The sequence below is a fragment of the Amycolatopsis sp. NPDC026612 genome, assembly GCF_040638285.1.
Classification (GTDB): domain Bacteria; phylum Actinomycetota; class Actinomycetes; order Mycobacteriales; family Pseudonocardiaceae; genus Amycolatopsis.
Genome location: NZ_JBEZYB010000017.1, coordinates 1 through 53,446 on the forward strand (window position 1 = coordinate 1; position 53,446 = coordinate 53,446).

Sequence of the window (53,446 nt, forward strand, 5' to 3'; positions counted from 1 at the left end):
CGCTTCGTGTGTTTAGAACTCACACCACCACCCCCCACCCCCCCCCCCCCCCACGGCCGCGGCAGGGCACTCAGCTGTGGAGGTCGGCCGACAGGCGGAGGGCGTCGTCGGCGATCCGCTCGATCAGGTCCTTGTCCTTGTGCTTGGCGTAGAAGTCGGCCAGCACGATCGTCGTGTTCGTGCCGTCCACCTTCGCCGCGTACGCGGCGTCATTGCCGCTCACGCTCGGGGTGCCGGTGCCGGCGAACGTCTTGTCGCGGACCAGGTCGGTGACGTTGCCGGTGTTGTCCTGCTCGGTCAGCGTCTTGAGCGCCTTCGCCTTCGACGAGTCCGGCATGCCGACCACCACCACGGACACCAGCGCCTTCGCGCCGCCCGACTCCGTCGTGTACAGCGCGCGGACCAGCGACCGGCACGGGGTGTCCTGGAAGAAGTCCTTGGTCTTGCCGTAGGACTTCGCGGCGCAGTCCTCGGACCGCTCCGGCCCGGCGACCTTGGTGAACTTGAACTGCCCGGTGTTCTGCGCCGGGGGCTGCGCGACCGGCTCGTCGGGCGCCGAGTCGTGCCGGATCAGGAACCACAGCAGCCCGGAGACGACGGCGATCGCGACCAGCCCGGCGCCCCTGAGCAGCAGGGACCGGGTGTCGCGCGCCGGTGGGCCCGGCACGGGCGGGCGGGGCTGCGGGGGAACCGCGCCCAGCGGGGCCGTGTCGGACGGGCCTGGGGTGAAACGCGCACCAACCACGGGACCATACGGTAGTTCACCCGGCTCCGGCCCTTCACTCGAATGCGTGTAAGACGCGTTCGACGTCGTCAGCGGTGTTGTAGAGGTGGAAGCCGACCCGCACCCGGCCGCCGCGGACGCTCGAGACGATCCCCGCCCCGGCCACCAGCGCCGGGTCGGCGTCCAGCGCCACGATCGCGGTGCCGCGGGGCGGCAGCCCGAGCTTCGCCAGCAGCGTGTCGGCCAGGCCGGTGTTGTGCGCCTGGACCTGGGCGAGGTCGAGGCCGCCGAAGTACTCCAGTGCCACGGCCGAGCCGACCTGGGCCAGCCAGACCGGCGAGAGGTCGAACGCGCGGGCGTCGCCGGCCAGGCGCAGCGGGAGGCCGTAGACCGTGGCCCACGGGTCCTCCCCCGCGTACCAGTTCGCCGCGACCGCGCGGGTGCGCTCCTGCGCGTCCGGCCGCACCGCGAGCCACGCGGTGCCGCGCGGCGAGCCGAGCCACTTGTACCCCGCCCCGGCCACCCAGTCCGCCCAGGCGACGTCCAGCGGCAGCCAGCCCACCGCCTGGGTCGCGTCGAGCAGCACGGCCGCGCCGGCCGCCTCGGCCGCGGCCCGCACCGCCGGCAGGTCGGCGATCCGGCCGTCGGCGGACTGCACGACGCTCAGCGCGACGACGTCGTGGCCCTCGACCCGCGACGGCAGGGCGTCCAGGGGCACCTCGGTCACCGTGACCCCGGGGTTCGCCGCGAAGGGGAACGTCACGCTGGTGAAGTCGCCTTCGGCGGCGAGCACGCGGGTGCCGGCGGGCAGCGCCGCGGCGACGTTGGCGACGAGCTGCGAGACCGACGCGCCGCTCGCGACGCGCCCGGGTTCGACGCCGAGCAGCCGGGCGAACCCGGCCCGCGCCCGCGTGACGTACTGGTCGAACTCCCCCGGCCGGGTCGCCCCGGTCCGCCAGCGTTCCACCGATTCGGCCACGGCCGCGGCCACCGGCGCGGGCGGGATGCCCACGCTGGGCGTGTTCAGGTAGCCGGGCGGGACGGCGAAGTCGGTTCCGAAGGCACGCATGCTCCCGACCCAAGCAGATCCGGCCGGGCCGGTTCACCCGGTTTACGGCAGCAGCGCGACGACGTCGGCGTAGCTCGGCGGGCTCAGCGGCAGGTCACGGCCGTCGCGCACCGCCCGCGCGGTTTCGGCGGCGGCCGCGAGCGCCATCCGGTACGGCAGCGAACCGAGGCTCACCCGGGCGACCCCCAGCTCCGCCAGGCCGGCCACGGTGACCTTCCCGGTCAGGAACAGCAGGTTGAGCGGCACGCCGACGGCCACGATGCGCTCGACGTCACCCGGCTCGGCGAGGCCGGGCACGAAGACGCCGTCCGCGCCCGCCGCCACGTACGCCCGCACTCGCCGCTCGGCTTCGGCGATGGAGTGGCCACCCGCCCAGTGCGTGTCCGTCCGGGCGTTGACGAACAGGCCGGGCACCCGCTCCTTCACCGCCTTGACCAGCGCACACTGGACGTCGACGGCAGCGAGCGAGCCGTCGGCCCGGCCGTCTTCGAGGTTGACGCCGACCGCGCCGGCGTCGGCCAGCTCGGCCGCGAGCTCGGCGACCGCGGCGGGGTCCACGCTGAAGCCGTCGGCGATGTCGACGCTGACGAGCGCGTCCAGCCGGGCCAGGCGGGTGGCGAGGGCGACGGTCGCGTCGCGCGTCGACGGCGCGCCGTCGGGCTCCCCGGCCGCCGCGGACACGCCGAGGCTGGTCGTGCCCAGTGCGCGGAAGCCCTGCGTGGCCAGGAAGGCGCCGACGCCGAACTCCCACGCGTTCGGCAGCAGCAGCGGGGAGCCGGGCACGTGCAGGGCACGGAATTCGTCCATGCCGTCGAAGCTAGGTCCCCGACACTTCGGCGGCCGCCGAACTCCCGAGGCCGTCGTCACCCGGCGGCGGAGGGAGCCCCCTCGTCCCCCTCCGCCGCCGGAGCCGCCCGCAACGGACGACACGCGTACCCGGCGAGGCTCGGTCCCGCGCGTCGTCCGGCTGCGTCCGCGGCGGTCAGCCGCCGCCGCCGGAGGTGGTGGCGATGGCGGCGGTGCGGGCGGCCCGGAGTTCGCGGATCACCTGGCGCAGGGCCGGGACGGCGGCACCCGCCTGCTCCGCCAGCTGCGCGAGCCGCTCGCGGTGGCGGCGGCGTTCGCCGCGCGGGAGCACCGAGCCCAGCTCGACCGCCGCGGCCAGCGACGCCAGGGCCGCGACGTCGGCGGCCACCGGCACATCCGTGCGCACTGCCGCCGCCACCTGGTCGTGGAGCGCGGCCGCCGTCGCCGGGTCGCGGACCTCCGGGCGACGGCGCGGGAACACCCCCAGCACGCGGGACGTCCGCAGCGAAATCACCCCCGCCGCGTCGAGCTGCGCCTCCAGGGACTGCAGCGTCCCGCGGGCGCCGCGACGCACGCAGGCACGCCAGTTCCGGTGCGGGTCCCCGGTGAGCTCGGCGAGGAGGTCGTCGAGCACCAGGTGGCCCGTGCCACCGGAGCCGGCGACCGCCGGGCGCCCGCCGTCGTCGGTGACGTGGCCGCGCAGCACCAGGTCCGTCAACGCCGCCGCCCGGACCAGCAGCGCCACCCGCTCCCGGCCCGGCAGCCGGTGGCGCCCGGTGTCGCACGACAGCAGATACGCCCGGGCCGGCAAGGACAGCTCGCTCATCTCGGTTCCGTCCCTCGTTCGTGGTCGGCCCAGTCCACCGGTTCCGGCGTTCGCGGCGAAACCGGACGAGGAGGGTGCTCGCGGCGACGAACGTTGCGCACCCCCGCGGCGGGGCGCAACTTTGGTTGCGCAGCCGGGGCGGCGGCCCGGCGCGGCCGTTACCGTGACCGCGTGACCACCGCCCGGAGGCCGCTGTGGCCGAGCCGCACCGACACCTTCTGGTTGTTCCTGCCGGCGGTCGTCTTCGCCGGGCTCAACGTCCTGTACCAAGTCCTCGGCGACCGCACCACGGGGGCGCTCGGTCCGGCGGCCGGCCTGGTGCTGCAGGTGGTCTGCGACCTCTCCCTGGTGCTGCTGTTCCGCTTCCCGGCGCTGGTGGCCGGGTTCGTCACGGCGGCGGCGTTCGCGATGCTGGCCTCCGACCTGTTCGCGCCCGGGCTGCTCGTGCCCGTGCACCCCGTCGCGCTGACGACCGTGCCGGCCATCACCCCGGTGCTGCTGGCCCAGGCGGTGCGGGTGCTGGACCGGCGGACCGTGCTGTGGCTGGCCGGGATCCTCGCGATCATCGCCATGCGGCCGTGGGCGCCGAGCTGGACGACCACGCCGTTCGGGCTGCTCAGCACCGTCCTGCCGGTGGTGCTCACGCTCTACATCGAAGCCCGCAAGCAACTGCTGCAGTCGCTGCGCGATCGGGCGGAACGCGCCGAGCGCGAGCAGCACCTGCTCGCCGAGCAGGCCCGGGCGGCGGAACGGCGACGGCTCGCGGGTGAGATGCACGACGTCGTCACGCACCGGCTCAGCCTGATGGTGCTGCACGCCGGCGCGCTCGGGGTGACATCGGCCGACCCGGCCGCGCGGACGGCGGCCGAGGACATCCGCCGCGAAGGCGCGCTGGCGCTGGACGAATTGCGCGACCTGGTCGGCGTCCTGCGCAACGGCGCGGAGACCGGGCCGCGGACGCTCAGCCCGGACCAGCCCGGTGACCCCGCGCGGCTGGTCGAGGAGTCCCGGTCGGTCGGGGTGGCGACGGACCTCGTGGTGGACGGCGATCCGGCGCAGGTGTCGCCGACCGTCGCGCGCACCGCGTACCGGCTGGTGCAGGAGGCGTTGACGAACGTGCGCAAGCACGCGCCGGGGGCGTCGGCGACGGTTTCCCTGCGCTACCACCCGGGTGGCCTGGACGTCTCGGTCGGCAACACGGCGGCGGTGCGCGCGCCCGATCCGGCGCTGGCGGGCCGCGGTTCCGGGGCCGGGCTGGCGGGTCTGCGGCAGCGCGTCGAACTGGTCGGCGGGCGCTTCGACGCGGGGCCCGCACCCGGCGGCGGGTTCCGGGTCGGTGCGATACTGCCCGCCTACGTCCCGACTGCGGAAGGTACGCACGGTGATCCCGGTGCTCGTGGTCGATGACGAGCCGATGGTGTGCGCGCACCTGCGCACGATCCTGGGTTCGGCGGCCGACATCGAGGTCGTCGCCCAGGCCGCCGACGGCGCCGAAGCCGTCGAGGCGGTGATCCGGCACCGGCCGCGCGTGGTGCTGATGGACCTGCGGATGCCGGGCGTGGACGGGCTGACGGCGATCGCGCGGATCACCGCGTTGCCGGACCCGCCGGCGGTGGTGGCCCTGACGACGTTCGACGCGGACACGTACGTGATCCGGGCGTTGCGCGCGGGCGCGGCGGGCTTCCTGGTGAAGTCGACGCCCCCGGCGGACCTGATCGGCCTGGTCCGCGTGGCGGCGGACGGCCACACGGTGCTCTCGCCGTCCGCGGCGCGGCGGCTGGTGGCGTTGTCTTCGGACAGCCGCGAACGCAGCGAAGACGCGCGTCGCCGCATCGCCGGGCTCACCGGGCGTGAGCGGGATGTGCTGGCCTGCCTGGGTTCCGGACTGTCCAATGCGGACATCGCCGCGAAGCTGCACCTGGCCGAGGCGACGGTGAAGAGCTACGTCTCGCGGATGCTCGTGAAGCTCGGCTGCGCGAACCGGACCCAGGCCGGGCTGCTGGCCCACGAAGCGGGGTTGGTGGCCCGGTGAGGAAACACGACGGCTACGCGGACGCGGGCGTGTGCTCCGCGTCGTAGGCGTCCCGGGCCTCCAGGACCGAGGTCATGTGCTGCCGGGCCCAGCGGTCCAGCACGTCCAGGGGCTCGGACAGGTTGCGCCCCAACGCCGTCAGCTCGTACTCCACCTTCGGCGGGATCGTCGGGTACGCCGTGCGGGTGAGGATGCCGTCGCGGACCAGGCTGCGCAGCGTCTGCGTCAGCACCTTCTGGGAGATGCCGTCCACCCGGCGGCCGATCTCGGTGAACCGCAGCGGGCCGCCGGAGAGCGCGCCGACGATCAGCACCGTCCACTGGTCGCCGATGCGGTCGAGCAGCTGGCGGGTCGGGCAGTTGCGGTCGTACGGATCGGGCTCCACGGCGTCTCCCCACTTTCCGGGGGAGAGTAACACGCCGTTCAGGCAGTGGCAGCCAATCCCGCGGCCACCCGTTTGACGAAGGCGCCGAGGAACCACCGGTAGCACCACCCGGTGCCGGGGATCTTCGGCGTGAACGTGGAATGCCAGTGGATGTCGGTGCCGCCGTCGCGGGGCGAGAGATCGACGTAGGCGACGTAGTCCCGCAGCGGCAAGCCGCGCTCCAGCGCGTAACCGAACCGGCGACCGGGTTCCAGCGCGACGATCTTCTCGTACGAGCGGACGCCGTTGGTCTTGAACAGCCGGATCGCGCCGAGACCTTCGGGCTCGCCTTCCCCCGCGCGGACCAGCTCGAACGACCCCAGCGGCGACCACATCGGCCAACTGGCGCCGTCTCGCAGCAGGGAGTAGACGGCGTCGGGCGGAGCAGCCGACCGGACGCGAACCGAAATGCGTTGTACCATTTGGTACGTGTACCATTTGGTACATGATCGACGCAAGCCCGCGGGCCAAGCTGCTCGACGCGGCGATCGACCGGATCGCCCACCACGGCGGGGCCGACCGGAGCCTGCGGGCGCTGGCCGCGGACCTGGGCACCAGCCACCGCATGCTGATCTACCACTTCGGCTCGAAGGAAGGCCTGCTCACGGCGGTGGCGCGGGAGGTCGAGGCCCGGCAGCGGGCCGCGCTCGCCGGCCTCGACCCGGCGGAGTTCTGGCGCCGGCTCACCGACGAGGACCTGCGCGCCAACGAAAAGCTGTTCTTCCAGCTCTACGGCCGGGCACTCGGCGGCACCCCGGGCACGGCGGAGTTCCTCGACGGCGTGATCGATAACTGGCTCGGCCCCATCGAAGCCCGGCTCGCCCGGCTCGGCGTCCCGGAGGCCGACCGGTCCGCCCACGCCCGCCTCGGGCTCGCCGTGGCCCGCGGGCTGCTGCTCGACCTCGTCACGACCGGCGACCGCGAAGCCGTCGACGCCGCCATGGAGAAGTTCCTGGCGATGTACGAAAACCCGTGATCCCCTGTCTCGATGCGACTGCTAGTGGGGTTCTTGGCCGCACTGCTCACGACGGCGGGGCTCGCGGCTTCCGCCGCACCACCGGAAAGCCGGCCGGTCTACGGCTACGCGGACGGGATTCGCGAGACGGCGTGGGTGGAGACCGCACCGACCACGACCGCGACGGCAGCAGCACCGACGGGCCGCTGTTCGACCCGGCCCTGCCACGCCTCGGCGACACGGTGACGTTCGACCTCGCGCGCACGTCGGTCACCGTCGGCCTTACAAAGCCCGAACACCAGGCGGACGCCCTTCGTACACCGCCCCGCCAGAGTTCTCCTCGTACCCCGGAGTACCGGGAACGGACACGAGGGAGAGACGATGCGAGGAACCACCTGGACGCGGCTGGCGCTGGCGGGCGGCGCGAGCGCGGCCTGCCTGCTGGTGGCGGCGCCGCTGGCCTCGGCCCAGACGACGTCACCGGCGCCGGTCGCGCCCATCACGCTCAGCCCGCAGGAGTCGCAGCAGGTCTGCTCGGACTGGGTGCCGAAACTGCAGAAGCGGGCCGACAACCTGAAGAAGCGGATCAACGGCGGCGCCGAGGTCAAGGGCTCGGTGGCCAACCTCAAGGCGCGGGCCGCCGACCAGCGGGCGGCGGGGCACACCGCCCGCGCCGACCAGCTGGACCAGCGCGCCACCAAGCGGCAGGGCCGGATCGGCGAACTGGACACGGCCAAGCAGAAGCTGGACGCCTTCGCGTCCGCGCACTGCAAGCCGGCCAAGTGAGGGGCGCGAGGATCGCGGCGGCGGTCGGGGCCGCCGCGGTCATCGCGCTCGGCTGCTCGGCCTGCCGCGACAACCTGATGGGCTCACCGTCCGGGAATGCGCCCGCGCCGTCGTCGGTGTCGTCGTCTTCGTCGGCGGAGCTGAGCGGGATCGAGTCGACACTGAACGGTATCGAGTCGGACATGAACAGCGATGGCTCGCCCTGACCGGCTAGCGTCTCCCCTCTGAACACGGCGGAGACGGGAGCAGGCATGGGGTCACCGGGACGCGGCCTCGTCCTCGTGGTCGAGGACGAGGCCGCGATCGCCGAGCTGGCGGCGCTCTACCTCAAGCGCGACGGCTTCGGCGTGCACGTCGAGGCCGACGGCGGCCGGGCACTGGACGCGGTCCGGCGCCTCAAGCCGGTGGCGATCGTGCTCGACATCGGACTGTCCGGAATGGACGGTATCGAGATCTGCAAGGCACTGCGGGCGGCCGGGGACTGGACGCCGGTGCTGTTCGTCACCGCCCGCGACGACGAGCTCGACCGCGTGCTGGGCCTGGAGATCGGCGCGGACGACTACCTCACCAAGCCGTTCAGCCCGCGCGAGCTGGCGGCCCGGGTCCGGGCGGTCTTGCGCCGCGCCTCGGGGGCGGCGCCGGCCGCGGAGACGTTCGCGGTGGGCGGGGCCCGCGTCGACGTCACCAGCAGGCGCGCGTGGGCGGGAGACGCCGAGATCTCGCTGACGTCGACGGAGTTCGACCTTCTCACGCACCTGCTCCGGCACCCGGGGCAGGTGCTTTCGCGCGACCAGCTGCTCAGCGCCGTCTGGGGGTACGCCGCGGCGGCGGGCACGCGCACGGTCGACGTCCACGTCGCGCAGCTGCGGGCGAAACTCGGCCCGTCGAGTCCGATCAGGACGGTGCGGGGCATCGGCTACGCGGCGGACCCGGCGTGAGAGGCACTCTTGCCGGGCGGATCACGCTGGTCTGCCTGGCCGTCGCGGGCGTCGCGGTGATCGTGGCCGGGCTGGTCGGGTCGCGGCTGATCCGGACCACGGCGGACAACGCGCTGCAGTCGTCGCTGTCCGCGCAGGCCGACGTCGTCGCATCACAACTGGACGAAACGGGCATCGGCAACCGGCTGGGCGTGGGCAAGGTGGCCGACGTCGTGCGCGGGCAGGGCATCTCGGTCGTCGTCCGGCGCGCGGGCGGGCAGGCGCTCGGGGAAGCCGTCGCCGTCCAGGCCGCGGTCAAGGCCGGGCTCGGCGCCGACGAGTCCCAGCGCGTCACGGTGGCGGGTTCGCAGTACCTGGTCGAGACGCGGGTGGTCGGCGCGCGGGGGGCGGCGTTCGCACTGGTCCTGCCCACGCGGAACGCGCAAGCGACGCAACGGGCTCTAGTGCGCAACATCCTGCTGGCGCTGGGGATCGGGCTGGCGGTGGCGGCGCTCGCGGGGTTCGTCTCGGGCCGGCTGCTGGGCCGTCCGCTGCGCCGTGCCGCTCTTGCCGCGGGCTCGCTGCGGGCCGGACGGCGGGACGTGCGGGTGCCGGTGCAGGGGCCGCGCGAGGTGGCGGAGGTGGCCGGGTCGCTGAACTCGCTGGCCGACGCGCTCGCGGTGAGCGAGGCGCGGCAGCGGGAGTTCCTGCTGTCGGTGTCGCACGAGCTCCGGACGCCGCTGACGGCGGTGACGGGCTTCGCCGAGGCGATCGCGGACGGCGTCGCCTCGGGTCCCGACGCGGTCCGGGCCGGGCAGACCATCCAGCGGGAGGCGCTGCGGCTGGAACGGCTGGTCACGGACCTGCTGGAGCTGGCCCGCCTGGGCGCCGACGAGTTCCGGCTGGACGTCGCCTCGATCGATCTGGCCGCACTGGTCCGCGACTGCGCGGAGGTCTGGCGGCTGCGGTGCGAACGGGAGGACGTCCGCCTGTCCGTCGCGGCGCCGGCTTCTCCGGTCCTGGTGCCGGCCGACGCGCGACGGCTGCGTCAGGTGATCGACGGCCTGGCGGAGAACGCCCTGCGCGTCACCCCCGCGGGGGCGCCGATGGTGTTCTCGCTCTCGGTGTCCGGTTCCACGGCTTCGCTGGGGGTCCGCGACGGCGGTCCCGGCCTGGCCCCGGAGGACTACCCGGTGGCGTTCGAGCGCGGGGTGCTGAACGCGCGCTACCGCGACCGCCGTCCGGTCGGGTCGGGCATCGGCCTGGCTCTGGTCCACGGCCTGGTCACCCGGATGGGTGGGACTCTGACGGCCGGCCCCGCCCCGGAAGGCGGCGCCGCCTTCACCCTCACCTTCCCGCTTACCGCCGCCACCCCCACCACCCCGCTCCCCCTGCCGTGAAGCCCCGCCGGGCACGCGTGGCCGTAGGGTCGGGGGATGGAGATGCTGCACCTGCGCTACTTCGTGGCGGTCGCCGAGGAACTGAACTTCTCCGCGGCCGCCCGGAAGCTGCACATGGCCGCGTCGCCGCTGTCCCAGCGGATCAAGGACCTCGAGCACGAGCTGGGGCAGCAGCTGTTCGACCGCAGCACGCACCACGTCACGCTCACCGCCGCCGGGACCGCGCTGCTGCCGCTGGCGCGGGACGTCCTCGAGCAGGTCGGCGCCATCCCGTGGAAGCTCGAAGAAGCGACCAAGCCGCAGCGCAGCACCGTCTTCCTCGGCATGCCCGCCGGGGTGCACCCCGGCCTGCGGGAACGCGTCCACGCCCTCGCCGAGCGCGTGAAGGCCCGCTATGAGCTGAAACGCTGGCCCGGCACCACCGCCGACCTCGTGCAGGGCGTGCACGAGGGCAAGCTCGCGCTCACCCTCGCCCGGCTGCCGATCACCGATCCGGCGCTGGAGCAGCTGCCGGTGATGTCGGAACGGCTCGGCGCGGTCGTCCCCGCCGACCGGTTCGCCGGCCGCGACTCCGTCAGCCTGGCCGAGCTGACGGAATTCCCGTACGTGGCCTCACCGGGGGAAATCACCCCCGCGTATTTCGACCAGCTGGACCACCAGCTGAGCGAACTGGGCGTCAAGAAACGCATCCGGCTGACCAACACCGGATACAGCGGAACGTCCGAAATCATTTCCAGCGGCGAAGCCTTTTCCATTTCGATGCTCGACGCGAAGTCGCCCATGCACGGCTACCGGATCGACAACGTCATCGTGTTGCCGTTCACCGATTTCCGGCCCCAGCTGGACACCGGCCTGCTCTGGCGGCGTGATCGCACCGACGGCGACCTGCACGACCTCGTCGAAGCCGCGAAAGAGGTCTTCAAGGAGCCGCTCAGCAGCTAGCCAAATGGTATGATCGCCGTGGTCATACCATTGTTCGTATCATGATCATTCCCTTTCGCCGGGATCGCTACTAACTTCGGTTGTAGAGCAACACAGCAAGGTGCGAAAGGACGAATGATGACGGACATCACCGACACCACGACCGGCCCGCTGGACGGCGTGCGCGTGATCGACCTCTCGACCGTGGTCATGGGCCCGTACGCGGCCCAGATCCTCGGCGACCTGGGCGCCGACGTGATCAAGATCGAATCCCCCGCGGACACCGTGCGGGTCGGCGAGTACCGCACGACGCCGGGCATGACCGCGCTGAACCTGAACGTCAACCGCAACAAGCGCAGCGTGGCCCTCAACCTGAAGGACGAGACCGAGCGCGAGCAGGCGCTGAAGCTGATCGACACGGCCGACGTGCTGATCACCAACATGCGCCCCGGCGCGCTGGCGCGGCTCGGCCTGAACTACGCCGACGTCGCCGAGCGCAACCCGGGCCTGGTCTACGCCCACGCGCAGGGCTTCCGCAGCGACTCCGACCGCGCCGGGAACGCCGCCTACGACGAGACCGTCCAGGCCTCCTCCGGCCTGGTCGACGTCACCAACCGTGCGCTGGGCGAGCCCGTCTACCTGCCGACGATCATCGGCGACAAGGTGTCGTCGCTCACCATCGCCTACAGCGTGCTCGCCGCGCTGGTCCACCGCGACAGGACCGGGCGTGGCCAGCAGATCGAGATCCCGATGACCGACACGCTGCTCGCGTTCAACCTGGTCGAGCACCTCGCGGGCCACACCTACGAGCCGGCCGAGGGCCCCACCGGGTTCGCGCTGTCGATGACGAAGGGCCACGCCGCGGTCCGCACCAAGGACGGCCTCGCCTGCGTGATCCCCTACAACCCGCAGAACTTCCGCGACTTCTTCGCCGCGGCCGGGCGCCCGGACCTCGCCGCCGACCCGCGCGTGAACGGCGACGCCATCAACCGCGCCGACAACGAATGGCTCAGCGAGCAGATCGCGGTGTGCGCCCCGGCGCTGACCACCGAGGAGTGGGCCGAGGTGTGCGCGAAGCACAGCATCCCGATGGCTCCGGTGCTCGAACTGGACCGGGCGCACGAGGACTCGTACGTCCGCGAAGGCCACCTGCTGGACACCGTCGAGCACCCGAGCGAAGGCACCATCCGCACGGTCGGCATCCCGGTGAAGTTCTCCGCGACGCCCGGCTCGATCCGCCGCCTGGCCCCGCTGGCCGGGCAGGACACCGCCGAGGTCCTCGCCGAACTGGTCTGAACCACCGTCACTTTCACGTGAAAGTGACGTGGAGGTCGTAACTCCGGATCGCTTTCACGTGAAAGTGACGCTCAAGGAAGTGAAGTCATGAGCACCACCGCAGTACGCACCGAACGGATCGGCAGCACCCTGCTGATCACCATCGACCGGCCGCAGGCCCGCAACGCGGTCGACGCCGCCGTCGCGGCCGGCCTGGCCGCCGCCCTGGACGAGCTGGAAAACGATCCCACGCTCCGGGCGGGCGTCCTGACCGGCGCCGAGAACACCTTCAGCGCGGGCATGGACCTCAAGGCCGCCCTCAAGGGCGAGTCGCCGGAGATCCCGGGCCGCGGGTTCGGCGGCCTGACCGAAGCCGAGTTGTCCAAGCCGCTGATCGCCGCCGTCGAGGGGTTCGCCATGGGCGGCGGGTTCGAGCTGGCGCTGGGCTGCGACCTGATCGTCGCCGCCGAAGGGGCGAAGTTCGGCCTCCCCGAGGTCAAGCGCGGCCTGATCGCCGCGGGCGGTGGCGTGATCCGGCTGCCGAAGCGGATCCCGCACCACCTGGCGATGGAGTTCCTGCTCACCGGCGAGCCCGTCACCGGCCGCCGTGCCGGCGAGCTCGGCCTGGTCAACCGCGTGACGCCGGACGGTGACGCCGCCGCCGTGGCGGTCGGCCTGGCCGAGAAGCTGGCGGAGAACGCGCCCCTGGCGCTCGCCGCCGTCAAGAAGGTCGTGCGCGCCGCCGACGGTGTCTCCGACGCCGAAGCCTTTGCCGCGCAACGCGAAGTGACCAAGACCCTGATGCAGTCCGCCGACGTCCGCGAGGGCATGACCGCCTTCGCCGAGCGCCGCGCTCCGAAGTGGACAGGCGAATAACCATGAAGATCGACGAAGTCCGCCGGCACGTGACCACCCCGCTGACCGCCCCCGCGTTCGCGCCGGTCGTCCCGAGGTTCACGAACCGCGAGTACCTGAACATCGTCTACCGCACCGACGCCGACGCCCTGCGCGCGGTCGTCCCGGAGCCGCTGCAGGTCGAAGAACCGTTGGTGCGCTTCGAAGTCATGAAGATGGGCGACGTCTCCGGCTACGGCCCGTACACCGAGTCGGGCCAGGCGATCGAGGTCAGCTTCGACGGCGAGCGCGGCGAGTACCTGCACGCGATGTACCTCGACAACTTCCCGGCGACGGCGTCCGGGCGCGAAGTCAGCGCCTACCCGAAGACCGTCGGCAGCCCGAATCTCTATGTCGACAACGGCGTCCTCGTGGGCACGTTGGACTACGGGACGCTGCGGGTGGCCACGGCGACCATGGGCTACAAGCACCACGAGCTGGACGCCCGCGAGGCCGAGCGCCAGATCACGGTCCCGACGTTCATGCTGAAGACGATCCCCGGCTACGACGGCGCCCCGCGCGTCCAGGAGCTGGTCCGCACCGAGATCACCGACGTCGTGGTCAAGGAGGCCTACACCGCCCCCGCCCGGCTGCAGCTGTTCCAGCACGTCCTGGCCCCGCTGGCCGACCTGCCGGTGCTCGAGGTCGTCTCCGCCAGCCACATCCTCACCGACCTGACGCTCGCTCCGGTCAAGCCGGTCTTCGACTACTTGCAGGGAGTGCAGTCATGACCCAGCAGTTCCGCACCGCCGCGGTGATCGGCGCCGGCACCATCGGCCTGTCCTGGACGGCGCTGTTCGCCGGCCACGGCCTCACCGTCCGGGTGAGCGACCCGCGACCGGACCTCGCCGACGCCGTCCTGAAGGCCCTCGAGGAGTTCACCCCGCACCTGGCCGCCCGCGGCCTCGACGTCACCGGCCTCGCCGACCGGGTCATCCTCGCCGGCGACGTCGCCGAAGCGGTCCGCGACGCGGATGTCGTGCAGGAGAACGGTCCCGAGAACGTCGAGTTCAAAAAGGACCTCTTCCAGACACTGATCGAGGAAGCACCGAAGCACGCGCTGCTGCTCAGCTCGTCGTCGGCCATCCCCTCGACGGCGTTCACCGGCGATCTGGCAGACGCGTCCCGAGTCCTCATCGGACACCCGTTCAACCCGCCGCACCTGATCCCGCTGGTCGAGGTCGTGCCCGGCGAGCGCACGAGCGAAGAGTCCGTGCGCAAGGCCGTCGACTTCTACACCTTCCTCGACCGGACCCCGGTCGTGGAGCGCAAGGAAATCCCCGGCTTCGTCGGCAACCGGCTGCAGAACGCCCTGAGCCGCGAAGCGATCTACCTCGTCGAGCAGGGAGTCGTCACCCCCGAGGACCTCGACAAGGTGATCACGAATTCGCTCGGCATCCGCTGGGCCACGGTCGGGCCGTTCCTCGGCTCGCACCTCGGTGGCGGCCCCGGCGGCTACCGGCACATGGCCGAGCACATCGGCAAGTCCATGAAGAAGATGTGGGCCGGGCTGGGCAACCCCAGCCAGAGCCCCGAAGAGCAGGAACGGCTCATCGAAGCCGTCGAAACGGCTTACGGCTCCTCCACGTACTCGGAACTCGCCGAGACGCGCGACCGCAAGCAGCTCGCAGTGTTGAACGCAGTGGAGGAGAACTAACCATGGAACCGCTCAAGGACAAGCTCACCGCCGACTTCTACGACTTCGAGGCGCTGCTGCCGGACGACGAGCGCAAGCTGCTCGTCAAGGCGCGTGAGTTCATGACCACCGACGTCAAGCCGCTGGTGAACGAGAACTGGGAGAAGGGCACCTTCCCGAAGGAACTCATCGGGATGTTCCGCGAAAGCGGCCTGGCCGGCCTGCCCTACGAGGGCTACGGCGAGCACAAGCCCGCGGTCAGCCACCTGCTCACCGGCATGATGGCGATGGAGATGAGCCGCACGGACGCTTCCGTCGCGACGTTCTTCGGTGTCCACAACGGACTCGCGATGTACTCCATCTACAGCGGCGGCAGCCAGGAGCAGCGTGACCGCTGGCTCCCCGAAATGGCCGCGATGGACAAGATCGGCGCCTTCGCGATGACCGAGCCGCTCGGCGGTTCCGACGTCGCGGGCGGCATGCGCACCACGGCCAAGCGAGACGGCGACACCTGGATCCTCAACGGCGCCAAGAAGTGGATCGGCAACGCGACCTTCGCCGACTACATCGTGGTCTGGGCGCGGGACGTCGACGACAACCACGTCAAGGGCTTCGTCGTCGAGAAGGGCATGCCGGGCTTCGTGCCGGAGAAGATCGAGGGCAAGATCGCGTTCCGGATCGTCGAGAACGCCGAGATCACCCTCACCGACGTCCGCGTGCCGGAGGCGAACCGCCTGCAGGGCATCGACTCCTTCCGCGACGTCGCCGAGATCCTGCGCGCCACCCGCGGCGGCGTCGCGTGGCAAGCGCTGGGCGTGATGATCGGCGCTTACGAAGCCGCGCTCGCCTACGCCCAGGAGCGCAAGCAGTTCGGCCGGCCGATCGCCCGCTTCCAGCTGGTGCAGGACCTGCTCGTGAAGAGCCTCGGCAACATCACGGCGTCGTGGGGCATGCTCGTGCAGCTCGCCCGCCTGCAGGACGCGGGGATCTTCAAGGACGAGCACTCGTCGCTGGCCAAGGCGTTCGTCACCTCGCGGATGCGTGAGGTCGTCGCGTGGAGCCGGGAGATCTTCGGCGGCAACGGGATCGTGCTCGGCTACGACGTCGGGCGGTTCTTCGCCGACGCCGAGGCGATCTACTCGTTCGAAGGCACGCGCGAGATGAACACCCTGATCGTCGGCAAGGCGATCACCGGGCAGTCCGCGTTCGTGTGATCGTCAGTTGACGCAGCCGGCGGCCGTACTGGTCGCCGGCTGTTTCGCGTCGGAAGTACCCGGCGTCGGCGCCTTCGTGCCGGTGGCCGCCACGGGCTTCACGCCGCCGGTCGTGTCGTCACCCGAAGCCCGGACCGCCGGCGTGCTGATCGCCGTGCGGACGAACTGCTGCACCTGCGCCGGGTCGACCTTCACCGCGTCGCCGTCGGACGGCGTCTGCAGCGACAGGCTCTGTACCGGAATGGTGGCGAACGCGATCGCGCCCGAGGTCATCCCCCGCAGCTGCCGCGCGAAGCTCAGGACGTCCCAGCCCTTGTCCAGCACCACCGAGCCCTGCACCGCACTGACCAGCGAACTCAGCTTCGAGGGGTCGGTGAACGTACCCGCGCTCAGCACCTTCTTCGCCATCCCGGAGAGGAAAGCCTGCTGCCGCGCGATGCGGTCGAGGTCGCCGTTGGTCAACCCGTGGCGCTGCCGGACGAACGCGAGCGCCTGGGCCCCGGAGAGCGTTTGCGGGCCGGCCGCGAAGTCCGCGCCGGAGTAGCTGTCGTGCACCGGCGCCTTGAGGCAGACGTCGACGCCGCCGACGGCCTGCGACAGCGCGTCGAACCCGGCTAGGTTGATCGCCGCGTAGTGGTTGATGGTCAGCCCGGTCAGCTTCTCGACCGTCTGGATCGCCGTCTTCGCGCCCGCCTCGTTCGCCGCCACCTCCAGCTGAGCGCCGCTCAGCCCCCCGGCGCGCAATCCGGACATCGAGGCGTTCTTGCCGCGGCTGTAGGCGGAATTGATCTTGTGCTTGCCGTACCCGCCCGCGATGTCCACATAGGAGTCGCGGGGGATCGAGATCGCGGTGGCCGCGGCGCCGCCTGCCGGGATGTGGACCACGATCATCGTGTCGGTGGTGTCGCCGCCGTCGTCCCCGCCTCCGGCGTGCAACGCGTCGAGCACGTTCTGTGGCAACGGGTTGCCGTACGCGTCGGTCCGGGCGTCGATCCCGACGAGCAGGAGGTTCTGGGCCACCTTCAGCGGCTCGCCCGGCGGGGTGTCATCGTTGTCGACCTGCGCCGCCGGCGGGATGACGTCGGCGGTGACGATGCCGTCGTCCAGGGTGCTCAGCTGCGTCCACAGGTAGCCGGTGGCGCCGAGCACCACCGTCGAGACGACGCCGAGCGCGACCCGGCCGCCGATGCGGCGCCCCCTCGACGACAACAGCACGGCTTTCCCCTTGCTTCCCTCGGATGTTCCCCCTTTCGAGGATCACCGCGTTAGCTGGGAATAAGCTGAGAAAGTTGTCGGAAAGCTGTGACGCTGCCCGATCGGCCGAGCCGGATCGGGCCTATCGGCCCGTTTCCTCACGCACCGTGCGGAAGCGCGTACGGGAAAGTGCTGTGGCACCGGCCACACCGACCCACCCTAGCGCGTCAGCGCGGCAACCTGCGCCAGATCGCGCGCGGCAGGAGGCGCATCGCGAAGAAGACCGGACGGAGCACTCCCGGCACCCAGACGACCCCGCGGCCGCGGCGCAGCGCCGCGACCGTCGCTTCGGCCACCTGGTCCGGAGTGCTGGAGAAGGGCGCCGGCGACATGCCCGCGGTCATCCGGCCGATCACGAAGCCGGGACGGACGAGCAGCACGTGGACGCCGGAGCCATGCAAAGCGTCGGCGAGGCCGCTCGCGAAGCCGTCGAGGCCGGCTTTGGCCGAGCCGTAGACGTAGTTCGCGCGGCGCACGCGCACCCCGGCCACCGACGAGAACACGACCAGCCGGCCGTGGCCCTGCGCGCGCAGCAGGTTCGCGGCGTGGGTCAGCACGCCGACCTGGGCGACGTAGTCGGTGTGCACGATCGCGGCGGCGTGCGCGCTGTCCTGTTCGGCACGGTCCTGATCGCCGAGGATGCCGAAGGCGAGCACCACGGTTTCGAGCGGCCCGTGCGCGGCCGCCACCTTTTCCAGGAACGTGCCGTGCGCGGCGAGGTCGTCGGCGTCGAACTCGGCCGTCTCGACCGTCTCGGCACCGGCCTCGCGCAGCGCGGCGACCTCCGCGGTCAGGTCCGCCCCCGGCCGTGCGGCCAGCACGAACCGCCGGGCATCCCCGTTGACCAGGCGTTTCGCCACGGCCAGCCCGATCTCACTGCGTCCGCCGAGCACCAGCACCGTTCCGCTCACCGCAACAGTGTCTCTTACGGGGCTCAGGGTGGCGGAGCCCCGGCCCGGGGCGCAGGATTCCGGCAAGGTCGTTGGCCGGTTCGCAGGAAGGGCATTCGACGCGTACCAGGGTGCTGTCGGCGAATCCGCGCAACTCACCGACCGGACTGGCCAACTCGACGCCCGGAACGGCCAACTCACCGGGAACGCAGGCGAGTTGGCCGCTGCGGCGATTGAGTTGGCCGCACGGGACGGCTTGCATTCGCCCACAACACCCGTGCCAGGCCTCCCCCATGTCCCATGCGCAGCGCTCTAACCGCAACCCCGGCTTCACCACAGGCTTGCAGCCCGGGGTGCGCTAGCGTGCCGGGGTGGGTCACGCTCCGGACTTCGAAACGCTCGTCGAGCGGCACCGCCGGGAAATCCAGGTGCACTGCTACCGGATGCTCGGTTCGTTCACCGACGCCGAAGACCTCGTGCAGGAGACCTTCCTGCGCGCGTGGAAGGGCCGGGACGGGTTCGAGGGTCGCGCGAGCGTGCGCACCTGGCTCTACCGGATCGCGACGAACGCGTGCCTCGACGTCCTCGCGCGGCGGCCGCGGCGGGTGCTGCCCGATCAGCTCGGGCCGGCCGGGGAGCCGGCGGGGCCGATCACGGCCGTCGACCTGCCGTGGCTCGAGCCGTACCCGGACCGGCTGCTCGACGGCGTGGCCCCGGACGACACCGGCGCCGCCGTGGTCGAGCGGGAAACCATCGAGCTGGCCTACCTCGCCGCCGTCCAGTACCTGCCGCCGCGCCAGCGGGCGACGCTGATCCTGCGGGACGTGCTCGGCTGGTCGGCGAAGGAGACGGCGGCGCTGCTGGAGACGAGCGTGGCGTCGGCGAACAGCGCGCTCCAGCGGGCTCGCGCGACGTTGCGTGAGCGGTTGCCCGCGCGGCGTGCCGAGTGGACGGTGGGCGACCCGACAGCCGGGGAAACGGCGCTGCTCAAGCGGTTCATCGCCGCGTACGAAGACGGTGACCCGGCCGCCGTCGCCCGGCTGCTGCACGAGGACGCCCAGGCGGTCATGCCGCCGTACCCGCTGTGGTTCGGCAACCGCGCCTCGATCGTCCGGGCGCTTTCGCTCTCGATGGACCCGGCGTCGCCGCACTGCATCGGGCGGTTCCGGATGCGGCCGGTGGGCGCCAGCCGGCAGCCCGCGGTGGCCGGCTACCTGCTGCGTCCGGGCGAACACGAATACCGGTGGTTCGGGGTAACCCTGCTCACGATCAAGGACGGGCTGGTCACGGGAATGGCCGCCTTCGAGTCGGCCACGGCGGCGGCGTGGGGCCTGCCGGAGACGTGGCCGGCCGGGCACGCCGACCTCGGATCCTCGTGAGGGATGCAAAGAAGCGCATATATACCGTCCCGTCGGCGCCCGTGAAAAAAGCCCGGGTGGGTGATTCACGAGGAATCACCCACCCGGGCGCACACGCTGCCGGAATCGGATTTCCTTCCGGATTCGGTGCTTGGGCTCGAGGCCGCCGGGAAGAGGTCACCGGGCGGCGCTTCAGGCTGCTCGGCGCCCCTGCGGAGCGGTACGCACCAGCCGGCGGCGTTCCTCCGCGGTGATGCCGCCGAAGACGCCGTGGTCAAGGCCGTTGTCGAGCGCGTAGCCGAGACATTCGGCGCGCACGGGGCAGCGCGCGCACACGGCCTTCGCCTGCGCCGTCTGCCGGGCGCCGGGGCCGACCTCGGAGATCGGGAAGAACAGTTCCGGGTCCTCGTCCTTACAGGCCGCGAGTTCCGCCCAGCCCGTCATCGTGGCTTCCATTTCCTTCGTTCACCTCCTTAATCTCTTACTGCTTTCCATTGTTGGGGCGCGTCAACCGACTTGATCCTGCCGGACGCGCGCGAGCGTATCCGCCTGGGTCAAGGGGGTTTTGGCTTCGGTCCCCGGCTCACCCTCCGGGCAACCAAGACTGCAACACATGAGAGTACGCCTTTCTTCCGGGGATCTCGATGTCGATCACGTCACCCGATCGGCGAACTCCGCACTCCGGCGCCGCTCCCGGCCGGACGGCACCACGACCGCCCCGCTGCCTCAGCGGGTCGGTCTTTGCCGCACTCCACAAGGCTTTCCGGTCCCAGCTCGGCTGAAACACCGCGGTCGCGACCAGACGTCCGCGCCGACGCCACCGGCCGCCGTCCGCCGGGCGGCACCCCGGCCGGAATCCGCCGTTCGCGGACCGCCGGGTCGCCGATCGCCGACCCGTCCGGCGGGAGCCGGTCGCGCGACCTCCCGGAGCGGGCGTTCGATCATCGCTCGGTGGGTCATGGGATTCGGGTACCCCGGCATCCTCGCGGCCATTCGTCACGAGCCGTCACCGACGCGATGCGGTCCATTACTCCTCTCGAGCAGTCTTGATCGGATCGTTACACGTAGCGGTCACCTCAGTGCACCTGTCTTGGTGAGGGCGAGGGGTGGTGAGGGGTTCGTGTGCGGTCACGACGAGTTCGACGCGTTCTTCCGCGCCGACTTCCCGTCCCTCGTGGCGTTCCTCTGCAAGGCCGGGTTCGAGGTCGAGCCGGCGCGTGACGTCGCCGCCGAGGTGATGCTGCACGCGCTGGAGGCGTGGCCGACCCTCGAAGACCCGCGGGCCTGGGTGCGCCGGGCCGCCGGGCGGCTGCTCGACGTCCCGGGCGAGGCGCGGGCGGACTGGACCCTGGCGGGCGACCCGCGGGAAGACGAGCAGCTCGCCGGGCTGGTCGAGCAGCACGCGGGGCTCATCGACCTGCTCGCCTCCCTTCCCGGCAAACAGCGGACGGTCCTGGCGTGGTCGCTCGACGGCTTCACACCGGCCCAGATCGCGGAGGCGCTCCGCATCGCCCCCGCGACCGTCCGGTCCACCCTCCGCCACGTGCGCGAACGCCTCAGGCGATCCCGGGTCGCACGGCCCGGTGACCAGCGGGACAGGGAAAGGTGAGCGAAATGCCGGCAACCGAGTACGGGGATCGGGCGATCACCGAGCAGCTGCGGGAGTCCAGCGCCGCCCTGCACGACTCGCTGCGTGCCGGCCTCGACGTGGAAGGCGCCCTGCTGCGGGTCCGCAGCCGGGCGCTCGTCCGGGAGATCGCCGCGAGGCAGCCCCCCGAGGCGTTCCCGCCGCACTGGCGGCGCCACGACGAGCCGGTCGCCGCCGCGATCACCGGGGACGACGCCGCGATCGCGCGCCTGCTCGCCGCCGTCCGGCCGCTGGTGGTGCGCTACTGCCGGGCCCGCGTCGGACGGCAGGAGCGGTCGTTCGCTTCGGCGGACGACGTCGCCCAGGAGGTCTGCCTCGCCGTGCTCACCGCGCTGCCGTCCTACCACGACCAGGGCCGCCCGTTCCTCGCGTTCGTCTACGGCATCGCCCAGCACAAGGTCGCCGACGCCCACCGCGCCGCGGCCCGCAACCGTAGCGACCCCGTGCCCGAGGTCCCGGACGGCGTCAGCGAAACCACCGGCCCGGAGCAGCGGGCCCTGCGGTTCGAGCTGAACGAACGGCTGGCCCGGCTGCTGGACGTGCTGCCGCCGAAGCAGCGTGAGATCGTCGTGCTCCGGGTCGTGGTGGGCCTGTCGGCGGAGGAGACGGCCGCTGCGGTGAGCTCGACGCCGGGCGCCGTCCGCGTCGCCCAGCACCGCGCGCTGGGCCGGCTGCGGCGGATGCTGACCGGGGACGACGACTAGCGCCGGACGCGCTCCAGGATGAACTCCGCCAGCGCCGCCGCCGGCCCCGCCATCGACTCGCGGGCCAGCAGCATGAACTCGATGTCGCCGGGCTCGGGCAGACCGTGGAGCTCGGTCAGGTCGGCCGGGACCAGGCTGCGGGCGTGCAGGGTGACGCCCAGGCCGGCCGCCGCCGCGGCGCGCAGGCCGGTGAGGCTGGACGTCTGGCACGCCGCGCGCCACTCGAGGCCGGCGCGTTCGAGGCACTCCACGGCCAGCTGCCGCGTGATCGACGGCATCGGGTACTGCACCAGCGGCACCGGCTGACCGGCCTCCAGCACCGTGGCGGCCGACCCGATCCAGACCAGCGGCTCCCGCCAGAGCAGCCGGCCGTGGTGCGCACCCGGGCGGCGCTTGCCCAGCACCAGGTCGAGCTGCCCGGCGCGCAGCCGCTGCGCCAGGACGTCCGACAGCTCGACCGTCAGCTCGACGTCCACCAGCGGGTGACTGCGGCGCAGCCGGTGCAGGATCTCCGGCAGCTCGCCGAGCGCGAAGTCCTCGGACACGCCGAAGCGCACGCGGCCGCGCAGTTCGGCGCCGCGGAAGTGCCGCTCCGCGCGTTCTTCGGTGTCGACGACGGTCTGCGCGAACCCGAGCATCGCCTGCCCGCGCGGGGTCAGCTCGACGGTGTGGGTGTCGCGGGCGAACAGCAGCCCGCCCGAGTCCCGCTCGAGCCGCCGGACGTGCTGGCTGACGGTCGGCTGGCCGACCCCGAGCCGCCGCGCGGCCGCGGTGAAGCTGCGCGTCTCGGCGACGGCGAGGAACGAACGGCACAGGCGGGGGTCCAGCACCCGGCCACTTTATCGCGATTCGCGATGACAGTCAGTCTGGTCATCGGGGTTCCCAATGACCGTGGGGTCGCCGAGAATGTTCGTGGAAGGAGATCCATGTCCCGCATCCGGCTCGACCCGTTCGTCCTCGCCATCCTCGCCACCGTCGGCGTCGCCACCCTGCTGCCCGCTTCGGGCGCGGTGGCCGGTGGCTTCGGCGCCGCCACCACGATCGCCGTCGGGCTGCTGTTCTTCCTCTACGGTGCCCGGCTGTCCACCCAGGAAGCCCTCGAAGGGCTGCGGCACTGGCGGCTGCACGCGGTCGTGCTCGCCGCGACGTTCGTCCTGTTCCCGCTGCTCGGCCTGGCGCTGTTCCTGCTGCCGCCGTCGGTGCTGCCCCCGCAGCTGGCCGCCGGGGTGCTGTTCCTGGCCGTGCTGCCCTCGACCGTGCAGTCGTCGATCGCGTTCACCTCGATCGCCCGCGGCAACGTCGCGGCGGCGATCTGCAGCGCGTCGCTGTCCAACCTGGCCGGCATCGTGCTCACCCCGCTGCTGGTGGCGCTCCTGCTCGCCGGGGACGGCGCGGGCGTCGACGGCTCGGCCGTGCTCGGGATCGTGCTGCAGCTGCTCGCACCGTTCGTGGCGGGCCAGGTCGCGCGCCGCTGGATCGGCGGCTGGATCAGACGCCGTTCCGCGCCGCTGAAGCTGGTCGACCGCGGCTCGATCCTCCTGGTGGTCTACACGGCGTTCAGCGCGGGGATGACCGAAGGCATCTGGCACCGGCTCGACGCCGGTCACCTGCTGGTGCTCGTCGTGGTGTGCTGCGTGCTGCTCGCGGCGGTGCTGGGCGCCACCGGCCGGAGCGCTCGCCTGCTGGGCTTCGCCCGCGCCGACCGGATCACGATCGTGTTCTGCGGGTCGAAGAAGAGCCTGGCCAGCGGCCTGCCGATGGCGACCGTGCTGTTCGGGCACGCGCAGGTGGGCCTGATCGTGCTGCCGCTGATGCTGTTCCACCAGATCCAGCTGATCGTCTGCGCCACGCTGGCGCGCCGCTACGCCGCTTCGGACGCAGGCGAACTCGTGGCCGCCTGACTCCCTTCCACTGTGGACGGTCAGGAACAGCGACCGGCGAGCACTGCCGGGTGCTCAGCTCACCAGGACGTTCTTGTAGAAGAGGTTGGCGTAGCGGTTGACGTTGTCGACGCTGCTGCGTGAGCCGAAGCCGAGGAAGAGGCGGGTTTCGCCGTCGGCCGTGCGGTAGACCGCCAGGCCCTCGGGTTCGCGCCAGACGAGGGACTCGCCGGCCCGGGTGATCGCGCGTTCCTTCACCTGGCCGGTGTTCATGTCGATGCGCGTGACGTAGGAGTCGATGTCCGCCGAGTCGGCGTGGCCCGCTCCGTCCAACGTGTACAGGGAGCTGCCGAGGATCGTGTAGCCCTGGAAGACCACGCCCGATGCGCTCAGCGACGGCTGCGGGAAGTGGGCCAGTGGCTCGGAAAAGTCGCCGGCGACGGCCTTCGCGAGCGGGTACACGCTGAACCACATCCGGCCGCCTTCGTCGCGGCGCACGACCATCCGCTGGTACACCGGGTCGGTGGCGCAGGTGATGTTCTTGCTGCCGGTGAGGAACTTCTTCACCGCCGGGGTGCCGCCGTCGACGAACTTGAAGCGGGCGAGGGCGGTACCGCGGGATTCGGTGGTGGTCCCGTCGGCGTCGCACTCCATCCAGATGTAGGAGGCGGTGCCGACGGGTTCCACGCCCAACGACACGCCGTGTCCGGCGTGGTTCACGTGCATCGAGCCGAGCAGCTCGCCGGAGAAGCTGAGCTGGCTGATGCAGAGGTCGTCGCCGGAGGTGCCGTTCTGCGCCTGCACGATGAAGAGCCGCCGGTTCACGTTGTCGAAGGCGAAACCCTGCATGACGTGGTGCGACTCGTGCAGCATCTTGCTGCGGAACAGGTCCGAGGACGGCTTGGTGATGTCGAAGAACGGCGATGCCGGGATGCCGTCGGCGGCGGCGGCGGTTCCGGCGGTTCCGGTGAGCAGGGCACCGGCGCCGAGCGCGGCGGCGGTCGCGGCTCCCGCGCGGAACAGCGAACGCCGGGAAAGCGCTCTCGCGGTCACGATCTCGATGGGGTTCTGCGGCATGGCTCGCCTCCTGGTCCGAATTTCGACGAGAGCCTCCTTCGGCCGCGTACAGAGAACGTACAAAGCCCGGGGGTAACAGCGGCGGCCGACGGAACGATTCCGGGTGCGTCATCACCTCAGGGGAGGATTCATGGGAACCCAGGCACGAACCGCGCTCGCCGCACTGGCCGCCGCCGCGGTCGTCACGGCGGGCGCAGTGGCCTTCGCGGGCGCTTCGGGCGCCGTCGGCCCGGCACCGGCACCGATCGTCCAGGCCGCGCAGGCCAGCTGCCTGACCGACGGCGGCGGCTTCTGCACGGTCTCGCACAGCCTCGGCAAGGGACGTTCGGGCAGATCTGGTTCAGCTACGCGGCCTACGCCGCACCGACGGCGCCGACCACCCTGACCAGCACTGCGCCACCGGCCACCTCCGCCACGCCGACGCCGACACTGCCGCCGCCCACCACGACGGCCGGCGGGGGAAGCTGAGCGGAATCCGCTGTCTTCGCCCTGGCCGTCACGGTTTCCTTCACCGCCGCCGGGGCGAAGGCTTCTTTCCCAGCTCTTCGGCGAAAATGGCGTCGACGCGCGAGCCCGCTCGCCGCAGGGCTCGCGCGACGGCGCGGATCAGGCACCCGAAACCGAACAGGAGCAGCAGTGCCAGCCCGATGACCGCGGGATTGGCCACGACGACCTCCCGGTACTCGCGTGCGAGGTAACCCAGGCCCGCCCCCGCGGTGAACGCGTTCAGCAACGCCAGCCGGGTTGCCCGGTGCCGGGACAAGGTGGCCCGTGGTGCGGAGACCATCGCTTCCTCCCGCCGTTCCGGTCAGCGGTGACGCCCTTGCAACGTAGACGAGCGTGCGCCGGTCGGCGGCCACTTCAACCTGTTTGGCCTACCGGATCTGCCCGGATGGCCGCTGTGATAACTTGAAGCGAACCGACTGTTCTGTGCACATGCAAACCTCGGGCCGCTTGCGCCGAGGCCCGGGGGCGGTAGCTCAGTTGGTTAGAGCAGGGGACTCATAATCCCTTGGCCGCGGGTTCGAGCCCCGCCCGCCCCACAATTCGGCAGCGCACGAACTCAGTGCACGTCGGCTCGTTACCTGACGGACGACCTGGTATCCGGCTGGCCGCAGAGGCATTGTGTGCACGCCTCGACGACGATACGCACGGTGTGGCGGTCGTCTTTTGCGCGCCAGACAACGGCGAGTTCACTTGGGGAGAGCCCCAAGACGGGGCGGCACACGATGTCGTCTCGCTGATAGATATCCGCGTTGCCTGCTGACAGCAGTACCACGCCGAGTCCGGAGCCGACGGCCTCGACGGCTTCCTCGGCGGTTTCGGCCTCCGCGGCGATCCGCGCCGGCGACGGCCGCTGATCATTTCCCAGCCAGAACTCACGTAGCGGTCCTGCCGTGCGTGGGAGCGCGATGAATGGCTCGTCGGCCAGCTCACCCACTGGGACGACCGCTCGCGAGGCGAGCCGGTGGCGGGAGGGCAAGGCAACCCATCGGTCCTCGGTGGCGACGACCTTCCACGAAAACTCGCCGTTGTCCGGGACCGGTAGCCAGGCGATGGCCACATCGACCTCGCCGCTCGCGAGTCCCACCGTGGGGTCACTCCACGAGATCTGCCGGAACAGGAGTCTCCACCCTGGCAGTGACGTCGCCATCCTCTTCGTGACGTTGGGGATGAGACCACGGCCGATCCTGGTGTGGAAACCGACCATCAGGGTCGTTTGCTGCGCCGTGACCGCGTCCGAGATCGCATGCTGCGCCACCTCCCACTGCCCGATGATCTGCCGGGCCTGCGGCAGCAGGGCCGCACCGGCCGCGGTCAACGCGACAGTGCGGTGATTCCTATCGAACAGCGTGACCCGCAACGAGGTTTCCAGCTGGCGGATCTGCTTGCTCAACGACGGCTGGGCGATGAACAACCGGCCGGCTGCCCTGGTGAAGCTCAGCTCTTCGGCTACCGCGACGAAGTAACGCAGGTCTCGGACATGGACATCCATAGCCACAGGCTATAGCCGGATGTCTTGGACGGACGTCGCCGAACTGCCGGACGATGAGAAGTGATCATCGGCGGTAGGAGGACAGCGAGCATGGAACTCGGAGTGTCGGGGCTGAACGCCAAGGCCACGCTGGGCTCGGCCGAGACGGTGAGGCTGGCGCGGCTGGCCGAGGATCTCGGCTATTCGTCGTGGTGGGCGGGCGAGCACGTGGTGCTGCCGAGCCCCCGGGTTGCGGAATCACCGATGGAGCCGACAGACCCGATTCTCGACCCGCTGGTGCACCTGTCCTACGTCGCGGCCGTTACCCAGCGGCTGGAACTCGGAACCGGGATTGTGATCCTGCCGCAACGCAACCCGCTCGTCCTCGCCAAGCAGGCGGCGAGCCTGGACGTGCTCAGCGGAGGTCGCCTGCTGCTCGGTGTCGGCGCCGGGTACCTCGAACCCGAGATGCGCGCGGTCGGTGTGGCGATGTCCGACCGGGGCAGGCGCACCGATGAGTACCTCGATGCGATGACCACGTTGTGGACCGAACCGGCTCCCGCATACCAGGGCCGGTTCGTCGCGTTCCGCGACGTGGACGCGCATCCGCGGCCGACACGGCCACGAATCGTGATCGGCGGTCACAGCCCGGCCGCGTTCCGCCGCGCGGTCACCCGCGGCCATGGCTGGTTCGGCAACGGCACGCTTGACGACCTGCCCCGGCACCTTGCCGGCCTGCGGCAGGCTGCGAGCGAGGTCGAACGCCCGGAGCGGCTAGGACGATTGGAGATCAACTACATGCCACTCGATCCGGTAGCGGTGGAACCTCGCACCGCGCAGGGCTACGCCGACCTCGGAGTCGACCGCCTGGTGATTTATCCGCTGCCGCTCGATGATCCGTCGGACGTCGCCCGGTTCATGGAACGCCATGCCACCCTGCCGCACTGACCCCACTCGTGTTGTCGCGCCAGGAGAGGAAAGAATGCGCGCCCTGGTCCACGATCCCGCCGCACCGGCCGGTCTCCGGATCGCCGATACCGAGCCACCTGTCGCGACGGATTCACAGGTATTGGTCGAAATCCAAGCTGTTTCGCTCAACTTCGGCGAACTCGCGTACCTCACCCGGCAACGCCGACCGGGCGAGGTCCCCGGATGCGACGCAGCGGGGATCGTCGTCCGGCCGGCGGCGGACGGCTCCGGTGCCTCCGGCGGGGTCGGCCGATTCGCCGTGCAACTCGCCGCCCACGCGGGCGCAGAGGTCATCGCTTCGGTCGGCAGCACGGCCCGGGGTGATGGGCTGGCCGAACTCGGCGCCGCGGAGGTCGTCGTCGGACTGGGCGGCATCATCGAACCCGTTTTCGGGCTACTCGACAATGTCGGCGGAAACCAGCTGACCGAGGGGTTCGGACTGCTCGGCGATGGTGGCATCGCGCTGAGCATCGGGCAGGCATCCCGCGAGGCGACCACGATCGACTTCGAGCGGGAACGCGTGCGAGGCGGACTGAAGCGGCTGGAATCGTTCGTCGTCCACAAGCCGTTCGGCCCGGATCTCGCATACCTCGTGAGCCTGCTGGCGAAGGGCAGGCTCGACCCACAGATCGGCTGGCGGGGCCCCTGGGACCACGCACCGGAAGCAGCCACGGCACTACTGGGCCGCCATATCCCGGGTAAGGCCGTCCTCGACATCGGACCGACCACAGTGAACCCGCAGCTCTAGCACGACCACCCTCGTGAACGTGACTGCCTGATCACCTCACGATCGCGCACACTGCTCGTGGGCCGGCTCCGACCGGCAGCCGGCGCGAATCACCCCTTCGGGCCGTCACGGCCGGCAATGGCCTGGCGCGGCGACCAGCCGGAGTCCACTGTGGACCGGATCGATGCCCCGGCGGTCAGCGCACGCGGTCGTAGACCACCGCCGTCTCCCCCAGCTCGCCGGTTTCGTGGTGGGTGAGCCGCCACTTCGACGCCGGCAGGCCGTCGTCGAACAGCCGGGGGCCGCCGCCGGCGATTTCCGGGCAGACCATGAGGTACAGCCGGTCGAGCAGGTCCGCCGCGAGCAGCGGCTTGATGACGCTCGCGCTGCTGTTGACGAGGATGTCACCCCCCACCACGGCCTTCAGCTCGGTGACGACTTCCGCGGCCGGCGCGTTCACCAGCCGCGTGCGCTCCCACGGAGCGTCGGTCAACGCGGTGGAGAAGACCACCTTTTCCGCGTCCACCAGCCATTGCGCGTAGCCGCGGTCGCGCGGGTCGGCGCTCTCGTCGGCGGCGACCGCGGGCCAGAACCCCAGGAAACCCTCCGCGTTGCGGCGGCCGAGCACCGCCGTCGTCGCCCCTTCCCAGACGCGGGCCAGGTGGCGCCGCGCGACTTCGGTGGTCGCGTACGGGAGGATCGCGCCCATGTCGGCGGGCCCCGCGGGGCCGTGGTAGCGCCCGTCGAGGGTGAGGCTCAGGTTCGCGGTCACCCGGCGGCCGGTCGGCTCGGTCATCGTTCAGCTCTTTCCCTTGGTCAGCACGTCGGTGAGGTGGTCGAGCACCTGGTTCCAGCCGGGCTCGATCCCGGCGACGAAGGGGACGGCGCCGACGGTCGTCGCGGTGATGCGCAAGCCCAGCCGCAGCCGGGTGCCCTCCGGGTCCGCGCGGAATTCGACGTCGTAGTGGCCGGTGACGGAGGCGGGGCCCGACACCGCGAGGTCGAACACGAGGTACCCGGGTTCGTCGGCGACGCGCACCCGGCCAGCGGAGTGGTGTTCGCCGTCGGCGTCGCGGTAGCCGAGCACGACCCGGCCGCCCGGCCGGGGCTCGAGCGTGCAGGCCGTGACCGTCAGGGACGGCGGAACCCACCAGGACGCCAGCAGGTCCGGGTCGGCCCAATGCCGCCAAACGACGTCGGGCGGCGCGGGCAGCAGGCGGTCGAACGCGAACGAGCGCCCGTCCGCCCACCGGTCCCGGTCCGCGACCGCCGAATCCGCCTCGATGCTCGCGCTGTACCGCGCGACGACGTCCCGCTCAGCCGCGTGCGCCCCGGTGGCGTCGGCCAGCTCTCGCAGCCGGCCCGCGAGCGCCGCCAGCGGTGCCGCCTCGAGGGCGTGGACGCGCCGCTGCCCGAGCGGGAAGACGGTGACCAGGCCCGCCCGGGCGAGGGTCTGGAGGTGCTTGGTGGCCTGCGGCTGCCGCAGCCCGGTCAGTTCGGCCAGTTCCCCGACCGAACGGGGACGCTCGGCGAGGAGTTCGACGATCCGCCACCGCGCGGCGTCCCCCAGTGCCGCGGCGATCCGGTCCATGACTCGAGTATTCACTCAGAAGAATATTCACGTCAAGGAATATCTTCGTCCGTCAGCCAGCGCAGCCCGTAGGCGTAGCCCAGCTGCGGCGCGGCGAACTCCTGCGCCACTTCGCACGCGCCGTCGAGCGGCAGTGGCTCGCCCGGCTGGGGCGGGTCGGCCAGCACCGAGGGCGGGACGCGGTCCAGCCGCCACACCACCCGCGGTGGCCGCCGCGGGTCGAAGCGGACCCGCACCGTGAACGACTCGCACGTCACCAGCGGCACGAACACGTACGACGGCCGGGTGGGCAGGCCGTCCCGGATGCGGTACACCAGCGAGTACGTGTGGCTGTCGCCGCGGTACAGGGGGCGCGGCAGGTCGAGCAGCCAGCGGAAGTGCCGTTGCCCTTCCCGGTGACCGGCACTGATCCGGACGCCGTGCCGCGCGTCCGCGGCGACGTGCCGCTCGCCGTCGCGGCCGTCCTCGGTGCGGGGCACCGTGAACTGCGCGGAAATCCGGCCGAGGCCGTCGCGGGTCGCCACGATCAGCCGCTCCTCGGTCACCTCCGGCTCGGCGGTGTCCAGCCGGACGAGCACCGTCAGCCGCTTGACGAACCAGCCCTTGTCCGGGTCGGGCTCCCCGCCGCCCGGCCGCGTGCCTGCCTCGATTTCCGCGGCGAGCCGGGCGAACGACCGGTCGATCCGCCGCCGGGCCGTGCGCTCCGAGACGCGCAACCGGTCCGCGAGGACGCCGATCCGCTCGCTGAGCAGGGCGTGCTGGGCGCCCGGGGCGATGCCCAGCGCGACGTTGACGGCCAGCCTGTCGTCGGCCGGGAATTCCGCGATCGCGGCCGAAATCGCTTCACGCAGAACACGGCGCGCTTCGCGGTCGCTCGTCGTCCGGTGGATTTCGCACCAGCCGGAGACGAGCGGCCCCAGCCGGCTCCGCAGCCGGTCGGCCTCCAAACCCCAGCCGCGCCGCAAAGTGGTGAGTTCCCGGGCCAGCCCGTCCTTGTGTGCCATGGGATTTCCATTGTGGCACGCGCACTTCGGGGCGATCGGCGGCCGCGGCTGCGCCGATCAGGTGATTCCGCGGTGGCCCGCCATTGGCCAGTTTCCCGGCAATTCGGCCCGGCCGTGGCCTTTTCCCATTCTCCGGCTGCCCGACCATTTTTCGGTCGACTCGGCCCGTCGACATCGGGGAGGAAGGGTGTTCGACACCATGCGACCGGCCGACGTCGCCGGGGTACGGCGGCTGGCCCGCGACGGCCTGCTCGCCGGCTCGGCCGCGGCCGCTCGACCCCGCGCCCTCGCCCGGTTGCGCGGCGGGGTCTACACCGTCGCGTGGCCGCTGGTGTTCACGCGGATCACCAAGCCGCTGGAGCACCGGCGACGGCACGCGGACTGCGCCCGCGGGCTCGAATGGCTGCGGCCCGACTGTCTCGACCGCTTCCACGACGACGTCGAGGCGGTGGTCGAGCACGCACTGCGGCGCGCGACCGGCCCGATCGAGAACCTCGAGGGCTGGCTGGCGACCCGCCTCAACCCGGCGACGGTCGACGCGCACCGGCGGCGACGCGGCGAAATCGGGGCGCTGCAACGCCCTCGTCTCCCGTCGTGGCTGGGCGGCGCTCTCGGTGGGGATCCCTGGCTGTGCGACCTCGCGGTGCAGATCCTGATCTGGGCGGGGGTGCCGGCGACGGCGGGCGCCGAAGTGTGGCCCCTGGACGGCTGGGCGGCGCGCCGCGCCGAGGTGACCGGCGAGCCGGTGGCCAACCGCGACACGCTCGACCGCGAAGTCGGACGGGTGCTGGCCGCCATGCGCACCCGGCCGAAGTGGCACGCCGAGCACGTCGAGCGCCCGCTGGGGCACAAGCAGGCCCCGGTCGCGCCGATGCCGGCGGAGCTCCCGCCACTGGAACTGGTCGGCGCGCACGAACTCGAGGACGCCCGGCTCGCGGGACTGGCCGAGCAGGCCCTGCACGCGATCGAGAGCCGGCTGGACCGGGGCGAATCCCCCGCGGCGGCGGTCACCGCCGTGGTCCGGACGGTGTTCGGCGGCCTCGACCACTCACCGCTGGGTGGTTCCCCCCGCGACGACTGGCTGGCGACGGCGCTGGCGGACCCGGCGCGCCTGGAGGGGATCGTGGCCACGGTCCTGACGGTTCTCGACCGCTGAAGCCGGGCCCGGCCGACTGCCGCGAACGACGCATTCGGGACGCAGGACGTCTCGAACAAGTCATTCGCGGCAGCGGGGTGGACGGCCCGGGTCGACCGACCGGCGCCGGGCCTCGAACACCGAGGTGAGCAGCTCCGGCGGGCAGCCCGCGGCCCGCGCGCGCCTGCCCGCCGCCGTCAGCTCGGCCAGCAGCAGCGCGCGCACCGCCGTGCGGGTCGCCTCCGGGAGTCTCGAGAGCGGGGCCGCCCCTTCGGTCACCCTCGGCCTCCTCTCTCTCGGCACCAGCCTTCACCTGACGGACACGGCTCAGCGCCACCACGGCGGCGGGGGCACCGGGAGCCGCAGCGGGCAGCCGGTGTGGCCGCCGGTCCAGCAGTCCGCCAGCCAGCGGGTCAGCGCGACCGGGCCGAGGAGGCTGTCCTCCCACACCGCGGTCAGCTCGCCCGCCCGGCGCAGCACGGCTTCGGCCGTGCCGCAGAAGGAAACCACCGCCGCGACGGCCGCGTCGGCCCGTTCCGCGGGCCAAGCGACCGCGGCTCCCGGCAGCCGGGCCGGGATGGCCAGGCCGGTCCCGATCGTGCAATTGCGCGCCAGCTGCACGGCCAGATCGAACTCGACCGCTTCGGCGTGACGCTGCCTGGCCCGCCAGCGAGGCGAAGCCGCGGCGGCGTGCAGCCCGGCCAGCCGGGCGGCGACCAGCCCGTCCCACACCGTCAGGAGCACTGCTCGCGTGTCAGCCGGATGGGCGTCGGCGAGCTCGTGGGTGACAGCGCTGAGCCAGGCACACGGGTCCTTGACTTGACGATCAGCGGTGACGGTCACGGCAGTCAGTTTCCCACCGGGAACCACGCACAACCCCGAGATGATCATGGTTCACCCCAGGACCACCCGGTCGGTGGCGGACCGTTGAGCGGCGCCGTAACCCGAACGGGCACTGCGCGTGACCAAATCGTCACAGCTGTGCGATCATGTCCGCGCTCAGTGCCGAGCACGCCCTCCCGACCGTTCCCGCGAAAGGCCCCACACCGAGTGATCAAGATCAGCAAGAGCCGGGCCGGCACCCAGCGCGTCACCTTCAGCCTCCCGATCGGCGCGCCGTTCGGAAGGGTGAGCGTCGTGGGCTCGTTCAACGACTGGACGCCCGGCCGCCACCACCTCACCCCGCGGTCCAACGGCCGCCGCTCGACGTCGGTCGACGTGACGCCGGGCACGGTGCTCCACTTCCGCTACCTCGGGGAAGGCGGCCACTGGTTCGACGACCCCGACCTGCCCGACCGCGCCGACGGCAACTGCGTCTGCGCGGCCCTCTGACGGCACTGGCAGCTCACGCGGCGCTGGCAGCCCGGCGGCCCTGGCGGGCCCGGCGGCTCAGGCCCGGCGGCGGCGCTTTCCCGGGCCCCCGCTTCGCCGGGCCGGTTTCGCCGCGGCGGGCTTGCGTTCCGGGCGCTTCCGTTCCGCCGGAGCCGGCGGGCGCCCGCGCGTGCTGTTCACCGTCCGGCCGCGGACGATCCCGATGAACTGCTCCATCAGGTCCGTCGTCTCCTCCTCCAGCCACGACAGCGCGACGTTCGACTGCGGCGCGTCCTCGACCGGCCGGTAGGTGAGGTCGCGGCGGTGGTGCAGGCGGGCGAGCGACTGCGGGACGACGAGCACCCCGACGCCGGCCGCGACCAGCTCGATCGCGTCCACCGTCGTCTCGGGCCGCGAAACCGCCGTCCGGCCCGGCCACGCCGGCCATTCCAGCGTGTCGTCGAGGGGGTGCAGCACGACCTCGTCCGCCAGGTCCACGGTGGACACTTCGTCCGCCGCCGCGATCAGGTGGTCCTTCGGCACGATGACCACCGTCGTCTCGGTGTAGAGCGGGATCGCGTGCAGGCCGTCCCGGTCGATCGGCGACCGCAGCAGCGCCGCGTCGGCGTCGCGGGCGCGGAGCAGGCCGGCCGCGTCGGCGGCGGCGACCGGGACGAGGGTCAGCGGCACCCCCGGCACCCGCTCGTCCCAGGTCCGCACCCACTTGGCGGGAGTCGCGCCCGGGACGTACGCGAGCTTGAAAGAGGTCACCGGGTCAGGTTACCGGGGGTGACGCTGGCTACCCTGGACGGCATGACGTCGCACAAGACCGCCCAGACGATGAAGCCCGCGACGGCGGCGAAGAAGCTGGGTGTGTACCTCGAAGCCACCCCCGAGGAGTTCCGGGAGGGCCTCGTCACGCGCGACGAGCTGAACGCGCTGCAGGCCGAGCCGCCCGAGTGGCTGCGGGAGCTGCGCCGCACCGGCCCGCACCCGCGGCCGGTCGTCGCGGCGAAGCTGGGCGTGTCCATCGGCGGCCTCACGCGCGGCGGGATCACCGAGCCGCTCACCACCGAGCAGATCGACGCGCTGAAGGCGGCCAGCCCGGACTGGCTGGTGCGCGAGCGCGCCACCCAGGCCGACGTGCGCAAGGAAGCGGAGCGCGTCAAGGAAAAGAAGGACTGACCGCCATCGATCTTTCGCCCGAGGCCGCAGACCGCCTCGACGCCGAAGACGAACTCGCCGCCTTCCGTGACCGGTTCGTCCCGATCACCGACCCCGGGGTCATCGCCTACCTCGACGGGAACTCCCTGGGGCGTCCGCTGCGGGCCACCGCCGAACGGCTCCAGGAGCTCGTGGCCCACGAGTGGGGTGCGCGGCTCATCCGGTCGTGGGAGGAGCGCTGGCTCGCGCTGCCCGAAGAAATCGGGGACGAGCTGGGCCGCGTCGCGCTCGGGGCCGCGCCCGGGCAGACGATCGTCGCCGACTCGACGTCCGTCTGCCTCTACAAGGCGCTCCGGGCCGCCGTCGCGCTGCGGCCGGGACGTGACGAGATCGTCACCGACACCGCGAACTTCCCCACCGACCGCTTCCTCGTCGAGAGCGTCGCCGCCGAACTCGGCCTCACCGTCCGGTGGACGGAAAGCGAAGACGTCGCCGCGGCCGTCGGGCCGCGGACCGCGGTCGTCACACTGTCCCATGTGGACTACCGGTCGGCGGCGATCACCGACCTGGCCGCCGTCACGCGGCTGGTGCACGAGCGCGGCGGCCTCGTCGTGTGGGACCTCTGCCACAGCGTGGGCTCGATGCCCGTCGCGCTGGACACGGCCGGTGCCGACTTCGCCGTCGGCTGCACGTACAAGTTCCTCAACGCCGGGCCCGGCGCGCCCGCGTTCCTCTACGTCAACGCGCGCCACCACGAGGGGTTCGGCCAGCCCATCACCGGCTGGATGGGCGCGGCCGACACGTTCGGCATGGCCGATCAGTACGTGCCGGCGCCCGGGATCCGGCGGGCCCTGTCCGGCACCCCGCCGGTGCTCGGCATGGTGGGCGTCCGGGAAGGGGTCGCGCTGCTCGCCGAGGCGGGGATCGACCGGGTGCGGGCCAAGGCCGTGGCGCTGGGCCGGTGGGTACTCGCCCTCGCCGACGCGTGGCTCGTCCCGCTCGGGTTCACAGTCGCCTCGCCCCGCGAAGACGACCGCCGGGGCGCCCACGTCACCCTCGGCCACCCGGACGCCGAACGGCTTTCGCGCGTCCTCATCGAGCACGGTGTGCTCATCGACTTCCGCCGTCCCGACGGCATCCGCGTCGGGCTGAGCCCGCTCACCACCGGCTACGCCGAGGTCCGGCGGGCGATGGACCGCATCCGCGAACTCGCCGGCTGAGCCGCGCCGCGCCGGGTCCGGCCCCCCTGGCAGAAATAGTAGCCATGTACTTAGTAGCCATGTACAGTATTTGGCATGAGCACCCCCGGTCACCTCGTCTGGCGGCTCTCCACCAAGTGGCGGGTGGCGGTCGACCGCGCCCTCGCCCCGCTCGGGCTGACGCACGCGCAGTACGTGTTCCTGTCCTCGCTCTCCGGGCTGGAGCGCGCCGGCGCCCGGCCGAGCCAGCGCGAACTGGCCGACCACACCGGCCTCGAAGCGCTCTACGTCTCCAAACTCGCGCGCACCCTCGACACCGACGGGCTCGTCGAGCGCACCCGCGATCCCGCCGACACCCGGACCGTCCGGCTGCGCCTCACCCCCCGCGGGCGGGAGGTGACCGAGCCGGCGATCGCCACCGTGGCCGAACTGCTCGACCGGCTCCTCGCACCCCTCGGTGGCCGGAACGGCGAGCGCACCGCGGCGCTGGCCCGCGAGCTCACCCTCCTCCTCGACACCCCTCTCGAGTCCTGAAAGGACAGCCATGCTGCACCACGAAGAATCCGGTACCGGCACCCCGATCGTCTTCCTGCACGGCAACCCCGGTTCGTCGCACGGCTGGCGCCACGTCCTGCCCCACATCGGCGGCGGACGCCTGCTGGCCCCCGACCTGATCGGCATGGGCCGCTCGCCCAAGCCGGACATCGCGTACACCTTCGCCGACCACGCCCGTCACCTCGACGCCTGGTTCGACGCGCTCGGCCTGGACGACGTGGTCCTCGTCGGGCACGACTGGGGCGGCGCCCTCGCCTTCGACCGGGCGGCCCGGCACCCCGGCCGGGTCCGCGGGCTCGCGTTCTTCGAAACCATCGTGAAACCCATGGCCTGGGACGACCTGACGCCGCAGGCGGCCGAGCGGTCGCGCAAGATCCGCACGCCGGGCGTCGGCGAGGACCTGGTGCTGACGCAGGACCTGTTCATCCGCCAGGCGTTCACCGGCGGTGTGCGCACCCCGGTCGGCGCCGACGACCTGGCCGCCTACCTCGCGCCGTTCCCGACCCCGGAAAGCCGTCGCCCGGTCCTCGCCTGGGCGCGCCAGCTGCCGCTCGGCGGCGACCCGGCCGAGCTCGTCGAACGCATCGAGGCCTACGACGAGTGGCTGGCCGGCAGCGACGGCACGCCGAAGCTGCTCATGACGTTCGAAGGCTCACCGACCCTGCTCATCGGCGAGAAGATGGCGCAGTGGTGCGCCGGCCACATCGCCGCGCTGGACGTCGTCGCCTGCGGGGAAGCCGGGCACCACGCCCAGGAGGACCGGCCGAAGGAGATCGCCGCCGAAATCGCGGCGTGGCTGGACCGGCACGGGCTCCGCTGAGGCGTCAGGTGTGCCGCAGGGGCGGGTTCGCCGGCACGCCGAGGACCCGCGCGGCGACCCAGGCCAGGGCGTCCGCGGTGCGGGCGGGGGTGTCCGACGGCTGCATGACGTGGCTGAGGACCGTGCGGACGACCAGGTCGATCACCACGTCGACCCGGTCGCCGGTCAGCGGGATCCGGTAGCGGGCCACGCGCCCGGCCACCACGGCCTTCGCCTGGGTGAGCAAGGCACCCGCCTCGGTGGTCAGCAGCGGGAGGAGTTCGGGGGCGGCGCCATGGGTCGCGGAGACGATCGCGCGCAGCAGCTTGTTGTCGTCGGCGAGCTCGAGGACCGCGCGGACGGCGTCGTAGATCGCTTCGACCAGGTCGTCCGGGTGGCGGTCGAAGGCGGCGCCGACGACCGAAAGGAACCGTTCGAGCTCGTGCGCGACCATCGCCTCGGCCAGCGCGGCCTTGGAGCCGATCTCGTTGTACACGGTCTGCCTGCTGACGCCGGCCAGCTCGGCCAGCCGGGCCATCGTGACCGCCGGCCAGCCGGACCGCGCGGTCAGCTCGATCGCCGCGGCGATGATCGGCCGCCGGTGCTGGCCACCCGCGGCCGCCGCCGGAACTGCCCCGCTCATGATCGTCATTCTAGGTCGTGCCTGCCTCGGGCGAGCCGGCCCGGCCCGGCGCGACGAAGTCGATCTTTTCCCGCACACCGCAGTCGGGGCAGCACCAGGAGTCCGGGATCGCCGTCCAGGGCGTGCCGGCCGGGAAACCCTCCCGCGGATCGCCGCGTTCTTCGTCGTAGACGTACCCGCAGCCGGGGCACATGCCGCCTTCGGTGGCGTCTCCGCGGGTGTCGGCGACCTCGCGCCCGGCCGCCGTGCCGCGGGTTCCGTAGCGGGCCAGGACTTTCGCCCGCTGGCCGGGCTGGATGTTGGCGCGCGAGATGTCACCGCCGTAGTGCGCGAGCACCCGGGGGTCCATCACCCGGCGCCACAGCGGCGGGACGAGCGCCAGCACGATCATCCCGGCGTACCCGGTGGGCAGCACCGGCGACTCGGCGAAGTCGCGCAGCGTCTGGTACCGGCGGGTCGGGTTGGCGTGGTGGTCGCTGTGCCGTTGCAGGTGGTAGAGCAGGACGTTGGTGGCGATGTTGTTGGAATTCCAGCTGTGGCTGGGATCGACGCGCTCGTAGCGCCGCCGCCCCGGCACGCCGACCCGCTGCCGCCGCATGCCGTAGTGCTCCATGTAGTTGACGACCTCCAGCAGCGAAAACCCGACGACGGCCTGGATCACCAGGTACGGCAGGACGCCGGCACCGAGCCAGCCGGTCATCGCCGCCCACAGCACCGCGGACATCAGCCAGGCGTTGAGCACGTCGTTGCCGAGCCGGAAGGGATGGCGGTCGCGCCGGGCGTAGCGCTTGCGTTCCAGCCGCCACGCCGACTTCAGCGAGCCGAACACGGTGCGGGGCCAGAAGCGGTAGAAGCTTTCCCCGACGCGGCTGCTCGCCGGGTCCTCCGGAGTCGCCACGCGGACGTGGTGGCCGCGGTTGTGCTCGATGTAGAAGTGCCCGTAGAAGCTTTGCGCCAGCGCGATCTTGGACAGCCAGCGCTCGTGGCTCTCCTTCTTGTGGCCCAGCTCGTGCGCGGTGTTGATGCCGATCCCGCCGATGCACCCGATCGACACGGCGAGCCCGACCCTGTCCACCACGGCGAGATCACCGCGCGCGATCAGCCAGAACGCGGCCGCGAAGCCGAGGTACTGGACGGGCAGGAAGGCAAAGGTGATCCACCGGTAGTAGCGGTCATTCTCGAGCCGTTCGAGGACGTCGTCGGGCGGATTGGTGCGATCCAGCCCGGCGGCCAGGTCGATGAGCGGGACGACCACGAGGATCACGACCGGCCCGATCCAGAACCAGCCGCCCCACCCGGTGGCGGCGTGCAACCCGATGGCGAGGAACGCCAGGGAGGGCACCACCAGGCCGATCAGCCACAGGTACCGCTTGCGGTCGCGCCACAGCTCGGTAGAACCGGCGGGCACGGTCCCGGTCGCTTCGCTCATCACACCCTCCTTGGCGGTTGAGTTGACAGGAGGATAGGGGATGTCCAGTCGGATTGACAATATCCCCCTGTTTGTCAAGCGACTTGGGTGCGGAAGCAGGCGCCGGGCTGGCGTTGAAGCTCGCTGGCTCGGTCTCGCGGGGGCTCAGCCTTACGGGCTCAGTGTTGTCAGCTCGATCTCGCGCGGCTCAGCCGAGGAGGTCGTGCGGATCCCGGGCCGCCAGCGCCTCAGCCTCCGGCACGCCCGCTCGCCGGGCCACCCGCCGCCGGGCCCGCACCTGCGCCGCGGTTCGCGGGCGGGACTTCGGCTCGCGGCCGCAGCCGCAGGGCTCGAAACCCTCGTACCTCAGCCCGGCCTCGAGCACCGCCGCGACCGCCGCCCATCCCGAGCCGTCCCGGCGCGGTGGCGCCGCGAAGTCGTGCCCGGCGAACGTCATCGGGCGGTGGCAGGTGGGGCAGCGGTGCTCGGCACCGTCCCGGGGGTACTTGTGACTCTTCCGGCACGGCACGCAGACGTAGTGGACCTTGTAGGTCGTCTCCCCGTACCGGCACACGCCGGGCACGATACCGCCTTCACCGCAGGGTCAACGGCGTCTCGGCGGCCACGCGGGTCAGCTTCTCCGGGTTGCGGACGTAGTAGAGGCCGGTGATCCTGCCGCCCTCGACGCGGACCGCCATGATCCCGTCGAGCGTGCCGTCCAGGTGCAGCAGCAGGGCCGGGTTGCCGTTGACCACCGCCGGGACGCTGGTCAGTTCCTCCTCCGTCCGGCCGACGCCGCCGAAGATGAACCGGCCCACCTTGGCCGCCCCCGTCACCGGGCGCAGCGCGGCCTGCTTGAGGCCGCCGCCGTCGCTCATCAACACCACGTCCGGGGCGAGCACCGCGAGCAGCCCGTCCAGATCACGGCCTTCGACCGCGCGCCGGAACGACTCCAGCACCGCGCGGGTTTCGCGTGCGGAGACCACCTCGCGCGGACGGCGGGCGTCGACGTGCCGGCGGGCCCGGTGCGCGATCTGCCGGACCGCGGCCGGCGTTTTCCCCACCGCCGCCGCGATTTCCTCGTAGCCGACGTCGAACACCTCACGCAGCACGAAAACAGCTCGTTCGGTCGGCGCCAGCGTCTCGAGGACCAGCATGAGCGCCATCGACACGCTTTCGGCCAGCTCGACGTCCTCGGCCACGTCCGGCGTCGTCAACAGCGGCTCCGGCAGCCACGGCCCGACGTACGCCTCCTTGCGGCGCTTCATCGTGCGCAGCCGGTTGAGCGAGAGCCGGGTCGTGATCCGGACCAGGTACGCCCGCTGATCGCGTACCCCGGCCGGGTCGACCTCGACCCAGCGCAGCCAGGTCTCCTGGAGGACGTCCTCGGCGTCGGCGGCCGAACCGAGCATTTCGTAGGCGACGGTGAACAGCAGGTTCCGGTGGGCGACGAAGGTCGCGGTCGCCGGGTCGTTCATGGCCTCTCCATGTGGTCGTCGGGCAGGCGGTGAACCCGGCGCTGCCGTGGCGGACGCGGGTGATCATCGCACCGGCCGCCGGCTGTACCCGGCAGACGGCACGAGCGGTGCCGGACCTCAAGACACCGCTGGGCGGCCCGGTGTGACATCGGTTGATTCTGTACCTACTAGTATGTACAGTCGAGCCCCATGGGAACCAGGGACCAGCTCGTCGACAGCGCCCGCGAGCTGCTGTGGGAGCGGGGCTACGTCGGCACGAGCCCCAAGGCCATCCAGCAGCGGGCGGGCGCCGGCCAGGGCAGCATGTACCACCACTTCGCCGGCAAGAAGGAGCTGGCGCTGGCCGCCGTGCAGCGCAGCGCCGAGGAACTGCTGGACGCCGCCGACGCGCAGCTCGGCACGTCCGGCACCGCCGTCGACCGCGTCACCGCCTACCTGCGGCGCGAACGCGAAGTGCTGAAGGGCTGCCCCATCGGCAGGCTGACCCAGGACCCCGACATCGTGGCCGACCCGGTGCTGCGCGCGCCGGTGGACGAGACACTCACCCGGGTGCGCGCCCGGCTGGCCGCGGTCCTCGACGAAGGCCGCGTCGCGGGCGAACTGGCCGCCGAGCTGGACACCGCCGCGCTGGCCGCCACGATCGTCGCCGTCCTGCAGGGCGGTTACGTGCTGGCCCGCGCCGCGAACACCCCGGAGCCGTTCGACCAAGCCGTCTCCGGCCTGCTCGCGCTGCTCGCCGCCCACCGCCGCTGAACCCCGGGAGAACCGAAGTGCAGGTCCGCCGCGTTCCGTCCACCAGCACCGCCATCCCCGCCGAAGCCGTCACCGGCAGCGCGTGGGTCACCTCGCTCGCCGTCCCCGAAGGCCCGTCCCGCACCCGGGTCGACCGCGTGCAGTTCGCCCCCGGCGCCCGGACCCGCTGGCACCGGCACCCGCTCGGCCAGGTCCTCGTCGTCACCGAAGGCACCGGCTACGTCCAGCGCCGGGGTGGCCCCGCCCAGCTGATCAGGCCGGGCGACACGGTCCGCGTCGCCGCCGGCGAGTGGCACTGGCACGGCGCCACCGACACCACGTCGCTGACCCACCTGGCGATCGAGGAACTCCCCGCCGACGGCACCCCGACCGAACTCGGCGAACCGGCGGGCGAGGGCGAACCCGCCGCCGTCCCGGCCGTCACCCGCACGGTCCTGCTGGACCAGCACCTCCCGGCACCTCGCGTGATCGGCCACGTCGAGGTCCGCCGCATCACCATCGCGCCGCACGAAAGCGCCGGCCTGCACGTCCACAACGGACCGGTGTTCGGCAGCATCGAAACGGGCTCCGCCGTCTACCGGATCGAAGGTGAACAGGAATCCGTCCTCACCCCCGGCGACATCTTCCACGAGCCGGAACGGACCAGGATCGACCGGTTCGACGCCCTGGAAGACGGGGTCACGTTCCTCGCCTACTTCCCCGTCGGACCAGGCGAAACCCCGAGCCTGACCGCGCTGGACAGCTGACGGTCCGCCCGGGCCACACTCCACGCCTCACCTGGGTACACGGACCCCGGTTCATTTCGGTTCACCACATTTCCGAAGTCTTTCGCCCGGTCACAAAACGCTGGACAACACGGCTTCCGCAGGTCACGATTACGGCCGTGCCCCACCGAATTGACCGCTTGAAAGAATCGGTCACAGCTTCACAACACGGGCATTGTTATCGCTAACAGATAACCTCTCCACTGGTGTCGGGCCAGTGGATTCCCCGGATTCCCCTTCCTGAACCCCACGGAGTCACCTCATGCCCGGAAACACGGGAAAGCACCGCATCTCCCGACGCACCAAGATCGCCACCGGTGCCATCGCGCTCGCCGTCGCCGCCGGCGGGATCGTGGTGGCCACGACGTTCGGCGAGCCCGGCCAGGCCAGCGCCGACGAGGCCGACCCGGCGCTCTACATCGACATCCTCAAGGTCGCCCCGAACAACACCGCCCCCGCGAACGCCCGCGGCGCATCCACCGGCACCTTCACCGTGGACTGCGGCCGCAACGAGAACCAGCACTTCAACCCCGACAACTTCGTCGCCCAGCCCGGGATCCACAACGGCGCCCAGCACCTGCACGACTACGTCGGCAACCTCTCGTCCAACGCGGACTCGAACAACAAGAGCCTCGACGCCGCCGGGACCACGTGCAAGAACGGCGACAAATCCGCCTACTTCTGGCCGGTGGTGCGCATCGACACCGGTGACGACGAGAAGAACCCGCCGGCGAAGTCCCCGGACGGCGACCGCGACCAGGCCGCCCAGGACGCCGCCAGCCAGCAGATCACCTGCCCGGACGTCGCCAGCCGGCTGCCCGACGTCCCCGACTCGGCGATGGCCGAGGTGAACCGCAACCTGGACCTGCTCGACACGCAGATCGACGAAGCGAACAAGCGGCTGGTCAGCACCCAGGGCCAGGGCGGCCCCAACTTCGTCCAGAACGCCATCCTCGGCCCGCTCAAGGACAAGCGCGTCGCCACCATCGACCGGATGGCCATCGCCATCGGCCGCACCGCCGCCAAACCCCAGGGCCTCGGCGTCCTCGCCCCCTGCACGTTGCGGGAGCAGGCCGGCAGCGGCGGCAACGCCGCGAGCAACGGCGGCGGCGCCCCCGGCGGCGCGGTGCAGCAGATCACCTGCCCGGACGTCGCGAGCAAGCTCCCCGCCGTCCCCGCCTCCGCCAAGGCCGAAGTGGACCGCAACCTGCAGCTGCTGAACACGCAGATCCAGGAAGCGAACCAGCGGCTCGTCAGCACCCAGGGCCAGGGCGGCCCCAACTTCGTCCAGAACGCCATCCTCGGCCCGCTCAAGGACAAGCGCGTCGCCACCATCGACCGGATGGCCATCGCCATCGGCCGCACCGCCGCCAAACCGCAGGGCCTCGGCTCGCTGGCTCCCTGCAGCCTCGGCCAGGCCGGCAACAACGGCGGCAACAACGGGAACAACGGCGGGGCGACGGCGGCACCGCCGCTGCCCGGCCCGGACGCGAACAACGAGCTGCCCGAGAACGACGGCCAGATCCAGCGCCCGGCGAAGGTGGGCATCACCTTCCGCGGCAGCCCGACCGGCACGGTGGTCGCGATGCCGAAGTTCCTGCGCGCGCTCAGCGGCGACGCGAAGCCGTCGATCAACGGCACCAAGAACACCCGGGCCGCGTGGACCTGCACCGGCTTCGAGAACCGGCTGACCGACAAGTACCCGATCTGCCCCGAAGGCAGCAAGGTGGAGCGGATCCACGACTTCCCGAGCTGCTGGGACGGCCAGAACACCGACAGCGCCAACCACCGCACGCACATCGTGTTCCCGGACAAGGCCGGGCGCTGCGCCGCCGGGTTCAAGGCGGTGCCGGAGCTGCGGACCACGCTCGTCTACGACATCCCGCACGACATCCAGGTCAAGAAGCAGTACAAAGTGGACTCGTTCCCGACCGAAAAGCACAACCCGCTGTCCGACCACGACGATTTCGCCAACGTGATGTCCCAGAGCATCATGAACCAGGTCGTCAACTGCATCAACCGCAACAAGACCTGCAACGCCTGACCCGAGCGCCGGACCGGGTGCCCGCCGCCGCCATCCCCGCGGCGGGCACCCGGCCACGTGCCCGGTGATTGACCACCCGTGCGGCTGGGTAGGTTGCCTGTACTCGGGACGGGGTCTCGGGGACAGCCGGCGGCCTGCCGGGATGATCACCCCACACCGTCGGGGCGGTGTCGGGCAACGACGGTCATCTCAGCAGGCCGCCGTCGTCACCCGGTCACCGTCCTTGCGGTCGCGCGGGCAGCGGCCGGACGGCGGTGCGGCCGTGCTCATGGCGTCCGGCCGGTCCGGCGGGTTACCGTGGGTCGTCGCGATGGTTGAGCAGGCAGCCGTCTTCCCGCAGCCACTTCAGGGAGAACGGCATGAGCAGCGAGCAGGACTGGCAGCGCGAAAGAGAAGGTTTCGTCGCGGACATCCGGCCCCACCGGCTCGACCACGGGCCCCTGGCCCGGCAGTTCGCCCAGCTGGCGAGCAACCTGCTCGCCGCCCCCACGGTCGACGAGGTCCTGCGGCGCGTGCTCGAAGCCACGACGGTGATGGTCCCGTCCGCCGACCTCGCCAGCTTCACCCTGCTCGACGCCGAGGGCCGCTTCCACACCCCCGAGGAGACCCACGAGGTCGCCATCGAACTCGACCGGCTGCAGTACCGGTTCCGGGAAGGCCCCTGCGTCGAAGCGGCCGACCCCGGCGGCCCGGCGGTGGCGATCGCCCCGGACCTCACGGCCGAGCCGCGCTGGCCCCGATGGGCGCCGGCCGCCACGCACCTCGGCATGGGCTCGGTCCTCTCCACCGCCCTCATCAGCGGGCCGCCCAGCGGCGAGTCCAGCGGCGCCCTCAACGTGTACTCGCGGTCCCGGCACGGGCTGGACGCCGCCGACCGCGACGTGCTGCTCCTGCTGGCGACCCACGCTTCCCTCGCCCTGGCCGCCACCGACGCCGTCACGCGAGCGGACCTGCAGGCCGCGCACCTGCGCAAGGCCATCGACAGCCGCGACGTGATCGGCCAGGCCAAGGGCATCATCATGGCGCGGCGCGGCATCTCCGCGGACGCCGCCTTCGACGTCCTGCGGCGGACGTCCCAGGACCTCAACGTCAAGCTGGCCCAGCTCGCCACGGTCCTCGCCGATCGCCACACCGAGATCGACCTGCCCACCGGCTGACCTGTCCCCCGACGAGAAGCAGATTCACCCGAAAGAATGACTTCCCCGCCTTGCCGGCTTCCTGCTCTGGTCGCCTGCCCCTCCCAGCCAGCAGACTGCAGCCAAGTCGCAGACAGCAGGGCCCCGGTCCGCTGCCGGCGGCCCAGGTTCGCGATACCGGTTCAACAGCAAGCCTGGTCGCGGACCGCCCACCCCCTCCACCTCCGATCGTGAGCCGGCACCTCAGCCGCCGGCGGCCTGTACCGCGGCGGCGATCGGCCCCAGCCCCGCCATCAGCTCGTCGAGTTCGTCCGCGTCGAGCACGGCGTACGCCGGCGCCGCCAGGTCGTCGGTGCGGGCCTCGATCCGCTCTTTGAGCTCCCGGCCGGCGTCGGTGAACCCACCGTCGGCGTCGACGAGGCCGCGGCCGCGCAGCCCGTCGACGACCGCGGCCAGCCGCGCCTCCGGCAGGTGGTGGATCCGGCCGAACTCCGCCGCCCGCATGCCGAGGGAGAGCGCGACGAGGACGTGGGCCTCGGTGCCGCCGATGCCGTGGGCGACGAGGACGGCGTTGTGGCCGTCCCCGCGGTGCTCACGCAGCAGCGTCGCCGCGTGCCAGAGCCGGGCCACCGGCTCCTCGGGGACGGCGAGCGCCCGGAGCCCCGCGTACAGCGCCCGGCCCTCGATCGGCGCGCTGACCGCCGCCCGGGTGGCGAGGTCGGCGGCCCGCACCAGAGCGGGGGAATCGGCGAGCTCCCCGATGAACTGCCGCAGCGCGGCGGCACTGCCCCGCTCGCGCACGGCGATCGCCTCCTCGGGGGTGACCTTGCCCCAGACCCACGGGATGTGGCGCGCCACCTCGCCGTCGGCGAAGTTGTAGAACACCGCGTGCACCACCTCGGCCGGGACGAGCCCCAGGGGTGCGGCCCGGCCCGCGAAGTACCCGTCCCAGTAGTTGCGCATGCCGAGGGCCAGGAACGCCTCGTCCGGCACCTCGGAGAAGGTGACGGTGGCGATCGGCTCGAGGAGCTCGAACATGCCGTGGACCTTGGCCTGGGGGTGCGACATCGGTCTGCCTCTCCGGTGGTCGCGACCGCCCCTCGTGGGCGGCCGCTCACCCTGGCCACGAACGAGGCGGCCCGGATCCGACAACTCCGCCCGAACTTTTTCCGGGCCCGGCGTCAGGCGACCCGGGCGGCGACGGCCGGGGCCTCGGCGCGGGCGGCGCGCAGCAGCTGCCGGCGCTTGGCGGCGCCGCCCGGAAGGCGGTGCAGGCGGAACGAACCGGGCTTGTGCGCCTCGTCGGCCAGGTGCCCGGGAATGCCCTGGCAGACGAATTCCTTGATCCGGGCACCCAGGCCACCGCCGATGTGCAGCCACCCGGCGACGTCGGACCGGCTGGCGAACTGGTAGATGCCCGCGCTCCGGCCCAGGCTGATGCACTGGGCGTAGGCCGACTGGCGAAGGTTTTCCGGCTGCTCGCCCGCGAGCCTGCTCAGCACGGTGTCGGCGGCCCGCGCGGCCAGCGGCAGCGCGTTCAGGCAGCTCATCCGCAGCGGCAGGCCGGACGGGGCCGCCGAGTCCCCGGCCGCGAGGATGCGCGCGTCGTCCACGCTCGTCAGCGTCTCGTCCGTGAGCAGGCGGCCCACGGCGTCGGTGCTCAGTCCGCTGCGGGCCGCGAGGTCCGGAACGCCGAAGCCGACGGTCCAGATGGTGACCTCGCTCGGCAGCTCACGGCCGCCGGCGAGCCGCACGGCGTCGCGGGTCACCGCCGTGACCTTCGCGTCGGAGCCGTCGATGACCGTCACCCCCAGCTCGGCCAGCCGCTTCGCCACCGTGCGCCGGCCCCGGGCGTGCAGGTACGGGCCGAGCACGCCACCGCAGACCAGGGTCACCCGGCGGCCCTGCTCCGCCAGCTCGGCCGCGGTCTCGATGCCGGTGGGCCCGGCGCCGACCACCGTCACCGGGGCCGTCGCGGGCGCCGCGTCGAGGACCGGGCGCAGCCGCTGGGCCTGCTCCAGGGTGGCGATCGGGTAGGCGAATTCCGCCGCTCCCGGCACACCCGGTTCGGCGCTGCCACTGCCCACGGCGTAGACGAGGTAGTCGTAGTCCAGCGGGTCGCCGGCCGCCAGTGTCACGCTCCGCTCCGCCGCGTCGATCCGGGTCGCGGTGCCGGCCACCAGCCGGACGCCCTCGGCCAGGATGTCCCGGTAGGCCACGACCGCGTCGCCCGTCCCGCTCGCCAGCTGGTGCAGGCGAACCCGGTGGACGAAGTCCGGGCGCGGGTTGACCAGCGTCACCGTCACGTCGTCGCGCAGCGTCAGCCGGTTCGCGGCCAGCACACCCGCGTATCCGCCGCCGATCACGACCACGTGCGTGTTCCCACTCATGGTGTCTCCTCAGGTTCCGATGTGTTCGGCCTCAAGACACCAGGCCCGGCACCGCTGTGACCGGATGTGAGCCGGCTCACCGGACCGGCGTAACCACCAGGCTCAGGGGAGCTCGGGCAGGAGCGCGTCCAAGGTGATCGGCAGCTTCCGCACCCGGACGCCGGTCGCGTGGTACACCGCGTTCGCCACCGCCGCGGCGGTGCCGACGATGCCGATCTCCCCGATGCCCTTGGTACCCATGGGATTCACGTGCGGGTCGTGCTCGTCGAGCCAGTCCGCGCGCAGGTCGCCGACGTCGGCGTTGGTCGCGATGTGGTACTCGGCCAGGTCGTGGTTGACCACGTGCCCGGTGCGCGGGTCCAGCACGCTGTTTTCGAAGAGCGCCATGGAAAGTCCCATCGTCATCCCGCCGAGGAACTGCGAGCGGGCGGTCACCGGGTTGACGATCCGGCCGGCCGCGAACGTGCCGTACAGCCGCGGGACGCGGATCTCGCCGGTGTCGGCGTCGACCCGCACCTCGGCGAACTGCGCACCGAACGCGTACATCGAGTACTGCTCCTCGGCCGGGTTCTCCGGGGTGTCCGCGGTGGCTTCGGCGCCCTCGGCCGGGTCGCTGCCGAACTTGTCGCGGAACGCCAGCGCGGCCGCGACCACCGCCGTTCCCCACGAAGCCGTGCCGGACGAGCCACCGGCCACCGTCGCGTTCGGGTAGCCGGTGTCGCCGATGCGGGCCTCGACGGCCGACGCGGGCACGCCGAGCGCGTCGGCCGCGATCTGCGGCAGGATCGTCCAGGCGCCGGTCCCGAGGTCGGCCGCGCCGATCTCCACGACGTACCGGCCGCCTTCGAACCGGATCAGCGCCGTGGACCCGGGTGACCGGTTCGCCGGGTACACCGAAGCCGCGACCCCGGTCCCGGTCAGCCACCGGCCGTCCCGGCGGACCCCGGGCCGCGGGTCCCGCCCGGCCCAGCCGAAGCGCTCGGCCCCGGTGCGCAGGCAGGCTACGAGGTTCCGGCTGGAGAACGGCCGTCCGGTCTCCGGGTCGCGGTCGGGTTCGTTGCGCACCCGCAGGTCGATCGGGTCGAGGCCGAGGGCCACGGCGAGCTCATCCATCGCGACCTCCGGGCCGAACATCCCCGGGCACTCCCCCGGCGCCCGCATCCACGACGGCACCGGCACGTCCAGCGCGGCGAGCCGGTGACTGGTGGCCCGGTTCGGCACCGCGTACATCATCCGCGCGGGCACCCCGGTCTGCTCGGCGAACTCCTTGATCCGCGACGTCTGCTCGACGACGTCGACCCGCAGCGCACGCAGGCGCCCTTCGCGGTCCGCGCCGAGCCGGACGTGCTGGATGGTGGGCGTGCGGTAACCGGCGAGGGCGAACATCTGCGGCCTGGTCAGCGCCAGCTTGACCGCGCGGCCCGGCACCGCGCGGGCGGCCATGGCGGCGAGGACGACGTTCGCGTGCGCCGTGCCCTTCGAACCGAACCCGCCGCCGACGTAGGGGCAGCGGATCCGGATCTTGTCCTCGGGCAGCCCGAAGACGTCGGCGAGGGTGGACCGCACCGGGTGGACTCCCTGCGTGGAGTCCCAGAGGTCGAGCACCCCGCCGTCCCACAACGCGGTCGTCGCGTGCGGCTCCAGCGGGTTGTTGTGCTGCATCGCCGTCGTGTACGTCTCGTCGATGGTCACCTCCGCCCTGGCGAGCTCGGCGTCGGCGTCCCCTTGCGCGGTGTCGGTCGGGAAGTCCGGGTTCACCGAGTCCGGCGCGTACAGGTCGGAACGATCGGCGCCGAGTTCGACGTCGTGCGGCTCGGCCTCGTACTCGACCGTCACCAGCTCCGCGGCGTGACGCGCGGCCTCCGGCGTTTCGGCCAGCACCAGCGCGACCACGTGGCCGCGGAAGGGCACCTCGCGATCCTGCAGCACGGCCAGCTCGGCGTCGTCCGTGCCGGCCAGCCGCTCGGCGGTGAACGGGGTGATCACCTTGACGACGCCGTCGACGGCTTCGGCGGACACGGTGGCGATCCGGACGCAGCGGCCGCGGCCGATCGTGGCCTGCACCGGGTGGCCGTAGAGCGGCCGGTCGGCCGGGGCCTCGAAGGCGTACGGCGCGGTCCCGGTGACCTTGGCCGGGCCGTCGCGCCGGGTGGTCGCGGTCCCGATGGCGTGGGGTTCGAGCAGCTCGGTCATCGGTTCGGCTCCTCGGTCGTCAGCTCGCGCAGTACCGCGGCGAGGGTGCGGCGGGTGAGCGGGATCTTGAAGGCGTTCCCGCCGTCGACGCCCTCGAGCGCGCGGGCGCCGGCCAGCTCGGCGTCCGCGGCGGCCCGGAACACGTCTTCGCCCGGCCGGGCGCCGCGCAGCACAGCTTCCGCTTCGGTGGCCCGCCAGGGTTTGTGGGCCACGCCGCCGAACGCGACGCGGACGTCGTCGATCCTCCCGTCCACCAGCGACACCCCGGCGGCCACCGAGACGAGCGCGAACGCGTACGACGCCCGGTCCCGGACCTTGCGGTAGGCCGACCGCCGCGACCACGCCACGGCGGGCAGGGTGAAGCCGGTGATCAGCTCGCCGTGCTCGAGCACCGTGTCGGCTTCGGGGTGGTCGCCGGGCAGCCGGTGCAGGTCCCCGAACGCGATTTCCCGCTCGCCTGCGGGCCCGGCGACGTGCACCCGGGCGTCCAGGGCCGTCAGCGCGACCGCCAGGTCGGACGGGTGGGTGGCCACGCACGCCTCGGACGCGCCGAGGATCGCGTGCTGGCGGGTGGCCCCGCCGATCGCGGAGCACCCGGAGCCGGGCTCGCGCTTGTTGCACGGCGTCGTGACGTCCTGGAAGTACAGGCACCGGGTGCGCTGCAACGGGTTCCCGCCCGTCGTGGCCATGTTGCGCAGCTGCGCCGACGCGCCGGACAGCAGCGCTTCGGCCAGGACGGGGAAGCGTTCGCGGACCGCCGTGTGCGCCGCCAGGTCGCTGTTGCGGACCCCGGCGCCGACGAACAGGCTGCCGTCGTCGTCCTCGCGGATCTCCTCGGACGTCACACCGGTGACGTCGACGACCCGGTCCGGCCGGGCCACCCCCAGCTTGAGGTGGTCGACGAGGTTGGTGCCCCCGCCCAGGAACACCGCGTCCGGCTCCGCGGCCACGGCCCGGACGGCTTCGGCCACCGTGGCGGGCTTGGCGAAGGTGAAGGTCTTCATCGCGACTCCCGGACGGCGGCGACGATCCCGGCGTAGGCCCCGCAGCGGCAGAGGTTGCCGCTCATCCGTTCGGCGATCTCCTCGTCGGACCACCGGGGGGTGCCGCTGACCGGCGAGGTGACGTGGCTCGGGGCGCCGTCGGCGAACTCGGCCAGCAGCCCGGCCGCCGAGCAGATCTGCCCCGGCGTGCAGTACCCGCACTGGAACGCGTCGTTGGCGAGGAAAGCCTGCTGGATCGGGTGCAGTTCGCCGCCGTCGGCCAGCCCGGACGCGGTCGTGACGTCCGCACCGTCGCAGGTCACCGCCAGGGTCAGGCAGGCCAGCACGCGGCGGCCGCCGACCAGCACCGTGCACGCGCCGCACTGGCCGTGGTCACAGCCCTTCTTCGCGCCCGTCGCGCCCAGCTGGTCACGGATCAGGTCGAGCAGGGTGCGGCGCGGATCCACCGCCAGCCGGTGCTCGGTGCCGTCGATCCGCACCTCGATGGTGCACTCCGTGCCGGTGCTCTCGGTCGTCGCCATGGGGCCGCCTCTCGGGGAGATCGTTCGGCTTACCCCCAGGCGCCGATGTGAAACGGGGAGAGCCCGCGGACGCGGCGGGGACCGCACCGGACGTGGGACAATCGCCCGATGGACGCTGCGGACCATCCCGCCGCAGCCGCGGCCGAGGCCGCCCGGCGCGCCGGTGAGCGCGCGGCCGTCGCGCACGACTGGCACCGCGCTCTCGCCCGGCGGAGAGCCGGTGCCGGAAGCCTTGGACACGACCGGGGAGCGGCAGACTCGTACCCCGCGCCGGAACAGGCCCGGGAGCGTGCGCGCGCGGCCCGGGTCCGGGTGCGCGCCGCTTTGCTCCGGTCCGCGCTGGCCCACGACCGCGCCGCGGGGCAACACGAGCGAGCCGCGCTGCCCGGCGGTCCCGGCGCGGCTGTCCACCTCGAGAAAGCCGAAGGCCACCGGTCGGCCGCCGTCGCCGACCGGATCCGCGCCGCCGCGCTCGAGGCACCGGACGATCCCGCCACCGGCAGGCCGAGTCACGACGTTCCGCCGCCTGAACACCCGCCGGGGGCGCGCCCGCCCGGTGGTTGACCGAGCACCGACCGGGTACGCCGAGGCGGTCACCCCCTACGCCGCCCCGACGGAGGAAGACCCATGACGCTGCCCCTGATCGAAAGCCACCCCGACAGCCTCGGCGGCCTCGACCCCGCCGCGATCGCGAACTGCATCGACGAATGCCTCGCCTGCGCCCGCGCCTGCACCGTCTGCGCCGACGCCTGCCTGTCGGAACCGGCCGTCGCCGAACTGGCGCACTGCATCCGCACCGACCTCGACTGCGCGGACCTCTGCGCCACGACGGCCCGGGTGCTGTCCCGCCGCGCCGGCGTCCTCGCCGTCCTGGACGCGCTGCTGCGGGCGTGCGCCGAGGCGTGCCGGGTGTGCGCCGAAGAGTGCGAACAGCACGCGGACCACCACCGGCACTGCGCTCTCTGCGCCGAAGCCTGCCGCAGCTGCGAAGACGCGTGCCGTCAGCTGCGCGAGCACCTCGTCGGCACGGTGTGATCGCCGTGCCCGAAACCGACCGGCCGCTGGGCGACCTCGAAGTGGTGCACGAATTCTCCGGCGCGATGCCGACGGGAGTGAGCGTTTCGCGCCGGGGCCGCGTCTTCGTCAACTTCCCGAAGTGGGGTGACGACGTCCGCTTCACCGCCGCCGAAATCCGCGACGGCGAACTCGTCCCCTACCCCAGCCAGGCGGTCAACGACAGCAAGAGCCGGACCGACCCGGACGCGCTCGTTTCGGTGCAGAGCATCGTCGTCGACCCGGCCGACCGGCTCTGGATCCTCGACACCGGCAGCCCGCTGTTCCGGCCCACCGCCCACGGCGGCCCCAAGCTGGTCTGCGTCGACCTCGACCGCGACGAAGTCACCGGCACCATCCTCTTCCCCGAAGACGTCGCCCTGCCCACCACCTACCTCAACGACGTCCGCTTCGATCTCGGCCGCGGGGTCGCGTTCATCACCGACTCCGCCGACCAGGGCCCCAACGGCATCATCGTCGTCGACCTGACCACGGGCGAATCCTGGCGGCGGCTGCACGACCACCCCAGCACCAAGGCCGAGGTCGCGCCCGGCCTGCGCATGGTCGTCGAAGGGCGCGACTTCGTCGAACGGGACGGAGACGGCTCGACCAGCCCGGTCGCGATGGGCGCGGACGGCATCGCCATCGGCGCCGACGGCGCGCGCCTGTACTACTGCTGCCTCGCCTCACGACGCTGGTGGAGCGTCTCCACCGACGCCCTGATCAACCGCGACGCCGACGACGACGCGGTCGCCGCGACCCTCATCGACGAAGGCGACAAGGGCGGCGTCGGCGACGGCATGGAAACCGACGACCAGGGCCGCCTGTACGTCACCGACGGCGAGCACAACGCGATCCACCGCCGCCACCCGGACGGCCGCTGGGAAACGGTGGTCCACGACCCGCGCCTGCTGTGGCCGGACACGATGTCCGTCGCGG

The 53,446-nt window shown here is 72.1% G+C and carries 63 protein-coding genes and 1 tRNA gene (1 of these 64 cut by a window edge); 36 read left to right on the top strand and 28 right to left on the bottom strand.

The annotated features are described in order from the left end of the window. Positions 1-70: 70 nt before the first annotated feature. From AB0F15_RS17800 to AB0F15_RS17815, 4 genes are all read right to left on the bottom strand, one after another. Positions 71-667, bottom strand: coding sequence for a hypothetical protein (locus tag AB0F15_RS17800; RefSeq protein WP_360271389.1), 597 nt, complete (start codon positions 665-667; stop codon positions 71-73). A 112-nt stretch (positions 668-779) separates the two neighbouring features. Beyond that, positions 780-1,793, bottom strand: a complete 1,014-nt coding sequence (locus AB0F15_RS17805) for an aminotransferase class V-fold PLP-dependent enzyme (protein ID WP_360271138.1) — start codon at positions 1,791-1,793, stop codon at positions 780-782. A gap of 42 nt (positions 1,794-1,835) precedes the next feature. Further along, on the bottom strand, positions 1,836-2,600 hold the full coding sequence (locus AB0F15_RS17810) for an isocitrate lyase/phosphoenolpyruvate mutase family protein (protein ID WP_360271139.1): 765 nt from the start codon (positions 2,598-2,600) through the stop codon (positions 1,836-1,838). A 175-nt stretch (positions 2,601-2,775) separates the two neighbouring features. Beyond that, on the bottom strand, positions 2,776-3,426 hold the full coding sequence (locus AB0F15_RS17815; protein WP_360271141.1) for a GPP34 family phosphoprotein: 651 nt from the start codon (positions 3,424-3,426) through the stop codon (positions 2,776-2,778). Between the two features lie 171 nt (positions 3,427-3,597). On the opposite strand from AB0F15_RS17815, the gene AB0F15_RS17820 reads away from it, so the two are divergent. Continuing rightward, entirely contained in the window at positions 3,598-4,833 is a 1,236-nt protein-coding gene (locus AB0F15_RS17820) for a histidine kinase (protein WP_360271143.1), read from the top strand. Beyond that, positions 4,808-5,458, top strand: a complete 651-nt coding sequence (locus AB0F15_RS17825) for a response regulator transcription factor (protein WP_360271144.1) — start codon at positions 4,808-4,810, stop codon at positions 5,456-5,458. Before AB0F15_RS17820 ends, AB0F15_RS17825 begins: the two co-directional genes overlap by 26 nt. 13 nt (positions 5,459-5,471) lie before the next feature. Here AB0F15_RS17825 and AB0F15_RS17830 read toward each other — a convergent pair whose 3' ends face one another. Next, positions 5,472-5,843 (bottom strand): helix-turn-helix domain-containing protein, encoded by a 372-nt coding sequence (locus tag AB0F15_RS17830; protein WP_360271146.1) that lies wholly within the window; start codon positions 5,841-5,843, stop codon positions 5,472-5,474. Positions 5,844-5,881: 38 nt separating this feature from the next. Then, positions 5,882-6,304 carry an SRPBCC family protein gene (locus AB0F15_RS17835; protein WP_360271147.1) on the bottom strand — a complete coding sequence of 141 codons (423 nt, stop codon included), beginning with the start codon at positions 6,302-6,304 and terminating at the stop codon, positions 5,882-5,884. Positions 6,305-6,327: 23 nt separating this feature from the next. Here AB0F15_RS17835 and AB0F15_RS17840 point away from each other — a divergent pair, with 23 nt between their 5' ends. The 12 genes from AB0F15_RS17840 to AB0F15_RS17895 all read left to right on the top strand — a co-directional run bounded on the left by AB0F15_RS17840 (position 6,328) and on the right by AB0F15_RS17895 (position 15,880). Then, positions 6,328-6,858: a TetR/AcrR family transcriptional regulator gene (locus AB0F15_RS17840; protein WP_360271149.1), complete on the top strand. Its 531-nt coding sequence runs from the start codon at positions 6,328-6,330 to the stop codon at positions 6,856-6,858. Between the two features lie 12 nt (positions 6,859-6,870). Next, entirely contained in the window at positions 6,871-7,083 is a 213-nt protein-coding gene (locus tag AB0F15_RS17845) for a hypothetical protein (RefSeq protein ID WP_360271151.1), read from the top strand. Positions 7,084-7,218: 135 nt separating this feature from the next. Then, positions 7,219-7,623, top strand: coding sequence for a hypothetical protein (locus AB0F15_RS17850; RefSeq protein ID WP_360271153.1), 405 nt, complete (start codon positions 7,219-7,221; stop codon positions 7,621-7,623). Continuing rightward, positions 7,620-7,829, top strand: a complete 210-nt coding sequence (locus AB0F15_RS17855) for a hypothetical protein (RefSeq protein WP_360271154.1) — start codon at positions 7,620-7,622, stop codon at positions 7,827-7,829. Before AB0F15_RS17850 ends, AB0F15_RS17855 begins: the two co-directional genes overlap by 4 nt. 45 nt (positions 7,830-7,874) lie before the next feature. Then, positions 7,875-8,561, top strand: a complete 687-nt coding sequence (locus tag AB0F15_RS17860; RefSeq protein WP_360271156.1) for a response regulator transcription factor — start codon at positions 7,875-7,877, stop codon at positions 8,559-8,561. Beyond that, positions 8,558-9,940 (top strand): HAMP domain-containing sensor histidine kinase, encoded by a 1,383-nt coding sequence (locus AB0F15_RS17865; RefSeq protein ID WP_360271157.1) that lies wholly within the window; start codon positions 8,558-8,560, stop codon positions 9,938-9,940. Before AB0F15_RS17860 ends, AB0F15_RS17865 begins: the two co-directional genes overlap by 4 nt. Positions 9,941-9,976: 36 nt before the next feature. Continuing rightward, entirely contained in the window at positions 9,977-10,882 is a 906-nt protein-coding gene (locus tag AB0F15_RS17870) for a LysR family transcriptional regulator (protein WP_360271158.1), read from the top strand. Between the two features lie 117 nt (positions 10,883-10,999). Then, a complete protein-coding gene (locus AB0F15_RS17875) occupies positions 11,000-12,157 on the top strand; it encodes a CoA transferase (RefSeq protein ID WP_360271160.1) in 1,158 nt (385 codons plus the stop codon). An 87-nt stretch (positions 12,158-12,244) separates the two neighbouring features. Beyond that, positions 12,245-13,012, top strand: coding sequence for a crotonase/enoyl-CoA hydratase family protein (locus tag AB0F15_RS17880; protein WP_360271161.1), 768 nt, complete (start codon positions 12,245-12,247; stop codon positions 13,010-13,012). Between the two features lie 2 nt (positions 13,013-13,014). Beyond that, positions 13,015-13,761: an acetoacetate decarboxylase gene (locus AB0F15_RS17885; RefSeq protein ID WP_360271163.1), complete on the top strand. Its 747-nt coding sequence runs from the start codon at positions 13,015-13,017 to the stop codon at positions 13,759-13,761. Continuing rightward, positions 13,758-14,687 carry a 3-hydroxyacyl-CoA dehydrogenase NAD-binding domain-containing protein gene (locus tag AB0F15_RS17890; RefSeq protein ID WP_360271164.1) on the top strand — a complete coding sequence of 310 codons (930 nt, stop codon included), beginning with the start codon at positions 13,758-13,760 and terminating at the stop codon, positions 14,685-14,687. Before AB0F15_RS17885 ends, AB0F15_RS17890 begins: the two co-directional genes overlap by 4 nt. A gap of 2 nt (positions 14,688-14,689) precedes the next feature. Continuing rightward, complete coding sequence (locus AB0F15_RS17895) at positions 14,690-15,880, top strand: acyl-CoA dehydrogenase family protein (RefSeq protein WP_360271166.1); 1,191 nt, start codon at positions 14,690-14,692, stop codon at positions 15,878-15,880. Positions 15,881-15,883: 3 nt separating this feature from the next. On the opposite strand, the gene AB0F15_RS17900 is transcribed toward AB0F15_RS17895, so the two are convergent. Both AB0F15_RS17900 and AB0F15_RS17905 read right to left on the bottom strand, forming a co-directional pair. Then, positions 15,884-17,095 (bottom strand): LCP family protein, encoded by a 1,212-nt coding sequence (locus tag AB0F15_RS17900; protein WP_360271167.1) that lies wholly within the window; start codon positions 17,093-17,095, stop codon positions 15,884-15,886. A gap of 206 nt (positions 17,096-17,301) precedes the next feature. Continuing rightward, positions 17,302-18,045 (bottom strand): SDR family NAD(P)-dependent oxidoreductase, encoded by a 744-nt coding sequence (locus tag AB0F15_RS17905; protein WP_360271169.1) that lies wholly within the window; start codon positions 18,043-18,045, stop codon positions 17,302-17,304. Positions 18,046-18,395: 350 nt separating this feature from the next. Between AB0F15_RS17905 and AB0F15_RS17910 the strand changes: the two genes are divergently transcribed. Beyond that, complete coding sequence (locus AB0F15_RS17910; RefSeq protein WP_360271170.1) at positions 18,396-19,403, top strand: RNA polymerase subunit sigma-70; 1,008 nt, start codon at positions 18,396-18,398, stop codon at positions 19,401-19,403. A gap of 171 nt (positions 19,404-19,574) precedes the next feature. Here AB0F15_RS17910 and AB0F15_RS17915 read toward each other — a convergent pair whose 3' ends face one another. Next, on the bottom strand, positions 19,575-19,838 hold the full coding sequence (locus AB0F15_RS17915; protein WP_360271172.1) for a WhiB family transcriptional regulator: 264 nt from the start codon (positions 19,836-19,838) through the stop codon (positions 19,575-19,577). 664 nt (positions 19,839-20,502) lie between these two features. Here AB0F15_RS17915 and AB0F15_RS17920 point away from each other — a divergent pair. Together AB0F15_RS17920 and AB0F15_RS17925 are read left to right on the top strand one after the other, a co-directional pair. Beyond that, entirely contained in the window at positions 20,503-20,991 is a 489-nt protein-coding gene (locus AB0F15_RS17920) for a sigma-70 family RNA polymerase sigma factor (protein ID WP_360271173.1), read from the top strand. 146 nt (positions 20,992-21,137) lie between these two features. Beyond that, on the top strand, positions 21,138-21,734 hold the full coding sequence (locus tag AB0F15_RS17925) for a sigma-70 family RNA polymerase sigma factor (protein WP_360271391.1): 597 nt from the start codon (positions 21,138-21,140) through the stop codon (positions 21,732-21,734). On the opposite strand, the gene AB0F15_RS17930 is transcribed toward AB0F15_RS17925, so the two are convergent. Continuing rightward, entirely contained in the window at positions 21,731-22,564 is an 834-nt protein-coding gene (locus AB0F15_RS17930; RefSeq protein ID WP_360271174.1) for a LysR substrate-binding domain-containing protein, read from the bottom strand. The genes AB0F15_RS17925 and AB0F15_RS17930 overlap by 4 nt on opposite strands. Before the next feature lie 96 nt (positions 22,565-22,660). Between AB0F15_RS17930 and AB0F15_RS17935 the strand changes: the two genes are divergently transcribed. Next, on the top strand, positions 22,661-23,635 hold the full coding sequence (locus AB0F15_RS17935) for a bile acid:sodium symporter family protein (RefSeq protein ID WP_360271176.1): 975 nt from the start codon (positions 22,661-22,663) through the stop codon (positions 23,633-23,635). Positions 23,636-23,689: 54 nt separating this feature from the next. Here the strand turns inward: AB0F15_RS17935 and AB0F15_RS17940 are convergent, their stop codons facing one another. Beyond that, positions 23,690-24,691 (bottom strand): teichoic acid biosynthesis protein C, encoded by a 1,002-nt coding sequence (locus AB0F15_RS17940; protein WP_360271178.1) that lies wholly within the window; start codon positions 24,689-24,691, stop codon positions 23,690-23,692. 130 nt (positions 24,692-24,821) lie between these two features. Between AB0F15_RS17940 and AB0F15_RS17945 the strand changes: the two genes are divergently transcribed. After that, complete coding sequence (locus AB0F15_RS17945) at positions 24,822-25,076, top strand: hypothetical protein (RefSeq protein WP_360271180.1); 255 nt, start codon at positions 24,822-24,824, stop codon at positions 25,074-25,076. 123 nt (positions 25,077-25,199) lie between these two features. Here AB0F15_RS17945 and AB0F15_RS17950 read toward each other — a convergent pair whose 3' ends face one another. Then, complete coding sequence (locus AB0F15_RS17950; RefSeq protein WP_360271182.1) at positions 25,200-25,478, bottom strand: hypothetical protein; 279 nt, start codon at positions 25,476-25,478, stop codon at positions 25,200-25,202. Positions 25,479-25,660: 182 nt separating this feature from the next. On the opposite strand from AB0F15_RS17950, the gene AB0F15_RS17955 reads away from it, so the two are divergent. Further along, positions 25,661-25,734, top strand: a tRNA-Ile gene (locus tag AB0F15_RS17955). 38 nt (positions 25,735-25,772) lie between these two features. On the opposite strand, the gene AB0F15_RS17960 is transcribed toward AB0F15_RS17955, so the two are convergent. Next, the gene (locus tag AB0F15_RS17960) at positions 25,773-26,687 is read right to left on the bottom strand and encodes a LysR family transcriptional regulator (protein ID WP_360271184.1); all 915 of its coding nucleotides are present in this window, start codon (positions 26,685-26,687) and stop codon (positions 25,773-25,775) included. 90 nt (positions 26,688-26,777) lie between these two features. Here AB0F15_RS17960 and AB0F15_RS17965 point away from each other — a divergent pair, with 90 nt between their 5' ends. Together AB0F15_RS17965 and AB0F15_RS17970 are read left to right on the top strand one after the other, a co-directional pair. Further along, positions 26,778-27,614, top strand: coding sequence for an LLM class F420-dependent oxidoreductase (locus AB0F15_RS17965; RefSeq protein WP_360271186.1), 837 nt, complete (start codon positions 26,778-26,780; stop codon positions 27,612-27,614). A gap of 34 nt (positions 27,615-27,648) precedes the next feature. Beyond that, positions 27,649-28,383 (top strand): zinc-binding dehydrogenase, encoded by a 735-nt coding sequence (locus AB0F15_RS17970; RefSeq protein ID WP_360271187.1) that lies wholly within the window; start codon positions 27,649-27,651, stop codon positions 28,381-28,383. 175 nt (positions 28,384-28,558) lie between these two features. Here the strand turns inward: AB0F15_RS17970 and AB0F15_RS17975 are convergent, their stop codons facing one another. Genes AB0F15_RS17975 through AB0F15_RS17985 form a run of 3 tightly spaced genes read right to left on the bottom strand, consistent with a single transcriptional unit; the run spans position 28,559 to position 30,957 of the window. Then, complete coding sequence (locus tag AB0F15_RS17975; RefSeq protein WP_360271189.1) at positions 28,559-29,158, bottom strand: dihydrofolate reductase family protein; 600 nt, start codon at positions 29,156-29,158, stop codon at positions 28,559-28,561. A gap of 3 nt (positions 29,159-29,161) precedes the next feature. After that, a complete protein-coding gene (locus AB0F15_RS17980; protein ID WP_360271190.1) occupies positions 29,162-29,953 on the bottom strand; it encodes a metalloregulator ArsR/SmtB family transcription factor in 792 nt (263 codons plus the stop codon). A 32-nt stretch (positions 29,954-29,985) separates the two neighbouring features. Beyond that, complete coding sequence (locus tag AB0F15_RS17985) at positions 29,986-30,957, bottom strand: hypothetical protein (RefSeq protein ID WP_360271192.1); 972 nt, start codon at positions 30,955-30,957, stop codon at positions 29,986-29,988. Positions 30,958-31,144: 187 nt separating this feature from the next. Between AB0F15_RS17985 and AB0F15_RS17990 the strand changes: the two genes are divergently transcribed. After that, complete coding sequence (locus AB0F15_RS17990) at positions 31,145-32,113, top strand: hypothetical protein (RefSeq protein WP_360271193.1); 969 nt, start codon at positions 31,145-31,147, stop codon at positions 32,111-32,113. 60 nt (positions 32,114-32,173) lie between these two features. On the opposite strand, the gene AB0F15_RS17995 is transcribed toward AB0F15_RS17990, so the two are convergent. Together AB0F15_RS17995 and AB0F15_RS18000 are read right to left on the bottom strand one after the other, a co-directional pair. Then, positions 32,174-32,371 (bottom strand): hypothetical protein, encoded by a 198-nt coding sequence (locus AB0F15_RS17995; protein ID WP_360271194.1) that lies wholly within the window; start codon positions 32,369-32,371, stop codon positions 32,174-32,176. 48 nt (positions 32,372-32,419) lie between these two features. Next, entirely contained in the window at positions 32,420-32,935 is a 516-nt protein-coding gene (locus AB0F15_RS18000) for a hypothetical protein (RefSeq protein ID WP_360271195.1), read from the bottom strand. Positions 32,936-33,142: 207 nt separating this feature from the next. On the opposite strand from AB0F15_RS18000, the gene AB0F15_RS18005 reads away from it, so the two are divergent. Then, positions 33,143-33,424: an isoamylase gene (locus AB0F15_RS18005; RefSeq protein ID WP_360271197.1), complete on the top strand. Its 282-nt coding sequence runs from the start codon at positions 33,143-33,145 to the stop codon at positions 33,422-33,424. Between the two features lie 57 nt (positions 33,425-33,481). Here AB0F15_RS18005 and AB0F15_RS18010 read toward each other — a convergent pair whose 3' ends face one another. Continuing rightward, positions 33,482-34,174, bottom strand: coding sequence for a LysR substrate-binding domain-containing protein (locus tag AB0F15_RS18010; protein ID WP_360271199.1), 693 nt, complete (start codon positions 34,172-34,174; stop codon positions 33,482-33,484). Positions 34,175-34,216: 42 nt separating this feature from the next. Between AB0F15_RS18010 and AB0F15_RS18015 the strand changes: the two genes are divergently transcribed. The 4 genes from AB0F15_RS18015 to AB0F15_RS18030 all read left to right on the top strand — a co-directional run bounded on the left by AB0F15_RS18015 (position 34,217) and on the right by AB0F15_RS18030 (position 37,141). After that, positions 34,217-34,588, top strand: coding sequence for a DUF5997 family protein (locus AB0F15_RS18015; protein ID WP_360271201.1), 372 nt, complete (start codon positions 34,217-34,219; stop codon positions 34,586-34,588). A 5-nt stretch (positions 34,589-34,593) separates the two neighbouring features. Continuing rightward, complete coding sequence (locus tag AB0F15_RS18020; RefSeq protein ID WP_360271393.1) at positions 34,594-35,787, top strand: aminotransferase class V-fold PLP-dependent enzyme; 1,194 nt, start codon at positions 34,594-34,596, stop codon at positions 35,785-35,787. Between the two features lie 75 nt (positions 35,788-35,862). Next, positions 35,863-36,300, top strand: a complete 438-nt coding sequence (locus tag AB0F15_RS18025) for a MarR family transcriptional regulator (protein WP_360271203.1) — start codon at positions 35,863-35,865, stop codon at positions 36,298-36,300. A 10-nt stretch (positions 36,301-36,310) separates the two neighbouring features. Then, positions 36,311-37,141: a haloalkane dehalogenase gene (locus AB0F15_RS18030; protein WP_360271205.1), complete on the top strand. Its 831-nt coding sequence runs from the start codon at positions 36,311-36,313 to the stop codon at positions 37,139-37,141. Positions 37,142-37,145: 4 nt separating this feature from the next. Here AB0F15_RS18030 and AB0F15_RS18035 read toward each other — a convergent pair whose 3' ends face one another. The 4 genes from AB0F15_RS18035 to AB0F15_RS18050 all read right to left on the bottom strand — a co-directional run bounded on the left by AB0F15_RS18035 (position 37,146) and on the right by AB0F15_RS18050 (position 40,649). Next, positions 37,146-37,772: a TetR family transcriptional regulator gene (locus AB0F15_RS18035; RefSeq protein ID WP_360271207.1), complete on the bottom strand. Its 627-nt coding sequence runs from the start codon at positions 37,770-37,772 to the stop codon at positions 37,146-37,148. A 1-nt stretch (position 37,773) separates the two neighbouring features. After that, a complete protein-coding gene (locus tag AB0F15_RS18040) occupies positions 37,774-39,192 on the bottom strand; it encodes a fatty acid desaturase (RefSeq protein ID WP_360271209.1) in 1,419 nt (472 codons plus the stop codon). A 187-nt stretch (positions 39,193-39,379) separates the two neighbouring features. After that, positions 39,380-39,745, bottom strand: a complete 366-nt coding sequence (locus AB0F15_RS18045; RefSeq protein WP_360271211.1) for a hypothetical protein — start codon at positions 39,743-39,745, stop codon at positions 39,380-39,382. A 19-nt stretch (positions 39,746-39,764) separates the two neighbouring features. Next, complete coding sequence (locus tag AB0F15_RS18050) at positions 39,765-40,649, bottom strand: RNA polymerase sigma-70 factor (protein WP_360271213.1); 885 nt, start codon at positions 40,647-40,649, stop codon at positions 39,765-39,767. An 11-nt stretch (positions 40,650-40,660) separates the two neighbouring features. On the opposite strand from AB0F15_RS18050, the gene AB0F15_RS18055 reads away from it, so the two are divergent. The 5 genes from AB0F15_RS18055 (at position 40,661) to AB0F15_RS18075 (ending at position 45,367) form a co-directional block, all read left to right on the top strand. After that, entirely contained in the window at positions 40,661-40,795 is a 135-nt protein-coding gene (locus AB0F15_RS18055; protein ID WP_360271215.1) for a hypothetical protein, read from the top strand. 43 nt (positions 40,796-40,838) lie between these two features. Continuing rightward, complete coding sequence (locus tag AB0F15_RS18060; protein WP_360271217.1) at positions 40,839-41,402, top strand: TetR/AcrR family transcriptional regulator; 564 nt, start codon at positions 40,839-40,841, stop codon at positions 41,400-41,402. A 17-nt stretch (positions 41,403-41,419) separates the two neighbouring features. Then, on the top strand, positions 41,420-42,148 hold the full coding sequence (locus tag AB0F15_RS18065) for a cupin domain-containing protein (RefSeq protein ID WP_360271219.1): 729 nt from the start codon (positions 41,420-41,422) through the stop codon (positions 42,146-42,148). A 280-nt stretch (positions 42,149-42,428) separates the two neighbouring features. Further along, a complete protein-coding gene (locus tag AB0F15_RS18070) occupies positions 42,429-44,210 on the top strand; it encodes a DUF1996 domain-containing protein (protein ID WP_360271220.1) in 1,782 nt (593 codons plus the stop codon). 359 nt (positions 44,211-44,569) lie between these two features. Next, positions 44,570-45,367: a GAF and ANTAR domain-containing protein gene (locus AB0F15_RS18075; protein ID WP_360271222.1), complete on the top strand. Its 798-nt coding sequence runs from the start codon at positions 44,570-44,572 to the stop codon at positions 45,365-45,367. A 222-nt stretch (positions 45,368-45,589) separates the two neighbouring features. On the opposite strand, the gene AB0F15_RS18080 is transcribed toward AB0F15_RS18075, so the two are convergent. The 5 genes from AB0F15_RS18080 to AB0F15_RS18100 all read right to left on the bottom strand — a co-directional run bounded on the left by AB0F15_RS18080 (position 45,590) and on the right by AB0F15_RS18100 (position 51,454). Further along, on the bottom strand, positions 45,590-46,414 hold the full coding sequence (locus AB0F15_RS18080; protein WP_360271224.1) for a MarR family transcriptional regulator: 825 nt from the start codon (positions 46,412-46,414) through the stop codon (positions 45,590-45,592). Between the two features lie 113 nt (positions 46,415-46,527). Then, positions 46,528-47,736, bottom strand: coding sequence for an FAD-dependent oxidoreductase (locus AB0F15_RS18085; RefSeq protein ID WP_360271225.1), 1,209 nt, complete (start codon positions 47,734-47,736; stop codon positions 46,528-46,530). Between the two features lie 102 nt (positions 47,737-47,838). Continuing rightward, on the bottom strand, positions 47,839-49,929 hold the full coding sequence (locus AB0F15_RS18090) for a xanthine dehydrogenase family protein molybdopterin-binding subunit (protein WP_360271226.1): 2,091 nt from the start codon (positions 49,927-49,929) through the stop codon (positions 47,839-47,841). Further along, a complete protein-coding gene (locus AB0F15_RS18095) occupies positions 49,926-50,933 on the bottom strand; it encodes a xanthine dehydrogenase family protein subunit M (RefSeq protein WP_360271228.1) in 1,008 nt (335 codons plus the stop codon). The genes AB0F15_RS18090 and AB0F15_RS18095 overlap by 4 nt, the downstream gene beginning before the upstream one ends. Continuing rightward, positions 50,930-51,454, bottom strand: a complete 525-nt coding sequence (locus tag AB0F15_RS18100; RefSeq protein WP_360271230.1) for a 2Fe-2S iron-sulfur cluster-binding protein — start codon at positions 51,452-51,454, stop codon at positions 50,930-50,932. The genes AB0F15_RS18095 and AB0F15_RS18100 overlap by 4 nt, the downstream gene beginning before the upstream one ends. Before the next feature lie 108 nt (positions 51,455-51,562). Here AB0F15_RS18100 and AB0F15_RS18105 point away from each other — a divergent pair, with 108 nt between their 5' ends. From AB0F15_RS18105 to AB0F15_RS18115, 3 genes are all read left to right on the top strand, one after another. Then, entirely contained in the window at positions 51,563-52,018 is a 456-nt protein-coding gene (locus AB0F15_RS18105) for a hypothetical protein (protein WP_360271232.1), read from the top strand. A 63-nt stretch (positions 52,019-52,081) separates the two neighbouring features. Beyond that, positions 52,082-52,489 (top strand): four-helix bundle copper-binding protein, encoded by a 408-nt coding sequence (locus tag AB0F15_RS18110; protein ID WP_360271233.1) that lies wholly within the window; start codon positions 52,082-52,084, stop codon positions 52,487-52,489. Between the two features lie 5 nt (positions 52,490-52,494). After that, on the top strand, positions 52,495-53,446 hold the 5' portion of the coding sequence (locus AB0F15_RS18115; protein WP_360271235.1) for an L-dopachrome tautomerase-related protein. The gene runs 134 nt beyond the window's last position; the window shows 952 of its 1,086 coding nt (coding positions 1-952); the start codon lies at positions 52,495-52,497; the stop codon falls past the right edge of the window.

Excerpts from the sequence above, each read along its gene's own strand:
- AB0F15_RS17805 (WP_360271138.1), bottom strand. The coding sequence starts at position 1,793 with ATGCGTGCCTTCGGAACCGACTTCGCCGTCCCGCCCGGCTACCTGAAC.
- AB0F15_RS17810 (WP_360271139.1), bottom strand. The coding sequence starts at position 2,600 with ATGGACGAATTCCGTGCCCTGCACGTGCCCGGCTCCCCGCTGCTGCTG.
- AB0F15_RS17815 (WP_360271141.1), bottom strand. The coding sequence starts at position 3,426 with ATGAGCGAGCTGTCCTTGCCGGCCCGGGCGTATCTGCTGTCGTGCGAC.
- AB0F15_RS17835 (WP_360271147.1), bottom strand. The coding sequence starts at position 6,304 with ATGGTACAACGCATTTCGGTTCGCGTCCGGTCGGCTGCTCCGCCCGAC.
- AB0F15_RS17840 (WP_360271149.1), top strand. The coding sequence starts at position 6,328 with ATGATCGACGCAAGCCCGCGGGCCAAGCTGCTCGACGCGGCGATCGAC.
- AB0F15_RS17845 (WP_360271151.1), top strand. The coding sequence starts at position 6,871 with ATGCGACTGCTAGTGGGGTTCTTGGCCGCACTGCTCACGACGGCGGGG.
- AB0F15_RS17850 (WP_360271153.1), top strand. The coding sequence starts at position 7,219 with ATGCGAGGAACCACCTGGACGCGGCTGGCGCTGGCGGGCGGCGCGAGC.
- AB0F15_RS17860 (WP_360271156.1), top strand. The coding sequence starts at position 7,875 with ATGGGGTCACCGGGACGCGGCCTCGTCCTCGTGGTCGAGGACGAGGCC.
- AB0F15_RS17870 (WP_360271158.1), top strand. The coding sequence starts at position 9,977 with ATGGAGATGCTGCACCTGCGCTACTTCGTGGCGGTCGCCGAGGAACTG.
- AB0F15_RS17875 (WP_360271160.1), top strand. The coding sequence starts at position 11,000 with ATGACGGACATCACCGACACCACGACCGGCCCGCTGGACGGCGTGCGC.
- AB0F15_RS17880 (WP_360271161.1), top strand. The coding sequence starts at position 12,245 with ATGAGCACCACCGCAGTACGCACCGAACGGATCGGCAGCACCCTGCTG.
- AB0F15_RS17885 (WP_360271163.1), top strand. The coding sequence starts at position 13,015 with ATGAAGATCGACGAAGTCCGCCGGCACGTGACCACCCCGCTGACCGCC.
- AB0F15_RS17890 (WP_360271164.1), top strand. The coding sequence starts at position 13,758 with ATGACCCAGCAGTTCCGCACCGCCGCGGTGATCGGCGCCGGCACCATC.
- AB0F15_RS17895 (WP_360271166.1), top strand. The coding sequence starts at position 14,690 with ATGGAACCGCTCAAGGACAAGCTCACCGCCGACTTCTACGACTTCGAG.
- AB0F15_RS17915 (WP_360271172.1), bottom strand. The coding sequence starts at position 19,838 with ATGGAAGCCACGATGACGGGCTGGGCGGAACTCGCGGCCTGTAAGGAC.
- AB0F15_RS17935 (WP_360271176.1), top strand. The coding sequence starts at position 22,661 with ATGTCCCGCATCCGGCTCGACCCGTTCGTCCTCGCCATCCTCGCCACC.
- AB0F15_RS17940 (WP_360271178.1), bottom strand. The coding sequence starts at position 24,691 with ATGCCGCAGAACCCCATCGAGATCGTGACCGCGAGAGCGCTTTCCCGG.
- AB0F15_RS17945 (WP_360271180.1), top strand. The coding sequence starts at position 24,822 with ATGGGAACCCAGGCACGAACCGCGCTCGCCGCACTGGCCGCCGCCGCG.
- AB0F15_RS17950 (WP_360271182.1), bottom strand. The coding sequence starts at position 25,478 with ATGGTCTCCGCACCACGGGCCACCTTGTCCCGGCACCGGGCAACCCGG.
- AB0F15_RS17960 (WP_360271184.1), bottom strand. The coding sequence starts at position 26,687 with ATGGATGTCCATGTCCGAGACCTGCGTTACTTCGTCGCGGTAGCCGAA.
- AB0F15_RS17965 (WP_360271186.1), top strand. The coding sequence starts at position 26,778 with ATGGAACTCGGAGTGTCGGGGCTGAACGCCAAGGCCACGCTGGGCTCG.
- AB0F15_RS17970 (WP_360271187.1), top strand. The coding sequence starts at position 27,649 with ATGCGCGCCCTGGTCCACGATCCCGCCGCACCGGCCGGTCTCCGGATC.
- AB0F15_RS17975 (WP_360271189.1), bottom strand. The coding sequence starts at position 29,158 with ATGACCGAGCCGACCGGCCGCCGGGTGACCGCGAACCTGAGCCTCACC.
- AB0F15_RS17980 (WP_360271190.1), bottom strand. The coding sequence starts at position 29,953 with ATGGACCGGATCGCCGCGGCACTGGGGGACGCCGCGCGGTGGCGGATC.
- AB0F15_RS17985 (WP_360271192.1), bottom strand. The coding sequence starts at position 30,957 with ATGGCACACAAGGACGGGCTGGCCCGGGAACTCACCACTTTGCGGCGC.
- AB0F15_RS18015 (WP_360271201.1), top strand. The coding sequence starts at position 34,217 with ATGACGTCGCACAAGACCGCCCAGACGATGAAGCCCGCGACGGCGGCG.
- AB0F15_RS18025 (WP_360271203.1), top strand. The coding sequence starts at position 35,863 with ATGAGCACCCCCGGTCACCTCGTCTGGCGGCTCTCCACCAAGTGGCGG.
- AB0F15_RS18030 (WP_360271205.1), top strand. The coding sequence starts at position 36,311 with ATGCTGCACCACGAAGAATCCGGTACCGGCACCCCGATCGTCTTCCTG.
- AB0F15_RS18035 (WP_360271207.1), bottom strand. The coding sequence starts at position 37,772 with ATGACGATCATGAGCGGGGCAGTTCCGGCGGCGGCCGCGGGTGGCCAG.
- AB0F15_RS18040 (WP_360271209.1), bottom strand. The coding sequence starts at position 39,192 with ATGAGCGAAGCGACCGGGACCGTGCCCGCCGGTTCTACCGAGCTGTGG.
- AB0F15_RS18050 (WP_360271213.1), bottom strand. The coding sequence starts at position 40,649 with ATGAACGACCCGGCGACCGCGACCTTCGTCGCCCACCGGAACCTGCTG.
- AB0F15_RS18060 (WP_360271217.1), top strand. The coding sequence starts at position 40,839 with ATGGGAACCAGGGACCAGCTCGTCGACAGCGCCCGCGAGCTGCTGTGG.
- AB0F15_RS18070 (WP_360271220.1), top strand. The coding sequence starts at position 42,429 with ATGCCCGGAAACACGGGAAAGCACCGCATCTCCCGACGCACCAAGATC.
- AB0F15_RS18075 (WP_360271222.1), top strand. The coding sequence starts at position 44,570 with ATGAGCAGCGAGCAGGACTGGCAGCGCGAAAGAGAAGGTTTCGTCGCG.
- AB0F15_RS18080 (WP_360271224.1), bottom strand. The coding sequence starts at position 46,414 with ATGTCGCACCCCCAGGCCAAGGTCCACGGCATGTTCGAGCTCCTCGAG.
- AB0F15_RS18085 (WP_360271225.1), bottom strand. The coding sequence starts at position 47,736 with ATGAGTGGGAACACGCACGTGGTCGTGATCGGCGGCGGATACGCGGGT.
- AB0F15_RS18090 (WP_360271226.1), bottom strand. The coding sequence starts at position 49,929 with ATGACCGAGCTGCTCGAACCCCACGCCATCGGGACCGCGACCACCCGG.
- AB0F15_RS18095 (WP_360271228.1), bottom strand. The coding sequence starts at position 50,933 with ATGAAGACCTTCACCTTCGCCAAGCCCGCCACGGTGGCCGAAGCCGTC.
- AB0F15_RS18100 (WP_360271230.1), bottom strand. The coding sequence starts at position 51,454 with ATGGCGACGACCGAGAGCACCGGCACGGAGTGCACCATCGAGGTGCGG.
- AB0F15_RS18105 (WP_360271232.1), top strand. The coding sequence starts at position 51,563 with ATGGACGCTGCGGACCATCCCGCCGCAGCCGCGGCCGAGGCCGCCCGG.
- AB0F15_RS18110 (WP_360271233.1), top strand. The coding sequence starts at position 52,082 with ATGACGCTGCCCCTGATCGAAAGCCACCCCGACAGCCTCGGCGGCCTC.